This window comes from Methanobacterium subterraneum, assembly GCF_002813695.1.
GTDB lineage: Archaea > Methanobacteriota > Methanobacteria > Methanobacteriales > Methanobacteriaceae > Methanobacterium > Methanobacterium subterraneum.
In genome coordinates, this window is record NZ_CP017768.1 from 1720172 (window position 1) to 1777842 (window position 57671).

The 57671-nt window shown below is 39.6% G+C and carries 67 protein-coding genes, 2 tRNA genes and 1 pseudogene (1 of these 70 cut by a window edge); 23 read left to right on the top strand and 47 right to left on the bottom strand.

The features are described 5' to 3' along the window. The 4 genes in view from mcrB to mcrA are tightly spaced (at most 19 nt apart) and all read left to right on the top strand, a layout consistent with a single transcriptional unit that may run on beyond the window. Positions 1-10: the final stretch of a coenzyme-B sulfoethylthiotransferase subunit beta gene (gene mcrB / locus BK009_RS08335; protein WP_100905459.1), read on the top strand. 1322 nt of this gene lie to the left of the window's left edge; only the last 10 of its 1332 coding nucleotides appear in the window; the start codon falls outside the window, past its left edge; it ends in the stop codon at positions 8-10. A 19-nt stretch (positions 11-29) separates the two neighbouring features. Beyond that, positions 30-518: a methyl-coenzyme M reductase operon protein D gene (gene mcrD / locus BK009_RS08340; RefSeq protein WP_100905458.1), complete on the top strand. Its 489-nt coding sequence runs from the start codon at positions 30-32 to the stop codon at positions 516-518. Positions 519-520: 2 nt separating this feature from the next. Next, positions 521-1321: a coenzyme-B sulfoethylthiotransferase subunit gamma gene (gene mcrG / locus BK009_RS08345; protein WP_100905457.1), complete on the top strand. Its 801-nt coding sequence runs from the start codon at positions 521-523 to the stop codon at positions 1319-1321. Further along, a complete protein-coding gene (gene mcrA / locus BK009_RS08350) occupies positions 1318-2970 on the top strand; it encodes a coenzyme-B sulfoethylthiotransferase subunit alpha (RefSeq protein ID WP_100905456.1) in 1653 nt (550 codons plus the stop codon). The genes mcrG and mcrA overlap by 4 nt, the downstream gene beginning before the upstream one ends. Positions 2971-3271: 301 nt before the next feature. On the opposite strand, the gene BK009_RS08355 is transcribed toward mcrA, so the two are convergent. After that, a complete protein-coding gene (locus BK009_RS08355) occupies positions 3272-4744 on the bottom strand; it encodes an NAD(P)H-hydrate dehydratase (protein ID WP_100907099.1) in 1473 nt (490 codons plus the stop codon). 117 nt (positions 4745-4861) lie between these two features. Between BK009_RS08355 and BK009_RS08360 the strand changes: the two genes are divergently transcribed. Continuing rightward, complete coding sequence (locus BK009_RS08360) at positions 4862-6790, top strand: 3H domain-containing protein (protein ID WP_100909365.1); 1929 nt, start codon at positions 4862-4864, stop codon at positions 6788-6790. Between the two features lie 117 nt (positions 6791-6907). Here the strand turns inward: BK009_RS08360 and fhcD are convergent, their stop codons facing one another. The 5 genes and pseudogenes from fhcD to BK009_RS08385 all read right to left on the bottom strand — a co-directional run bounded on the left by fhcD (position 6908) and on the right by BK009_RS08385 (position 10652). Then, entirely contained in the window at positions 6908-7801 is an 894-nt protein-coding gene (gene fhcD / locus BK009_RS08365) for a formylmethanofuran--tetrahydromethanopterin N-formyltransferase (RefSeq protein WP_100909366.1), read from the bottom strand. A gap of 146 nt (positions 7802-7947) precedes the next feature. Beyond that, positions 7948-8382 (bottom strand): annotated as a pseudogene (locus BK009_RS08370) (IS1595 family transposase); the annotation flags it as partial. Between the two features lie 22 nt (positions 8383-8404). Next, positions 8405-8857, bottom strand: a complete 453-nt coding sequence (locus tag BK009_RS08375; protein WP_100907644.1) for a transposase — start codon at positions 8855-8857, stop codon at positions 8405-8407. A gap of 109 nt (positions 8858-8966) precedes the next feature. After that, positions 8967-9983 (bottom strand): UPF0104 family protein, encoded by a 1017-nt coding sequence (locus BK009_RS08380; RefSeq protein WP_100907101.1) that lies wholly within the window; start codon positions 9981-9983, stop codon positions 8967-8969. A 186-nt stretch (positions 9984-10169) separates the two neighbouring features. Further along, positions 10170-10652, bottom strand: coding sequence for a metallophosphoesterase (locus BK009_RS08385; protein WP_100909367.1), 483 nt, complete (start codon positions 10650-10652; stop codon positions 10170-10172). A 475-nt stretch (positions 10653-11127) separates the two neighbouring features. Between BK009_RS08385 and BK009_RS08390 the strand changes: the two genes are divergently transcribed. The 3 genes from BK009_RS08390 to BK009_RS08400 all read left to right on the top strand — a co-directional run bounded on the left by BK009_RS08390 (position 11128) and on the right by BK009_RS08400 (position 14638). After that, the gene (locus tag BK009_RS08390; protein ID WP_100907103.1) at positions 11128-11913 is read left to right on the top strand and encodes a slipin family protein; all 786 of its coding nucleotides are present in this window, start codon (positions 11128-11130) and stop codon (positions 11911-11913) included. Between the two features lie 291 nt (positions 11914-12204). After that, complete coding sequence (locus BK009_RS08395) at positions 12205-13632, top strand: TrkH family potassium uptake protein (protein ID WP_100905449.1); 1428 nt, start codon at positions 12205-12207, stop codon at positions 13630-13632. A gap of 55 nt (positions 13633-13687) precedes the next feature. Continuing rightward, entirely contained in the window at positions 13688-14638 is a 951-nt protein-coding gene (locus BK009_RS08400) for a metal-dependent hydrolase (RefSeq protein WP_100906706.1), read from the top strand. A gap of 181 nt (positions 14639-14819) precedes the next feature. On the opposite strand, the gene BK009_RS08405 is transcribed toward BK009_RS08400, so the two are convergent. From BK009_RS08405 to BK009_RS08420, 5 genes are all read right to left on the bottom strand, one after another. Continuing rightward, a complete protein-coding gene (locus tag BK009_RS08405; RefSeq protein ID WP_100905448.1) occupies positions 14820-15440 on the bottom strand; it encodes an MBL fold metallo-hydrolase in 621 nt (206 codons plus the stop codon). Positions 15441-15498: 58 nt separating this feature from the next. Continuing rightward, positions 15499-15652, bottom strand: a tRNA-Trp gene (locus BK009_RS12415). Between the two features lie 42 nt (positions 15653-15694). Next, positions 15695-15766 (bottom strand) — tRNA-Cys (locus BK009_RS08410). Positions 15767-15931: 165 nt separating this feature from the next. Further along, complete coding sequence (locus BK009_RS08415; RefSeq protein ID WP_100907105.1) at positions 15932-16210, bottom strand: helix-hairpin-helix domain-containing protein; 279 nt, start codon at positions 16208-16210, stop codon at positions 15932-15934. A 114-nt stretch (positions 16211-16324) separates the two neighbouring features. Next, positions 16325-16705 (bottom strand): DUF3221 domain-containing protein, encoded by a 381-nt coding sequence (locus tag BK009_RS08420; protein WP_100905446.1) that lies wholly within the window; start codon positions 16703-16705, stop codon positions 16325-16327. Between the two features lie 170 nt (positions 16706-16875). Here BK009_RS08420 and BK009_RS08425 point away from each other — a divergent pair, with 170 nt between their 5' ends. Then, complete coding sequence (locus BK009_RS08425; RefSeq protein WP_100909368.1) at positions 16876-17145, top strand: hypothetical protein; 270 nt, start codon at positions 16876-16878, stop codon at positions 17143-17145. A 117-nt stretch (positions 17146-17262) separates the two neighbouring features. On the opposite strand, the gene BK009_RS08430 is transcribed toward BK009_RS08425, so the two are convergent. From BK009_RS08430 to BK009_RS08445, 4 genes are all read right to left on the bottom strand, one after another. Then, the gene (locus tag BK009_RS08430; protein WP_100909739.1) at positions 17263-18078 is read right to left on the bottom strand and encodes a pyrroline-5-carboxylate reductase dimerization domain-containing protein; all 816 of its coding nucleotides are present in this window, start codon (positions 18076-18078) and stop codon (positions 17263-17265) included. Between the two features lie 103 nt (positions 18079-18181). Then, positions 18182-18925, bottom strand: a complete 744-nt coding sequence (locus BK009_RS08435; RefSeq protein ID WP_100909369.1) for a class I SAM-dependent methyltransferase — start codon at positions 18923-18925, stop codon at positions 18182-18184. A gap of 182 nt (positions 18926-19107) precedes the next feature. Further along, positions 19108-19488 (bottom strand): GNAT family N-acetyltransferase, encoded by a 381-nt coding sequence (locus tag BK009_RS08440; protein ID WP_211290131.1) that lies wholly within the window; start codon positions 19486-19488, stop codon positions 19108-19110. A 22-nt stretch (positions 19489-19510) separates the two neighbouring features. Continuing rightward, positions 19511-20314: a methyltransferase domain-containing protein gene (locus BK009_RS08445; RefSeq protein WP_100907107.1), complete on the bottom strand. Its 804-nt coding sequence runs from the start codon at positions 20312-20314 to the stop codon at positions 19511-19513. Positions 20315-20591: 277 nt separating this feature from the next. Between BK009_RS08445 and BK009_RS12420 the strand changes: the two genes are divergently transcribed. After that, positions 20592-21806 (top strand): transposase, encoded by a 1215-nt coding sequence (locus BK009_RS12420; protein ID WP_157809717.1) that lies wholly within the window; start codon positions 20592-20594, stop codon positions 21804-21806. A gap of 40 nt (positions 21807-21846) precedes the next feature. On the opposite strand, the gene BK009_RS08455 is transcribed toward BK009_RS12420, so the two are convergent. From BK009_RS08455 to BK009_RS08555, 21 genes are all read right to left on the bottom strand, one after another. Next, complete coding sequence (locus BK009_RS08455) at positions 21847-22434, bottom strand: transglutaminase-like domain-containing protein (RefSeq protein WP_100909740.1); 588 nt, start codon at positions 22432-22434, stop codon at positions 21847-21849. 56 nt (positions 22435-22490) lie between these two features. After that, entirely contained in the window at positions 22491-23183 is a 693-nt protein-coding gene (locus BK009_RS08460; protein ID WP_100907108.1) for a dihydrofolate reductase family protein, read from the bottom strand. 58 nt (positions 23184-23241) lie between these two features. After that, positions 23242-24075: an isocitrate lyase/PEP mutase family protein gene (locus BK009_RS08465; protein WP_100909371.1), complete on the bottom strand. Its 834-nt coding sequence runs from the start codon at positions 24073-24075 to the stop codon at positions 23242-23244. Between the two features lie 168 nt (positions 24076-24243). Further along, the gene (locus tag BK009_RS08470) at positions 24244-24834 is read right to left on the bottom strand and encodes an NAD(P)H-dependent oxidoreductase (protein ID WP_100909372.1); all 591 of its coding nucleotides are present in this window, start codon (positions 24832-24834) and stop codon (positions 24244-24246) included. A 39-nt stretch (positions 24835-24873) separates the two neighbouring features. After that, positions 24874-25209, bottom strand: coding sequence for a hypothetical protein (locus tag BK009_RS08475; RefSeq protein WP_232728074.1), 336 nt, complete (start codon positions 25207-25209; stop codon positions 24874-24876). A gap of 143 nt (positions 25210-25352) precedes the next feature. Then, a complete protein-coding gene (locus BK009_RS08480; protein WP_100907112.1) occupies positions 25353-26024 on the bottom strand; it encodes an ABC transporter ATP-binding protein in 672 nt (223 codons plus the stop codon). A 39-nt stretch (positions 26025-26063) separates the two neighbouring features. After that, positions 26064-27254 carry an ABC transporter permease gene (locus BK009_RS08485; RefSeq protein ID WP_100907113.1) on the bottom strand — a complete coding sequence of 397 codons (1191 nt, stop codon included), beginning with the start codon at positions 27252-27254 and terminating at the stop codon, positions 26064-26066. 128 nt (positions 27255-27382) lie between these two features. After that, on the bottom strand, positions 27383-27715 hold the full coding sequence (locus BK009_RS08490; RefSeq protein WP_100905437.1) for a hypothetical protein: 333 nt from the start codon (positions 27713-27715) through the stop codon (positions 27383-27385). A 32-nt stretch (positions 27716-27747) separates the two neighbouring features. Beyond that, positions 27748-28032, bottom strand: coding sequence for a winged helix-turn-helix domain-containing protein (locus BK009_RS08495; RefSeq protein ID WP_100905436.1), 285 nt, complete (start codon positions 28030-28032; stop codon positions 27748-27750). 142 nt (positions 28033-28174) lie between these two features. Then, positions 28175-28732: a GNAT family N-acetyltransferase gene (locus tag BK009_RS08500; protein ID WP_100909373.1), complete on the bottom strand. Its 558-nt coding sequence runs from the start codon at positions 28730-28732 to the stop codon at positions 28175-28177. A gap of 94 nt (positions 28733-28826) precedes the next feature. Further along, positions 28827-29192, bottom strand: a complete 366-nt coding sequence (locus BK009_RS08505) for a hypothetical protein (protein ID WP_100909374.1) — start codon at positions 29190-29192, stop codon at positions 28827-28829. A 121-nt stretch (positions 29193-29313) separates the two neighbouring features. Continuing rightward, positions 29314-29973, bottom strand: coding sequence for an ABC transporter ATP-binding protein (locus BK009_RS08510; protein WP_100909375.1), 660 nt, complete (start codon positions 29971-29973; stop codon positions 29314-29316). After that, on the bottom strand, positions 29966-31018 hold the full coding sequence (locus BK009_RS08515) for an ABC transporter permease (RefSeq protein WP_100909376.1): 1053 nt from the start codon (positions 31016-31018) through the stop codon (positions 29966-29968). Before BK009_RS08515 ends, BK009_RS08510 begins: the two co-directional genes overlap by 8 nt. A gap of 93 nt (positions 31019-31111) precedes the next feature. Next, a complete protein-coding gene (locus tag BK009_RS08520) occupies positions 31112-31780 on the bottom strand; it encodes an ABC transporter ATP-binding protein (protein ID WP_100909377.1) in 669 nt (222 codons plus the stop codon). Then, positions 31773-32885, bottom strand: a complete 1113-nt coding sequence (locus tag BK009_RS08525) for an ABC transporter permease (RefSeq protein WP_100909378.1) — start codon at positions 32883-32885, stop codon at positions 31773-31775. The genes BK009_RS08520 and BK009_RS08525 overlap by 8 nt, the downstream gene beginning before the upstream one ends. Positions 32886-33505: 620 nt before the next feature. Then, entirely contained in the window at positions 33506-33838 is a 333-nt protein-coding gene (locus BK009_RS08530; protein ID WP_100905429.1) for an ArsR/SmtB family transcription factor, read from the bottom strand. Between the two features lie 30 nt (positions 33839-33868). Continuing rightward, a complete protein-coding gene (locus tag BK009_RS08535) occupies positions 33869-34477 on the bottom strand; it encodes an HAAS signaling domain-containing protein (protein ID WP_100905428.1) in 609 nt (202 codons plus the stop codon). After that, entirely contained in the window at positions 34470-34814 is a 345-nt protein-coding gene (locus tag BK009_RS08540) for a PadR family transcriptional regulator (RefSeq protein ID WP_100909379.1), read from the bottom strand. The genes BK009_RS08535 and BK009_RS08540 overlap by 8 nt, the downstream gene beginning before the upstream one ends. 244 nt (positions 34815-35058) lie before the next feature. Then, positions 35059-35778, bottom strand: coding sequence for a hypothetical protein (locus BK009_RS08545; RefSeq protein WP_157809718.1), 720 nt, complete (start codon positions 35776-35778; stop codon positions 35059-35061). Between the two features lie 86 nt (positions 35779-35864). Further along, positions 35865-36635: a class I SAM-dependent methyltransferase gene (locus BK009_RS08550; RefSeq protein ID WP_100909381.1), complete on the bottom strand. Its 771-nt coding sequence runs from the start codon at positions 36633-36635 to the stop codon at positions 35865-35867. Between the two features lie 137 nt (positions 36636-36772). Next, positions 36773-37075, bottom strand: a complete 303-nt coding sequence (locus BK009_RS08555) for a DUF6506 family protein (protein WP_100909382.1) — start codon at positions 37073-37075, stop codon at positions 36773-36775. Positions 37076-37314: 239 nt separating this feature from the next. Here BK009_RS08555 and BK009_RS08560 point away from each other — a divergent pair, with 239 nt between their 5' ends. Next, the gene (locus BK009_RS08560) at positions 37315-38253 is read left to right on the top strand and encodes a prenyltransferase/squalene oxidase repeat-containing protein (RefSeq protein WP_169923162.1); all 939 of its coding nucleotides are present in this window, start codon (positions 37315-37317) and stop codon (positions 38251-38253) included. 41 nt (positions 38254-38294) lie between these two features. On the opposite strand, the gene BK009_RS08565 is transcribed toward BK009_RS08560, so the two are convergent. The 3 genes from BK009_RS08565 to BK009_RS08575 form a co-directional block, all read right to left on the bottom strand. Beyond that, a complete protein-coding gene (locus BK009_RS08565; protein ID WP_100905422.1) occupies positions 38295-38582 on the bottom strand; it encodes a GYD domain-containing protein in 288 nt (95 codons plus the stop codon). A gap of 58 nt (positions 38583-38640) precedes the next feature. Beyond that, positions 38641-39117 carry a flavodoxin family protein gene (locus BK009_RS08570; RefSeq protein ID WP_100905421.1) on the bottom strand — a complete coding sequence of 159 codons (477 nt, stop codon included), beginning with the start codon at positions 39115-39117 and terminating at the stop codon, positions 38641-38643. A gap of 226 nt (positions 39118-39343) precedes the next feature. Beyond that, complete coding sequence (locus BK009_RS08575; RefSeq protein ID WP_394340074.1) at positions 39344-39811, bottom strand: flavodoxin family protein; 468 nt, start codon at positions 39809-39811, stop codon at positions 39344-39346. A gap of 265 nt (positions 39812-40076) precedes the next feature. Here BK009_RS08575 and BK009_RS08580 point away from each other — a divergent pair, with 265 nt between their 5' ends. From BK009_RS08580 to BK009_RS08590, 3 genes are all read left to right on the top strand, one after another. Continuing rightward, complete coding sequence (locus BK009_RS08580; RefSeq protein WP_100909384.1) at positions 40077-40706, top strand: TetR/AcrR family transcriptional regulator; 630 nt, start codon at positions 40077-40079, stop codon at positions 40704-40706. A gap of 100 nt (positions 40707-40806) precedes the next feature. Next, positions 40807-41667 (top strand): ABC transporter ATP-binding protein, encoded by an 861-nt coding sequence (locus BK009_RS08585; protein ID WP_211290132.1) that lies wholly within the window; start codon positions 40807-40809, stop codon positions 41665-41667. 59 nt (positions 41668-41726) lie between these two features. Beyond that, positions 41727-42455 carry an ABC transporter permease gene (locus BK009_RS08590; RefSeq protein ID WP_157809719.1) on the top strand — a complete coding sequence of 243 codons (729 nt, stop codon included), beginning with the start codon at positions 41727-41729 and terminating at the stop codon, positions 42453-42455. 5 nt (positions 42456-42460) lie between these two features. On the opposite strand, the gene BK009_RS08595 is transcribed toward BK009_RS08590, so the two are convergent. From BK009_RS08595 to BK009_RS08625, 7 genes are all read right to left on the bottom strand, one after another. Beyond that, positions 42461-43054: a GNAT family N-acetyltransferase gene (locus BK009_RS08595; protein ID WP_100907120.1), complete on the bottom strand. Its 594-nt coding sequence runs from the start codon at positions 43052-43054 to the stop codon at positions 42461-42463. 111 nt (positions 43055-43165) lie between these two features. Beyond that, the gene (locus BK009_RS08600; RefSeq protein ID WP_100909386.1) at positions 43166-43738 is read right to left on the bottom strand and encodes a class I SAM-dependent methyltransferase; all 573 of its coding nucleotides are present in this window, start codon (positions 43736-43738) and stop codon (positions 43166-43168) included. Positions 43739-43813: 75 nt separating this feature from the next. Further along, a complete protein-coding gene (locus tag BK009_RS08605; protein ID WP_100909387.1) occupies positions 43814-44263 on the bottom strand; it encodes a 4Fe-4S ferredoxin in 450 nt (149 codons plus the stop codon). Between the two features lie 188 nt (positions 44264-44451). Further along, positions 44452-45636 carry an ABC transporter permease gene (locus BK009_RS08610; RefSeq protein WP_100909388.1) on the bottom strand — a complete coding sequence of 395 codons (1185 nt, stop codon included), beginning with the start codon at positions 45634-45636 and terminating at the stop codon, positions 44452-44454. 4 nt (positions 45637-45640) lie between these two features. Then, positions 45641-46657 (bottom strand): ABC transporter ATP-binding protein, encoded by a 1017-nt coding sequence (locus BK009_RS08615; RefSeq protein WP_100909389.1) that lies wholly within the window; start codon positions 46655-46657, stop codon positions 45641-45643. A 205-nt stretch (positions 46658-46862) separates the two neighbouring features. Further along, complete coding sequence (locus BK009_RS08620; protein ID WP_100905412.1) at positions 46863-47369, bottom strand: PadR family transcriptional regulator; 507 nt, start codon at positions 47367-47369, stop codon at positions 46863-46865. Between the two features lie 365 nt (positions 47370-47734). Then, positions 47735-48337, bottom strand: coding sequence for a GNAT family N-acetyltransferase (locus BK009_RS08625; RefSeq protein WP_100909390.1), 603 nt, complete (start codon positions 48335-48337; stop codon positions 47735-47737). Positions 48338-48715: 378 nt separating this feature from the next. Here BK009_RS08625 and BK009_RS08630 point away from each other — a divergent pair, with 378 nt between their 5' ends. The 5 genes from BK009_RS08630 (at position 48716) to BK009_RS08650 (ending at position 54008) form a co-directional block, all read left to right on the top strand. Then, positions 48716-50503, top strand: coding sequence for a DNA-directed DNA polymerase (locus BK009_RS08630; protein ID WP_169923163.1), 1788 nt, complete (start codon positions 48716-48718; stop codon positions 50501-50503). Between the two features lie 94 nt (positions 50504-50597). After that, entirely contained in the window at positions 50598-51758 is a 1161-nt protein-coding gene (locus tag BK009_RS08635; protein ID WP_100905410.1) for a nicotinate phosphoribosyltransferase, read from the top strand. A gap of 81 nt (positions 51759-51839) precedes the next feature. Beyond that, on the top strand, positions 51840-52388 hold the full coding sequence (locus tag BK009_RS08640; RefSeq protein ID WP_100909391.1) for a cysteine hydrolase family protein: 549 nt from the start codon (positions 51840-51842) through the stop codon (positions 52386-52388). Between the two features lie 110 nt (positions 52389-52498). Next, entirely contained in the window at positions 52499-53002 is a 504-nt protein-coding gene (locus tag BK009_RS08645) for a hypothetical protein (protein WP_100909392.1), read from the top strand. A 16-nt stretch (positions 53003-53018) separates the two neighbouring features. Beyond that, entirely contained in the window at positions 53019-54008 is a 990-nt protein-coding gene (locus tag BK009_RS08650) for a hypothetical protein (protein ID WP_100909393.1), read from the top strand. 175 nt (positions 54009-54183) lie between these two features. On the opposite strand, the gene BK009_RS08655 is transcribed toward BK009_RS08650, so the two are convergent. Further along, positions 54184-54549, bottom strand: a complete 366-nt coding sequence (locus tag BK009_RS08655; protein WP_100907129.1) for a cupin domain-containing protein — start codon at positions 54547-54549, stop codon at positions 54184-54186. A 288-nt stretch (positions 54550-54837) separates the two neighbouring features. On the opposite strand from BK009_RS08655, the gene BK009_RS08660 reads away from it, so the two are divergent. The 4 genes from BK009_RS08660 to BK009_RS08675 all read left to right on the top strand — a co-directional run bounded on the left by BK009_RS08660 (position 54838) and on the right by BK009_RS08675 (position 57580). Continuing rightward, complete coding sequence (locus tag BK009_RS08660) at positions 54838-55317, top strand: GNAT family N-acetyltransferase (RefSeq protein ID WP_100909394.1); 480 nt, start codon at positions 54838-54840, stop codon at positions 55315-55317. Positions 55318-55347: 30 nt separating this feature from the next. After that, positions 55348-56046, top strand: a complete 699-nt coding sequence (locus tag BK009_RS08665) for a class I SAM-dependent methyltransferase (protein WP_100905405.1) — start codon at positions 55348-55350, stop codon at positions 56044-56046. A gap of 38 nt (positions 56047-56084) precedes the next feature. Then, on the top strand, positions 56085-56789 hold the full coding sequence (locus BK009_RS08670; RefSeq protein ID WP_100909395.1) for a 4Fe-4S double cluster binding domain-containing protein: 705 nt from the start codon (positions 56085-56087) through the stop codon (positions 56787-56789). A 446-nt stretch (positions 56790-57235) separates the two neighbouring features. Then, positions 57236-57580 (top strand): winged helix-turn-helix transcriptional regulator, encoded by a 345-nt coding sequence (locus tag BK009_RS08675; protein WP_100907133.1) that lies wholly within the window; start codon positions 57236-57238, stop codon positions 57578-57580. Positions 57581-57671 lie beyond the last annotated feature (91 nt).

A 57671-nucleotide genomic window follows, 5' to 3' on the forward strand; every position in this document is an offset into this window, starting at 1 on the left:
TCAGATATAAGTATGTTCAGGTGATCAAGATGGAACCAATAAAGGCCATTGATGTGAAAATTTTTCCTCACCGACGCCTGAAGCCAGAAACCACTGAGAAAATTCTCAATGAGTTACTGGAACTGGAAGGAGTTCTAAGATTCTTAGTGAATGGAGAATCCCTACCCAAAGTTGTGGGATACGGTCCTGCACGGGGAACCAGTGTTAACCATCCTGATAGAAAGATCATTACTGTAAAAGGAAAAGAAGTTGAACTTTTAGTTTCTGTTGGAGAAATAGTAGTCACTATAAATCAGGAAAATCTGGAAGAATTTGTTGAAAAAACAAAAACCATCCTAGAAGAAACCTTAAATTTCGGTTTTGATGTAGGAGTAGGTATTTTCACCAGAACAAAGACTACTGTATCGGATCATTTGAAAGTAGGCTACGGTATTGAAGAAGATATTGATCCCAGCCTCACTGGAATAGTAGATCCCAAGTCCAATTCCAAAGAAACTGTGAAGTTAATAGGTGATTGAACATGTCATACAAACCCCAGTACACCCCTGGAGAAACAAAAATAGCTCAAAACCGAAGGAACCATATGGATCCTGATTTTGAGATGAAAAAAATCAGAAATATTAATGATGAAGATATTGTTAGCGTTTTAGGTCACAGAAATCCTGGAGAAAGCTACAAAGCTGTACACCCTCCACTGGATGAGATGGATTTTGAAGAAGACCTAATGAAAGATCTGGTAGAACCTATCCCTGGAGCACAAGAAGGTGGAAGGACCAGATACATCCAGTTCGCAGATTCAATGTACAACGCTCCTGCACACCCTTATGACCGGGCCCGAACCTACATGTCCAGGTTCCGAGGAGTGGACACCGGAACCCTATCCGGACGACAGGTTATTGAAATCCGAGAACAGGACCTGGAAAAAATTTCCAAAGAATTATTAGAAACCGAATTCTTTGACCCTGCAAAAACTGGTTTAAGAGGAGCAACTGTACACGGTCACTCCCTAAGGCTAGATGAAAACGGACTAATGTTCGATGCTCTACAGAGATACGTCTACAACGAAGAAACCGGCAAAGTATCCTACGTCAAAGACCAGGTAGGACGCCCCCTGGACACACCTGTGGAAGTAGGAGAACCTCTGGATGAGGAACACCTCAAAGAAATCACCACCATTTACCGCAGTGACAACATCGGTATGAGAGAGGATAAAGAAGCTATTGAAGCAGTTCTAACAATTCACCAAACCAGAACTGACGGTGGATTTGGGTTAGGAGTTTTCAAAAACGATTTAAAAGCAAAACTGGGTGATGACAAATGAACAATGAAAAGAAGCTCTTCTTAAAAGCTTTACAAAGTAAATTTGATGAAGATCCCAAACAAAATCACACCAACTTTTACTGTTACGGAGGCTGGAAACAGTCCCCACGTAAAAAAGAGTTCGATGAATACGCTAAAAAGGTTGAAAAAGAAAGGGGCATCCCATTCTACAACCCAGACATCGGAGTACCACTAGGTCAGCGTAAACTAATGGCTTACAAAGTTTCCGGAACCGACACCTACGTGGAAGGAGACGACTTACACTTCTGTAACAACGCAGCCATCCAACAACTCAACGATGACATCAAAAGGACCATCATCGTGGGAATGGACACTGCTCACTCTGTTCTGGAAAAACGTTTAGGTGTGGAAGTTACCCCCGAAACCATCAACGAATACATGGAAACCATCAACCACGCACTACCTGGTGGTGCAGTGGTTCAGGAACACATGGTAGAAGTTCACCCTGGTCTAGTGGGAGACTGTTACGCTAAACTCTTCACTGGTGATGATAGCCTGGCTGATGAACTGGACTCCAGATTCTTAATTGATATCAACAAGGAATTCCCAGAAGAACAGGCTAAAATGCTGAAAGACTACATTGGCAACAAAACCTACCAGATCAGCCGAGTTCCTTCCCTAGTGGTAAGAACCTGTGACGGTGGAACTGTGTCCCGATGGTCTGCCATGCAGATCGGTATGAGTTTCATCGCCGCGTACAAACTGTGCGCAGGTGAAGCAGCCATAGCTGATTTCTCATACGCAGCTAAACACGCTGACGTCATATCCATGGGAAGCATTCTCCCAGCACGAAGAGCAAGAGGGCCAAACGAACCTGGAGGTGTACCTTTCGGTGTAATGGCTGATATCATACAGACCTCCCGTGTTTCAGAAGATCCTGCCAAAATATCCCTGGAAGTTATTGGAGCAGCAGCCACCATCTACGACCAGATCTGGCTCGGTTCATACATGTCTGGTGGAGTAGGTTTCACCCAGTACGCAACCGCAGCTTACACTGACGATATCCTGGACGACTTCGTATACTATGGTATGGAATACGTGGACGATAAATACGGTATCTGCGGAACCAAAGCCAGCACTGAAGTAGTTCACGACATAACCTCAGAAGTAACCATGTACGGACTGGAACAGTACGAATACCCAGCCCTCCTGGAAGACCACTTCGGTGGTTCACAGAGAGCAGCAGTTGTTTCCGCAGCTGCCGGATGTTCCGTTGCATTCGCAACTGGAAACTCCAACGCCGGAATCAACGGATGGTACTTAAGCCAGATCCTACACAAAGAAGCCCACAGCCGACTTGGTTTCTACGGTTACGACCTGCAGGACCAGTGCGGAGCATCCAACTCTCTCTCCATCAGGAGTGACGAAGGTCTGATCCACGAATTACGTGGTCCTAACTACCCTAACTACGCCATGAACGTGGGTCACCAGCCAGAATACGCAGGAATTGCCCAAGCACCACACGCAGCTAGAGGAGACGCATTCTGTGTGAACCCTCTCATAAAAGTTGCCTTTGCTGACAAGGACCTGTCCTTCGACTTCACCAAACCAAGGAAGTCAATAGCTAAAGGTGCTCTACGAGAATTCCTACCTGGCGGAGAAAGGAACTTGATCATTCCTGCAGTCTAGGTTTAATAATAAATAGCAAAAGATTTGATGTGGATTAAATTAATCCACAACCATCTATTTTTTTTAGATTTCTGAATTTATCAGCCTATTTTTTAGTTTATAATAATTTATTGATTTATGGAATTTAAAATCAATATCAAAATACACTGAAGAATCCAAATATAGGTCTGAATCATTACTATGAATAAAATTAATCCCTAATTGTTTCCATTTTTTCATCTCATTTTATTTTTATCATGAAAAAAATAATGGATTAAAAACTGCTAAAGAATTAAGACCCCACTGCAAAAAAGAGAATTATTTAATAGAATGCACGTGGAATAAAATCTAGAATATCCGTGGCCTTGAAATTATAACCATATTTTTTTGCTGCAATATCTCCGGCCAGACCATTAATATAAGCTCCTAAAAAGGCTGCTTCGAAACCATCATGCCCCTGGGCAAGTAATGCTCCGGTTAACCCCGCCAGACAATCCCCAGTCCCCCCAACAGTCATTCCGGGATTTCCAGTGCGGTTTAACTTGAGTCGGTCATTGCGAGCTACGATATCTACTGCTCCCTTTAAAACCACCGTGGTTTCAGATTCCCTGGAAACCTCTTTAACCACATGAATCTTATCATGCATATCCAGTGGAGCCCCTATACCTGAAAATTCCCTGAACTCCCCAGCATGGGGTGTTATCACCGTTTCATGAACTCTGCGTGGCAAAACACCAGGACCCACCAGTTTAAGGGCATCGGCATCTATCACCATTGGGTTTTCAATTTCCACCACCAAGTCATTAACTGCCAGTGCAGTTTCACTTTCCCGACCTATCCCACACCCTATAACCACCGCATCAAATTTTTCTGAAAGTTCAACCAGTTCATCAGTGTCTTTAGGGTTAAGAAAATCATTGGATAAACTATGCACAATAATATCCGGAGAATAGGATCTAATTACCGGTGATAATTCCCGTGGACAGGCCACCACCACTATATCTGCACCAGCAGCCAGAGATGCAAGTGCGGCCAGTGCCGGAGCACCAGAATACTCTTTACTCCCACCAATTACCAGAACCTTACCATTTTGACCTTTATGGGATTCATCATCCCTCTTTTTGATGCGCAAAAGGTCTCCTGGACCAGTGAATAACTCTGCTTCAGCAGGTATTCCAATGTCACCCACCTCAATATTACCCACGTACTCCACACTGGCAATGTTCAATCCCACTTTAACCTTGTGGAAGGTTATGGTAACATCAGCCTGAACCGCTTTATCAGTAACCATTCCTGATGCAGGGTCAACACCAGTGGGCACATCCACTGCTACTTTAAACCCTTCGGACTGGTTGATGATATCCACTGCAGTTGAGACTGGTTCTCGGAGTTTTCCCTTTACCCCGGTTCCTAGAAGTGCATCCACCACCACCTCCGCATCGGTGGGGTGCAGTTCTGATGAATCCCTCACCAGTTCCAGTTTGAGTGGACTAGTACCCTGGTTCATGGACTGGAGAACTTTCCAGTTTAAACTGGCTTCCCTGGATTTTATAAGTGCCGGGTCGGATAAAAGAAACACTTCAACTTCAAAACCACGGTTAATTAGATATCGGGCAGCTACGAATCCATCACCACCATTTCCACCGTTACCAGCATAAATAGCCACTTTACAGGGCTCTTTGTATTTTGTTAGTCCATTGGACAGGCATCTTCCAGCGTTTTCCATTAGAGAAGTTCTTGGAATGCCCATAGCATCTGCATTGGCATCTGCAACCATCATATCCTTGGGAGTCATGATATCACTACTTATAATTATAAGAAAGATGATATTTAACCATGCCTAATGTTAGAAAGATTGAAAAATTGAAATTATTTTATTTGTTATAAAATTAAGTTGCCCCCTGGTGATGATTTGCAGGTCCCTAACACTTCAACGCCTATTGTTCCTTCAATTCCATTTTCGGTGATTAAGTATCCAATAATCGCTGTAGTAGGATTGTTAACCTATGGCATAATTGGATCATTACTGATCATGCACCTTGATATTATAAATGCAGTTTATTTCACGATCATTACCACGGCCACTGTGGGTTATGGAGATATAAGCCCCCAAAGTCCATTACAAAAATTTTTCGTGGTCACCTTGGTCCTGGGAGGGGCCAGTTTAATTGCTTATGCATTCACTTTGATAATTATGGTGGTTTCCATGACTGTAGAAGATATAACCTCTGGAGCAAGGCATAGGAGAATGATAAAAGCCGCCAAGAACCATTTCGTACTTTGCGGCTATGGAAGAGTAGGGAGTGCAGTTCATAATGAACTTTTAAAAAGGAATTACAAAGTTATCATTGTGGAGAAAGACCCAGCTATTGTGGAGAAAGAACTCTGGGATGACAAGAATATCCTGGCCATACCTGGCGATGCCACTGATGAAAGTGTGATGATGGATGCAGGGATAGATAAAGCCAGAGGGGTTATAATCACCACTGGTGATGATGTGGATAACCTTTTCATCACCCTCACTGCACGGGAGATACATCCTGATATTTGGATTGTTACCAGGGCCAGTAAAAAGGTTAATATAAAGAGATTATACCGTTCAGGAGCTAATCAGGTCATATCCCCTGAAAGCAGTGGTGCTGAGGATATTTATTTTGCAGCTATTCAGCCCACCATCATGAAGATCACCGAGATGCATGAAGTGGGAGATATTCGCAAGGAATCAGAAATAATCCTCAAACACGGTTGTGCCCTGGAAAATATAGAGTATCACCTGCCTGAATTCAAAGAACCTCTGGCCAGGAAAATTGGAATTACAGAAATCGACCAGTTGGACCGGTTTTTAGATAGTCTGGATAAAGATCCCCAGCGTAAAAAATCACTGGAACGGATCTATGAATCAGTGAGTGGTATTCATTCCCACTGGATTTCAGGACCAGATAAGGAAACCCTGAAAAAAGTAGCTGATGAACTAAAAAAAGAAGGATTTCTCCTGGGTATTGATCTTAGTGAAGAGGAGATCAAGGAAGTTGCCCGGAAATACGGTCGTCTGGTGGAAGTGGTTATCAAACCGGAGATCAGGATCACTGAAATTCATGATGTAAGGGATATTCAGGATGAAGCAGAAATCATATTAAAACACGGGTGCGTCCTAGAGGACATTGAATACTATCTCCCTGGATTCCAAGAACCCTTAAAGAGAAACATCCAATTGAAAGAGATAAATGAGATGGGGAGATTTTTGAAAAAACTGGAAGAGGACTCCGCTAGAATGGAAGCCTTGGAAAGGCTTTACACCCTATCAGGTGGAGGTATACATTCACATCGAATAACTGGCCCTGACACCAGGAGTCTGGCCCAGGTGGAGAAAGAACTTAAAAATAAAAGATTCCTACTGGGGGTCAATCTCCGTCAGGAAGAGATTTCCCTAAAGATTAAAGAATACGGTAGGGTCGGTGAAGTGTTACTGCGCCATGAACCAGGTTTAATTGATGATAAAAATATTATTATTGGTAATGGTGGGCGGATACTGGACTCCAAACATTATCTCCCTGGTCTGGAGCAGGTTGTAACCCGGAAACTTTACCTTAAAAACTACGATGATCTTACTAGATGCGAAGCGGAATATAAAAAACCAGATGCCAAGAGATCCCTGGATACACTATCACAGATATCCCGAAACATCCACTCTCATACTGTCTCTGCAGGGGATGTGGAGACCATTAAAAAGATAATCAAGGCTTTAGATGAATCAGGACAACTTTTAGGAGTTGACTTACCTGAAAAAGAGATATGGGCCATTGTAGAAAGTGCAGAGCCCACTGGTTTCTGTGTAGAATAATAAAATACGATTTTTTAAAGAATTCATCATTCCATCCATTAATGTATTTAATCAATTGGAAAAAAGATGATACAAAAAATAAGAAAAAGAGAAAAATATATTTCCCTTATATTTTAATTAAAACAGGTCGTGCAGGTTTAACTTGTAGGCGCCCAGGTTTCCACCGAAGTTTCCGGCACTCATTTTTAAGACACCAGGGACCTTTACTGCTGCTTCTATACCTGCTTTCATGGCGGCTTTTACTGCGTCTTCATCCACACCGTCAATAACGATTTCGTAAACTCCGTCTACGTTAGTTGGGATCTGGCATCCTTCAACATCGTCCTTGAGGGTTACGCACATTTTTTCGTTGGTGGATGCACCCAGGAATTTGTACTTGTTGGAACCTACTTTGGAACCAGAAGCTACTATTCCACCAGGGAAGGGTGTTATGGTTCCTGGTACTGATTCTATGGCATTTACCACTGCTTCAGCAGCCAGTAATCCTGATGCAGGTGTATCGGCCATTATGAATAGGTTTCCTCCAGCTACACCTGATCTTACACCTAGTTCTTCTTCCACCAGGAAGTCTCCGGCCATGAGGGGGATGGAGTGTATAGTTCTTCCATCGATTTCAATCATTTTCTCGTAACCGTCTCCGTAGAATTTGAGTTTCTTACCGGTGGTCATTTTTTCATCTGGGTTTTTCATGGCATCGAAGACTGCGGTGGTGGCTGCAGTTAATATACACATTCCCACTCGTTCCAGTAATTCGTGGTCCAGTTTCTTCTTGTCCATGTTACAGATCATTATGATGTAACCAGGCCGGCCATCCGGGGTTTCTTGCGGTGGGACGTAACAGTCGATTCCTGCCTCAGCTGGGCAGCCAATGACTGATGTTCCGTATCCAGTGGCTTCAGTAGCTGCGATCTTTGCCAGTTTTTTGGTTGCTGCGGTTACCAGCAGTCGGGATACCTGTATACCGAATGCTTCTGCAAAAGTATCTTGTATTTCCACTCCGTTTATTTCCATGATAATCACCGACTTGATCTAGTGCTAGAGGTTTTATATATTTTTCCATTTGTTCCTAGGAGAATAAAGGCTATATGAAGAATTTAAAGATTAATAAAAGAATTAAAGCACTGGCAATAAAAAATGAAATGTTATTCTAAAATCGCTCATCTCCCGGTATTAGTGCAATTATTTAATATTAATTGGATTGCATTTCCAAACCAATTTACCCCTTTATTGAAAGTAAATTGGAAGAATTTAACATAAGTATTCAGTTTTTTCTTTGAAACCCCTCTAAATATTCTTAAATATTGCCTTAAGAGCGAATGTCTGTTTTCACAATTATTAACGTGATTTTCACCATCAGCATATTCTTTTTCTGAATGTTTGATTATGTGATGTTCTTTAACCTTTGAATGGCCTTCTAAACCAAAGTATATAGTATAATCATCAGTAAATAACCTTATAGGTTCATTACAATGCTTATCTATTTTTTCCCGAATTAAATCCTTAGAAAGATTCTTTTCTACCATTAATATTGTATTTCGCGTTCCTCTTTCCACTACAGTAATAATTGGCGGTTTATCTTTTTTCCAAGTTCCCCTTCCCCTTAATTTAAGTCCTCTAGTCCTTGGATAGTTTTTTTAAACCCTTTTCACCTGCAGATTGATACATCTCATCTATTTCCACATCACCCTTCAAAACAGGATCCGTGGATTTATCCATCAAACTTTCTCTAAATTCATGCGCTACACGATAAACACTATCCCACTTATGACCTAACTCATCTGAAAGCCTTTGAACACTTTTTTTATCCAAATTCATAATGATATAAAATATCTCACCCACAGGAAGCTTTTTATTGGCAAATACCGTTCCAGTAAGGTCACTAAAATTCAATCCACAACTATTGCAAGAATAGCGCCGTGATTTACCCTGAACACCCCGATTATAAACTTCAAAAGATTTGCACACCGGACAATAAACTCCACTAGACCACCTCACATGTCGTAAAAAATCCATGGCCTTTTCTTCATCTGGAACAAACAATTTTGGAACTAAATTTTCGGATTTCATACATTATAATATGGCACTAACCTCACATAAACCTTTGCACTAATATGGGGATATGAGCGCTAAAATAAACCGTGTATTCCATTGGTTTACCATAACTTAGCTGGATATGCTATGATTTTTTAGATAGTTTTTCCACCGCATCGACCCCGAAGTAGGGCATCACTGCCACTCCTATAATAGAGGTCATCCAGAAGGAGATCAATCTTTCTACAATGGTGGCCGCTGCACTGACTGAGGCAGGTATTCCTGCATAAGAATAGAGAAGTATCATCATTCCATCCACTGCCCCTAATCCTCCCGGTAGCAGGGGTATCATCCCAATAAGGGTTGATATTACAAAGACAGCAGCGATGATCTCCAGAGGAGCGTTAACGTTCAGGGCAAGGAACACCACGTAAACTCTCAGGATTTCCAAGAACCATATTATAAAGGAAAGGGGAATACCGTATAAAAGAACTTTACGGTCGTTAATCATGACCCTCATACTATCCTGAAATCCTACAACTGCATTGATGGCTCTCTCTCTAATTTTATCGTGGAATTTATTTGAAATTCTATTCACAAGTTTTAAAACCCATTTTACAGTTCTATCCCCAAATTCACGGTTTATGCACATGTAAAGAGCCAGTGCAAAAAGGATTATTAACACTGCAAGACAGACAATGAGAGTTATAACCATCCATGAGGGTAGTTTAATGTACAAGATTGCAGTAATTATAGTTATTACCGCTAAGGCTATGAATGGGAACGTATCCAAACCCCTATCTGCGATTACGGTGGCGAAGGCTGTTTCGGTGGGGGAATTTGAATATTTACCCAGTATATATGCCCTTACTGGTTCTCCTCCCCCCCTTCCACTGGGAGTGATGTTGTTGATGGCCAGACCCACCAGGAGCATGGGGAGCAGGTGTCGGCGGCTGATGGATATTCCCACTGAATTAGTGGTAATTGCCCATCTTTCAGTCCATAAACCATATATTATTAGTTGAATAATAACCGCCAATGCCAGATACCAGGGGTTGGACTGTTTAATGGCGCCTTCGATCTTCTCGGGACCAATTATGAGAACCATCACCGCCAGAACTCCCACCCCGGCAGTCATAAGAAGGAGGGTTTTATACTTCATATCTCCACCAGATATCCTTAATTCTTAAAATCAAACATCAGCACTCCCTTAAGTCAAAAACTTTACTTGGAATAATATTGATTTGACTGTTATTAATACATCATTAGGTTTATTTTTTTAATGGCTCAATTGAATCTCCACCATCCACTTAAAATAACTATTGGAACATTTTCCAGGTAAAACAAATCAGAGTTGAACTTTCTCCCAGCTGAGGTCCTGGGTGTCCAAGAGGACCACTGTCTTCTCACCAGACAAATATCCGCAGGTTTCACCAGGATTGACAACCATTGTCGACCCTTCAGTTACTTCCATCCGGTGGGTGTGGCCCCTTATAACCAGGTCGTATTTACCACTTTCCCGGAGGGCATCTACCAGTGCTTCGGTTGTCCCGTGAATTAGGGCAATTTTCCTCCCATCAACCTCCAGTTCCTTGAAATCTTCCAGTGGACATAGTTCTGCGTAAGCAGCCATTAAACCACGTCTTTCACCATCATTATTTCCAAAAATTGCTTCTAATGGTGCATGGAGTTTATCAAATGCTCCAGCGGTGAATGGTGATATGAGATCCCCTGCATGCACCACTAGTTCAACCTTTTCCTGGTTAAATACTTTCACTGCAGCCCGGATTCCACCCATATGGTCGTGGCTGTCAGACATTATACCTATCATTTTTATTCATCCCCAAAAATTATAGAATAATACAAAACCAGTGCATCAAAATTACAGTAATTAATATGTTATTAAAATATATATAACTTTCTATAGAGTGTAAAAATAGAAAATAAAAGAAAATAAACTATTTAAAACTATTTTAGTTGATATTATCTTGATATTCATTATTTAAGAATAGAATTGCTAATTTTAAAATAAATATTAAACTTGATTTACTAACCATTCACTGACTGAGGATAACCAATAATCACACGTACTTCCACATTATTCTTACTTATTCCCATTTATTTTGAATTATACGTCATTAAATAAATTTTATCGAATATTACTATTAAATTTACATCACCCATGATTAATGGAGGCCTAATATGTTATTAATCCTAAAATCTATTCAAATGATTTTATTAGGCAGTTTGACATATTATTTATAAAGGAATGATTTTGTAATCCACATATAATGGGAGGTTAAAAAATGGATTTAATTACTATGATCATAATCGGCATAGTGATATTGATTATACTGGGTCTTTCCATTAGAATAGTGAACCAGTATGAAAGAGGGGTTGTTTTTAGAGTAGGGAAGGTTATTGGAGTTAGACAACCAGGACTTCGTCTTATAATTCCCCTGGTGGATAGGATGGTGAAACCATCCCTGCGGATTGTTACCATGCCCATCCCTTCCCAGAAGATCATCACTCAGGACAATGTATCCATTGATGTGGCAGCAGTAGCTTATTTCAAGGTGATAGATGCTTACAAGGCAGTGGTTGAAATTGAAAATTACAACCGTGCAGTTAACCAGATATCACAGACCACTGTCCGTAGTGTGGTGGGACAGTTTACCCTGGATGAGGTGCTCTCGGAAACACCAAAGATCAACCAGAAGATCCAGGAAATCATAGATGGGCACAGTGAACCATGGGGTATTAAGGTTACCAACGTGGAGATCAAAGATATTAAATTGCCAGACAGCATGCAAAGGGCAATTGCACTCCAGGCAGAAGCTGAGAGAGAAAAAAGAGCCAAAATCATATCTGCCGAAGGTGAATACCTGGCTGCTGGTAAACTGGGAGAAGCTGCAGACATCATCAGTGACCATCCCGTGGCACTACAGCTCCGTATCATGCAAGTTCTGAGTAACATCGCTGCTGAACAGAATTCCACCATCGTATTCCCAGCCCAGTTACTTAACAGTATCAGGGATATTAAAGATTTCATGGGATCGGAGTTGGAATTTAAAGAAAAAGACAAAAAATAAACAAAATAATAAAGATAGAGAATGATTGACCTATAACCTTAATTTATCCTAAATAGTCTAAGATTTTGTATTTAAGTCAATCATTCTCCCTTTAGTTTATATACTAATATTTAAATGCTATAATTTCAACCTTCAAGGATAAATGATTTTTTTAATTAAGTCAAAAACCCCCTTAATTAATCAAAACCTCTACGAATATTTTTTTAAAATTTAAAACCTGTTTGAAGACAATTTACTTGTTAATCTGTCCTTAGTGAGATTTATATATTAGATTGACCATCTTGTGATTATATGAGAAACTATCTGGGGAAAAAGGATCTAATCTTAATTGCTAACCCTTTAGGTATAATAATGCAGGGTATTGGTGCAGTGATACTTATACCCATAATAATTGCACTGATTTTCGATGAACCATTTATTGGTTCACTGGCTTTCGGACTTTTTTCAATAGGATTGGGATCCATCTTAAGAAGGTTGCCTGCGGATTATAACCGGCTGAAACTTAAACACGGAATGATAATCGCTTCAGTAGCCTGGCTATGGGCGGCCCTTATTGGGAGTTTCTGTTTAATGTATTCCACTAATATAGACTTTTTAAATGCTTATTTTGAGAGTATGTCTGCCTGGAGTGGTAGTGGTCTGAGTATCTACGCTGATGTGGAAATACTGCCCAAATCTGTTCTATTTTTAAGGAGTCTTGAACAGTGGGTAGGGGGATTGGGAGTGGTTATTGTGGTAATCGGGATTTTAATAAGACCCGGAACTGCAGCAGCCCGTTTATATAAATCTGAAGCACGAGAAGAAAAGATAAAACCCAGCATAACCAGTACGGTAAAGACCATATGGTGGATATACCTTTTATACACAATTATTGGAATAATTCTATATGTACTGGCAGGGATGCCCCTTTTTGATGCTATTAACAATACCTTTACCAACCTTTCCACCGGTGGGATGTCCATTAAAAATGATAACATTGGAGCCTACGGAAGCACTGCCATTTACATTATCACCATGATACTGATGATCATTGGCGGTACCAGTTTCCTGGTTCATTACAAGGCTCTGAAAGGGAGGGTTATTGATGTTTTTCATGATATACAGTTCCAAGCTATGATAATAATATTAAGCGTATTTTATATCCTCCTAGTGGTTAATGCTGAATTCACTTCCATTGATTCTGCTTTTTTCGTCATATCTGCCCTAAGTTGTACCGGATCCAACATCCAACCAGTGAGTGCCATGATTAACTGGCCAGACTATGCCAAAGTAGTTATCTTGGGAGCCATGATCATTGGTATGTCTGCTGGTTCCACCACCGGTGCTGTAAAACTTATTAGGGTGGTAACCCTGATCAAAGGTTTTTACTGGGAGATCAAGAGGATACTGTCACCCCAGGGTTCGATTATTCCCCGTAAAATAAGTGGTAAACCTGTAGATGATGTGGAGATCAGAGAAGCCGGAAGTTACACCTTCATATATCTCATTTTCATCTTCATTAGCTGGTTGGTGATGGTGAGTTATGGTTTCGGCGCTATTGATTCATTATTTGAAGTAGCATCAGCCCAGGGAAATGTGGGGCTTTCCATGGGAATCGTTTCTGCAAATATGCCTGATGTTCCACAGATCTTCATGATATTCAACATGTGGATCGGTCGGATTGAAATCATACCTGCACTGGTACTTCTAAAAGGATTATGGGACGTTTTTAAGGGATAATTAATAGAGGGCTATCAGCGTCTTCTAATTGGAAAAAATTAAGAGCAGTATTATTATGGATCTCTTCACCCACTTCATTGTACCCTTTGCCATTTTAACCCTGCTAAACCTTAAAGATTTAACCATTAAAGACCGGCTGGCAGGGGGTTTCGGAGGGATATCCATTGATTTTGACTTCCTTTTATTTGCAATCGGATTTCTTTTCCCAGAACTCTTCATATTCACCCATAGGGGAATAACCCACAGTTTCATCTTTGGACTGGTAACTGCCATCATGTTTATCTTCATAATATCCAGGCCCGGTGTATATGGCATTATTAACTACATTATAAAAAAGGATGTGCAGGTGGAATTCAGTTGGAAGAGTGTATTATTAGCATACTTCGGAGTGTTAACCCATCTTTTCCTGGACTTTCTAACCACTGGAGGCATACCTTTACTCTACCCCTTTTCCCTGACCCGCTTCACTGCCAACATATATTATTATACCGACCCTGTAACCACTATCGCGGCCCTGGGCGTCCTGATCATCCTATATCTTCGTTTAGACCCGAAATACAAAAAAATAGCCCTGACTGGTTTCCTGATATTGTTAATCTCCTTTGGTGGAATCCGTGCCTATGAAAAGATGGGCGCTCTCGAGAGTCAGACTCTCAGTGATGGTTACACTCAGATAAATGCCTATCCCACCCAGGATATGTTCACCTGGACCCTGGTTGAAAGTGATGGTGGGGGAAAGTACCGGGTATTCACCTACAACACCCTGAATAAGGTTTCATCCAATTTAAGAGAAGTTAATAACCTCACCATTCTAAACGGGAGCTATGAATCTGGTCAGGGGGCTATTAAATATGCTAACACCCTCCCGGAAGTGGAGAAGTTCCGGTGGACTTCACCCCATACCGCAATAAATGCCACCAAAACAGGTTCTCTTTGGAATGTGACCTACACTGATTTTGTGGGAACCCATTATGGTGCCAGTGAATTATCAGTTCTGGTACATTAAAAATAGTGAATATAACAAATAAAAATGGAAACAGACTTGGATTTCTAATCCTAAAGGTGAATTCTACAACTAAAACTGAACCAACTATTTTTTTTAAATCAAATTGAACTCCGGATGTCCCCAAAATTTATTCAAAAAAAATCCTAATTATTCAAAAAATTCATCTAATACGCTATAGCCCTTAATAAAACCCGGTTGATATCTCACAGGCCATTTTTATATGCTGGGAGCCATCTTCCACTGCAGGACCATGACCTGGTAGGAGGTACTTTACATCCAGTTTATCCAGTCTTTCCAGGGATTTCCTCATTTCACCCATATCTCCACCTAGATCCACCCGTCCGAAACCGCCCCCTGCGAAGACTGTGTCACCAGAGAGGAGGGTTTCCCCATCATACAGACATATGCTGCCAGAAGTATGGCCCGGGGTGAGTAACACTTCAAAGTTGTGTATTTTATCCCCTTCACTTAGTTTACGGGTTACTTCCATTTTATCCATGGTTGTTCCAAACATGGTGGCCAGTAGGGCATCTTCATCCCCTTCTTCCAGTGCCTGGGCATCATTGGCATGCATGGCCACATCCAGATCCAGGTAACGGTTGCCTCCCACATGATCGTAGTGGTGGTGGGTGTTTACAATTAGAGACAGATCACCAACGCTGCATCCTGCTTCTTTGATGGATTTTAAAATGTAGTCCATGTTTTGACCGGTTCCAGTGTCTACGATTACATCTTCAAATACATAGACATTTGAATCATATCCCCGTCCCTCAATTACAATGATATCGTTGATTTTCGGCAAAAGTTCCACCTATCCTGAAAGTAGATTTAAAAGATTATATTTATAAAAAAAAAGTTAATGGGGTCACCGGGATTTGAACCCAGATCCTAGGATTTCTCTTGTCTCAGTACTCCAATCGATCATCATCCGATTGGTCATACCTAACGTCAGAGCGCGCGTTTCATCAAAGACAACTGGAGTCCCAGATGATAGCCAGGTTACACTATGACCCCTAACGAATTAGGTCTTATTGAATGACCTTTTAAATGATTTAAAGCCAAGGGAGAGATTTGAACTCCCGTGTAATGGATCTGCAGTCCACCGCTTCGCCTCTAAGCTACCTTGGCGCATTAGATACGTATTGTACTGTTGCTATTTAAACCTTACGGAGGAAATTCATAACTGATCCTAATATAGTATATACTAATATTATTGTTTTAAAGGATTTTATTCTTTTGAAAGAGTTACGAGCGCCATTAAGCCATGAGGATCCATTATAATTTAGTTTTCGGTTATTCCTTCTTATCTTTCCAGTTCCACCATTTAAGAAGTTCAGCTTCATGTTTATCATGTGAAACATAGTAAACAACACACCGGAAAACATATAACATGCATTTATCCACTTTAGAGTCCTGTAAAGCACATAGTTGGAGATAAAGTTCTTCAGGATCCTGGTCTTTAAGATCCTCAGGAGACCTTATGCCCAGGTCCCATAAATCTTCAGCAATTACATCCCCCACCCCCGGGATCTGTTTAATATCTTTTAAAGCTGAAATTTTATAAGTACTCATAATACAAACCCCTACTTCAGGTCTGTTAATAATATATATTGAACTAATTAAAGAATTGGACTTTAAAAAAAGGGTTAGACTTTAAAAAAATTAAACCATGCTTAAGCTCTAGATTTAAGGTATGATAATAATTTCTTTAGCCATAGTCTGGGGAGGGTAGGACTCCAGAAAGGGTCCGGTGAACATTACCGCCACTTTATCACCAGTTTTCAGATCGGTGAAAGAAGCGTTTTCGCGTTTATTCCCATTTTTCTTAAGTATGGCTGTTTCTTTATTGATTTTTACAGATAGGTTATGGGTTTGGCTGTTTCCAGTGACCATTCCTTCAACCAAAATAGAATCCTGCGTGTTATTTTCATTTTGAGGGTTGGCCTGGCATATTCCAATTATTGAACCATTCATATCTGCCTTTTCTTCTCCAGTTGCAAACATAACCCCATAAACCACCCCCATCATTAGCACGACTAATATTGCAAACAAGGTTATGATCTTCATCTTCTCAAATCCTATCCTTTAATCATTAATGGAACGTTAATAGAGTTCTAAGAGATGTATAAGTTAATTCTACTATAAATGATTTATTACTCATCATCATCTTCCCAGTTTATCAAAAAACTTAATAACATTTCTGGAGATAAGAACAATTAACTCAGGAGGTCCCATCCATGACATTAGTCCTTGATCCAGTAACTATTTTGAACCTGATTTTCTGTATAGTAATTGTTTGTTTAGGATACTGGGAGTATCGTAAAAAGGATAGTCTCATCGCAATTTATATTGCCATAACTTTCACTCTTTTTGGTATTGCCCATTTAGGCATTATTTTTGGGGTTAAAAGCTCAAATATCTTTATTCTAACCATAAGATCCATCGCCTACCTGGTGATCATTTACGCCCTTTATAAAACCGCTGTGGGGCATTGGAATAAAGAATGAAAAAGGATAAGCGTGAATACAAGTTACAGTAATCAAATCATCTATTTTTAACTGTTTTCATGGCGCTGGATCTTCAGCAGGATTCCCAGTGGTTGAAAACTTATGATGAGATATACCCTATTCCAGGTCCAGTTTCCTCTCCAGGATTTCGTATTTCCCCAAGGTTCTGGTAAATAGTTCATCAAAAAGTGGAGTTAATCCCTCATCTAAAACCTCCAACCCATCCTCAGTGATACCACCCCGGGTTGCCACCCGACCAATCACCTTTTCAAAATCCATATTTTTCTCCTGAAGAAGTTTGCTAGTCCCGTAAAGAGTTTTTATAATCATTTCGTCCACCTCTTTCCGGGTGAAGGTGCCTTTTTTCTGGGCGGCTTCTGAATATTTGAGCATTATATAGGATATGAAAGCCGGGGCAGAGCTGGTTATATTAGCTCCCAGACCAAACTGGTCATCTTCAACGAGTTTAACCTCCCCCATCACCTTGAAAATTTTCTCCACAAACTGGGCTTCCTCCCCATTCACCTGATGGTTGTGGCCTACCAGGGAGATTCCCTCATTCACCTCTGAGGTTAAGGTGGGAATTACCTTACTTATCTTCCCCTGGAATACTTTCCCAAGATTTTCCACGGTTAAACCTGCAGCAATATAAATAATATGAGTATCAATAGCGATATTATCCTTTATTTCTCCCAATACCCCCTTAACCTCACCAGTATTTACGAAAAGGAATATTTTCCCCGATTTTTGGGCAACAGTGCTGTTATCTGGGGCTATTTCCAACCCAGGATATGATTTCAGTAATACATCCAGTTTACCTAAAGTGCGGGTGGTAACGATGATTTCAGATTGATCTAAGACTCCTGATGAGAGAATCTTCCTGATGATCATGCTTCCCATGGCACCGTAACCAATGAATCCAATTTTTTCCATGTATCTTTCTCCCCCTTCTGGATTAGTCCTCATTTTAAGTTAAAAATTTGTTTAATCCCCATTGAGTGTTGAACCTCCATTGATTATGAAAAGTGCCCCACCACTATTTCCTCCCACCATAAATGGAGAATATTCCATACTTATAGTAGCAATCCACCTGAGAAAACCCGGCTGATTTTAGTGCATCTAACTGATCTTCCAGTTTGTCAGGATTATTATCCGGGTTATCCTTATACTGTTCTGGAAGGTGCTGAAAGCTCTTATGGGTGTTCAGTTTCTCCTGATTTTCACTTATCCATTCACTCCAGAGCACACGGTACCAGCTTTCTAGCTCATCAGTAGGGGCTCTTATGGTTTCAATGTTAATAAAGAATCCTCCGGGCTGCAGATGGTTGTATATGTACTGAAAAAGGGATTTTTTCTCTTCAAAATGGATGTGGTGAATGGCCAGAGAGGAAACCACCAAATTAAAGGAATCTACTAAACTGTCGTTATCATTCAATTTACTTTTAAGTAATTCTTGGAAGGTTTTGTGTACAAAAATCATTCCTTCATAGTTTTTAAGGTTTTTTCTGGCATTTTCCAGCATCTCCAATGAACCATCCACCAGTGTGGTGTTGATCTGCTTGTCTTCCTTAAGGAGTTCCATGGTCAGTGCCCCGTCACCACAACCAAGGTCCAGAACCTTCACTGGTCCTTCCAATTCATTATCCATTAGAAAATAGCGGTAAAATGATCTTAATATGGAGAATAATCGTTTTCTTTCCAGTATGTAGATGTCTGCGTTTTCCATAAATTCATTGGCATGTTCAGCTTCTGCCCATTCTGATTTTTCGAATTCACTCATATAACTCGCCACAAGACTCTAATTGAAGTAATAATTTAAAAAATTTACCAGTTTTTAGAATTTATTTTTATTTATTTTTGTTAAATATAGTAGATTAAGGTTAGAGGTTATTTTTTTGGTTTTAAATATTTCGAAACCCCTTTTTTCATAGAATTTAATATTTTTCAGACTTAAGTGTCCGGTTATAAGCTCTGATCTCTCAGCTTCGGAAATTTATTCTCTATTCTCTCCATCAATTTGCCCCCTATTCCCTGGTTCTGGAAATCCGGATGAACTATAAGCCGGCCAATGTAAAGGGTTTCGGGAGTCATCATCCTCGCCCTTACTGAACCGATTATCCGGCCATCCTCCACTGCCTTAAGGAAAGAGTATGCTCCAAATTCAGATTTTATTTCCTCCAGGGTTTGGATTAGTGGATGGATATTATGATCATTGTAGATTTTAGCTTCACTCTGGTAGCACAATTTTTGGAGGGAAAGTATCTCCAGAGCATCTTCAATGCTGGCAGGTTCAATTATCATTATATCCCTGGTTTGAGTATCAACAGGGTTCCTACACTCCATCTCTTCACCAATGGGCTTTTTACTATTTTTTAGCGGTTCCCTTGAAGAAGTTGTAGAAGAATGTTCCCGATGGTTCTGCGGTCATGTGCAGGTCCTGGATACCCTTATCCCATGTTTCAGGAGTTATAAGTCCTGAACCTATGGCCTGGTCCTTCACTCCTTCCACCATGGCGATTATGGTCTTTTTAATGAATCCATCTACCAGTTCTCCTTTGCTGGAGTCCACGTAAACCACCCGGGGATCAATCTTTACCTCTTTAAAACCAGCTTCGGAAAGGAGTGGGTATAATTCTCTACCCATGAGAGGGTTGCAGTTTAACTCTTTTTGAGCTTTAATCATGCATTGCCATGCATTAATAGCCTCTTTGGTTTCCGGGTGGAAGTAACATGACCCGTGGTCCCCCTCAATAACCGTGATGGAACCTTCACTCTTAAGAACCCGTTTCAAACTTTTAAGCGCTCCCACTGGGTCAGGGAGGTGTTCCAGTACAAAGCAGATGAACACATGGTCAAAGGTCTCATCAGCAAATGGTAGTTCCATGATGTCTGCAGTTTGAAACTGAACATTGGAAATTCCTTCCCTACCCATTAGAGCTTTTGCATGGGTTAAAGATGGCTTTGATATATCCACTGAGGTTATCTCTGCCTGAGGACTGTTCCGGGCCAGATGTATGGTCTGGGCCCCCACCCCACATCCAGCCTCCAGCACTAAACTACCTTCTGGAAAGCTTGTATCATAATGTAAGAGAGGAGATAGTGTTTCTGCCTGATCAACCAATCTTATTGCTTCCCTTTCTGAATATCCATGCACATAATCTTCTCTCATCAAAAAACCCCTAGCTGATTTATTGGAACTTTAGTAATCCATGGAATAAATTGATTCTTTAAAAATATAATTAATGTAGAGTACTATTTAAAACTTCAGAGCACGAATCTGTACATCAAAAATATTATGTCGCGCCCAAAAAAATTAAAAAAATGTGGCTGTAAAGTTTTTGGGTGTTGAAGCAAATTTCACAAAAATTTAAAAAACTTCAGATTTAAATCAAATTCCAGTTATAAACCGTTAAAATTAAGTATAAAGTGAGAATAGATATAATAACATGCCTAATGAAATTATAACTACTCTCAGTTCTAGTATTGCGTCCATGCAACTTAATCTTTTCGATTTTGTTGTGGAAAAACCAAAATTTGATGAAGTTTTAACACGAAGATTTCAAAGGTCTGAAATCACTCGAAACGTGAATAAAAACCTGAATTTACTTTCAAACAATCATTTCGAATATTTAAACCCAATTTGTCCTAATTGTAATTCAAATCATGTGATTAAACAGGAATATCATGAAAGAAACCCCATATTGGCTGATTCAGGACCTCAAAAAATTTATTTGCGACGATATAAATGTAAAAGTTGCAGTAAAAAGTTCACAACAAGCTTAGATTCAGTTATAAAACCTCATCACAGATACGTTAATATTTACAGTGATAAATTAGAGTCTTTGATTCAAACAGGCTATCGTTCGCTGCGTAAATTGGGGGAAGACTTTCAAACGTTCTTTGGAAACTCACCATCACACACAACCATTAAAAAATGGCAAACCATAGAAGTTGAAAAACGAATAACCAACACAATAACACTTTATTCAGGTTACTACGCGTATGATGAGCAGTATATTCGACTTAACGGTAAAAGACACTACCGTTTAACATTATACGACACCATACTCAACATACCAATAGCAGAAGAAATAGCTCCTAAAAGAACTACAGAAACCATAAAAAGATTTATTGAAGAATCCACAAAAAATCAACCACTGATAGCAATTACAACCGATCATTTCCGAAGATACAAAAGAATAATGGACAAAATTGGTGTGAAACACCAATTATGCATATTTCACCTATTTAAAATGATAGGAAACAGTGTACACAAAATATTAAAGTCCAAAAATGTCTCCAAACGTGAAAAAATAACATTATGCCTTTATTTCACCGACATAAAAAACATATTCCGCACATACAACGAAGAAACATCAATAAACAGACTAGAAACACTACTGGACAAATTCAAAGATATTCCAAAAGTTTTACAACGATACCTCACTAAAAAGATACTTCCAAACTTTCAAAGACTCACACACTTCATGAGAAGCCCATTCATACAACGAACATCCAACAAAGTAGAAAATTACTACAGACAAACAGACCCCAACCAAATAAAGAAAATTTACAAAACAATAAAAGGAATACTCAGCTACCTAAACCAAAAAATGAAAAAATGGACAGCTAAACATGGAAAAAATATCAACACCCAATAACTTTACAGTCCCAAAAAAATAAAAAATTGATTAACCCCGTTTACCAGGTCAGAAAAATGGGAAGAGTTTTCATGACTTCTTCTGGACTTTTCGACTCACCTATTATTTTTAGAATCCTCTTATCTGGTTGGGAGAATATGTAGGGATAATCCTTTTCACCTTCTACAGTAGGGTAGAAGGCCAGACTCTCCCGTTCCATGGAAAACTGAGCATCTACATCAGCACGGTTTCCGCGGGCATCTAACCTGAACCACTTACCATCCAGGGAGACAGCGTTTAAGCCGTGGAGAACAAAACCTTCTTCATGAGTCAGTGTCTGATAGCAAAACCCAGTGGGAATCCCCATGAACCTTAAAAGAGCAGCTAACAAATTTGATTTAGCAAAACATAAACCATGACCTTCTTTTAAGACTTCAGATGCCCGGCAGGTCACTTGACAACTTCCAATATCCAATGAATGGTCAATTTCATCCCTTACAAAATGGTAAATGTCTTTCACTGTTTCAATCTGCCCCTGATCACTGGCCAGTTCCCGGGCTTTTTCTTGAATTTCAGGATAATTGTAATTTACTACCTTTGAAGATTCTAGATACTTGTTTAAATCGTCTTTTTGTATTAAAAAAAGCATATCCATGACCCTTGTTTGATTAATAATATTTACACCATCATTTTTATCCGTAGGTATCACTTAAACATTCCATCGAGTATTCTATACCTTAAGTAGATGATATCATCCTTAATTTTTTCCATTCCACCTAGATACAATTTTATTGGCTCTAATTCCCCATCTGTATCATTGGTCTGGAAGATAGAATTGGGTGTGCTTCCACCCACGAGTTCTGGGTGTACCAGGAGGTGTATTTCATCGGCCAAGCCCTGGCGGAGTAAAATTCCATTCAAAACACCACCACTATCAACTCTTACCTTTTTAACCCCAAATTTGGTATTTAGTTCTTCCAGAGCATTTTCCAGGTCCACCTTCTGATATCCCACCACCAGATAATCTATGTACCGTTCATCCAGGAAGTCCAGATATTCTCGAGGTGTGGAACGGCTGCATAACACCAGAACACTATTAATATAGGGTAATTTTAGAATTTCACTCCATATGCGTATCTGCCCCTTACTATCAGGGACAACCAGTATGGGTCTATTATCGTCTGGATCTTTCTCCCGGGGCTGGAAGGCATCATCAGATTCTGGAAATGTTTCTCCTGCTTTGACACCAAATCCAGTTAGTACCGTGTTACTCCCCATTAAAACTGCATCCACATCCCACTTAGATGCCAGCTCATAGTAAAGTTCCAAATCAGCATCAAAACCAGTTATTCTCCCGTCTAAACTCACTGCATTGTAAAGTATAACTATCGGCATCATTTAAAACCCCTCTACCTGTTTAAGGACATTTAATTGTATCATATCAGTATAGAACATCTTATAACAATTTATTTAGATCTTCAACTGAATACAAATCATCATTATCCATTAATTTTTCCATTTCATCCATTTTAACATGTTTAAGAGCCTTTTGCATGCTTTTAAGGCTGGAATATATCAGTAAACTGGGTAAGCTGATACGGGCCACCCCACATTTCTTGAGATCAGAGATACTGAAGTTGTGCAGATTGTAGGGCATCCCCGCCGCTATGGTCACCGGTCCTTTAACCTCCCGGGTGATGGTTAGCACTTCTTCCATGGTTGCAGTGTAAACTATGAAGGCCAGTGTGGCGCCGGCATCCAGATATGCATTAGCCCGTTCAATGGCTATGTTCAAGGCTTCCTCCCGATCAGGAGTTGATTTAAGTGCATCGGTACGGCCATTTATAACCAGATCAGAGTTACCCTTAACTTCTGCGGCCTCACGAGCCAGTGTGATCTTCTGGACCATCACCTCCTCATCTACGATTTCCAGTGGTCCGGGTTTTCCTAATATCTGGTCTTCCAGGTTGAGTCCTGCCACCCCTACTTTCATAAACTTTTCCACAGTTTCCGGGATGGTTTTAATGTCACCATATCCGTCTTCTGCATCGGCCATCACTGGCACATCCACTGCTTCTACTATCCGACGGGTCCATTTCAGGTTATCATCCAGGGTAATATTACTCTCTCGGGGGTATGCGGCTTGGATTGAAAAACTGTAACCAGAACACTGTACTGCTTTAAACCCTGCTTTTTCGATCATCCGGGCACTGATTGGATCGTAGGCATTGGGCATGATGAGGGTTTCTTTATCTAAAATCAGATCCCTTAACAACTTGCTTTTATTCATATCTACACCAGTTAACCATATGATTAACCGATTATAATTAAAATATCGATTTACAGTTTAATTATAGAAATATAAAAAAAAAGTGTAGAGTTTAAGAATAAGGAATTTATATTAAGAAAACTGTCCAATATTTGAATCTGGAAAGAGAAAATATTAATTTCTCATTTTTTAAGGAAAATAAGTGTTTATAGTTTTTTTAACATCTTCTAACCATAATTCGCGTTCTTTAGGTGTGCTGCTGGCTATGGTACGGAACATTTTTCGGTTGAAATTTTTTATTCCACAGAAATCAAAAACACAATCCTTCCAGATGCGCTCCAGCGGGTCACCGAATACTTGGATTTCCCGTTCTAATGGCGTATTGGACGTGTTAAAAACTAGGGCTGTTTCAGCTACCAGTAAACCTTCAGGTACACCTGAGCCATCATCCCCCTCTTCGAACTGGTAGGCCACACCTGATCTTAGCACCCGGTCGGTCCATCCCTTCAATATAGCAGGGGGCTGACCCCACCAGTTGGGATGTATGATTATAATCCCATGGGCTTTTTTTATCTCCTGACGATGCTTCAACACCAGTGGATCAGAGGTTTCCCCTGTGGCCAGTTCAGATCCCTCCAGAAGTGGGTTGAATTCCTCTTCGTAGAGATTGTGGGCGAGGATCTGGTGTCTGTTTTCATTCAAAGTATCCAGAACAGTCTGGTAAATGGCATGATTGAAGCTTTCTCGGTAAGGATGGGCAAGTATGACTAAAATTTCCATAAAATCCCCTATGATTTTTATTTTATGAGTATTACTTTATTATTCCCTGGTTATTTTAAAGAGTATGGATAGTGCAACCAGCTGCACCATGTTAATCAAAAATAGGGGCAGCCTGGGACCATGCCATTCTGAAATCCGAACTTCAATGGGAATTAAAAGAGGCATGGCAATGAAAATGGCAGATACTATATTTTGCAGGAGTAGGAAGGATGAAAAATAGAGTAGGCCAATGGTGAATCCTGATTTTACTTGATTGTATGTTTTCCAGTATGCTTTGATTAGGAACAATAATAGAATAATGTTGGCGATCCCCACCACAGCAGCCACTGCAATCAATAATAGACCAATATCTCCATTTAACATCTTATCAACCATTTTATCATGTGTGAATAATAAAAAATGGGATGAATTCCATTAAATAAGGGAATTCACCTAATTCACTTTTTTATATCCAAATTTCCCAACTTATTATTTAAATCCTAGTTCCTTAATCAACTTATAGTGATCTAAAATTACTTCTAGTTTTTTATTTTCCCATCAAGCACGTTTACAATCCTTTCAGCCATGTTTCCCACGTATGGTTCGTGGGTTACCATGACCAGGGTTACATTTTCCTTTTCATGCAGATCACTCATGAGTTTCAGTATCACATCCCCGGTTTTGGAGTCCAGGGACCCGGTGGGTTCATCAGCCAGGATAATGGAGGGATTGTTCACCAGTGCCCGGGCTATGGCCACTCTCTGACGCTCACCCCCGGAAAGTTTGGTGGGTATCTGATCGGCCTTGTCCTCGAGACCAACTTCCATTAAGAGCCCCATTGCCCGTTCATGCATCTGACTGCTGGAGAGATCAGTTTCATACATGGGTATTTCCACGTTTTCCAGTACAGTGAGGTTGGGTATCAGGTTGTGCATCTGGAAGACGAATCCAATCTCCTGGGAACGGAATTCGTTCAATTCTTTGGTGTTCATGAGATCGATACCTGCCACTTTAATGGTTCCTTCATCAGCCACATCTAGTGCTCCGATCATGTTGAGAAGGGTTGATTTACCAGAACCAGATGGTCCCATGATGGAAAGGAATTCGCCCTTTTTAACTTCCAAGTTAAGACCATTTAAAGCCTTTATTTTACCATCATCGTAGCTTTTTTTAAGGTCATGGATCTCGATGATGTTTCTATCCTTACTCATAAAATCATCCCCATTTCCATCATACTTATCCTAACACCATTATTCATAGCGCAACGCCTCGGTTGGTGATAGTCGGGATGCCCGGTAGGCAGGATACAAGCCTCCGATTATTCCCACTACAAATGCAACCACGAAGGCTTCCAGGAATATTTCTGGTGCAAATGATGGTTCTATGGTTCCCCCAAATGATAGGGATAACAAGACCACCACCCCTACCACGGCAACTATGGTTCCCACCACCGCAGCGATAAGGGTTAAAACCACTGATTCACCTAGGATCATTCCCAGAATCCTCTTTTCTTTCCACCCCACTGCTTTTAATACCCCTATTTCCCTTGTTCTTTCGAAAACAGACATTATCATAGTGTTTATTACCCCAACACCACCGATTACTATTGCCAGGAGGGATATGGCCCATGTGGCAGCATCGATAGTGCTGAGTGCACTGTTCATTCTACCGGCTATTGCTTCGGCACTGGTGGTGGACAGTTCATTGGGGTAAGTTGTTTCAATGGATTTACTCACCTCAGTGGTATTGGCATCCGGGTTGATCTTCACCGCAATGGTGCTGACAGTGTTATTGTTACTTGTGAGGTTCTGCAAAGTGGTTAGGGACATGAAAACACCGGCATCAGTCATGAAATTTCCAGTCTCGAATATTCCGGTGATGGTGAAATCCTTTCCGAACAGGTTTACGGTGTCACCCACACTTTTGTTAAGATTTGTAGAAACAGTTTTCCCAATTATAACTTGATTTTCACTGGTTGTCTCGTATAAGGATCCAGTTACGTTTTCAATTCCAGCCAGGCTCAGCTTACCTGGATCCATACCAGTCACCGAAAGTCCACCTAAACTGTTGGGACCACCCGACCCCATACTAATAGTTCCAGATGTAGTACCAGTAGAACTGGTTCCCACAGATGATCCGCTGGTGGAGGTGTTGGTTGCCTTTAATAAACCTGCCGTTTCTTTAACTCCAGATATGTTCTGTAATTCCGTTACTCTACTTTCATTTACCCTCCCAGATCCCATGCTACTTGATCCAGTCTGCATTACATTGATTTCAGCAGCTCCTGCTTTTAGGGTGCTGGTTGTTGACTCTTTAAGGCCACCGGTAACCATACCCAGGGCCACGATGACCATGATTCCAATTGCAATTCCCACAATTGCAAGGGCACCTCTTGTTTTGTTCCTGAAGGGATTTTTCAGGATCAACTTTAAGTATGACATGATGTTTCCTATTTAAAATGATTATTAAATTTTTATGCCGAATTCAAGCACTAAAGATGGATAAATTATGCACAAATTGTGCACAAATTCACTTACCAAGCTCTTTATTCAAATTATTAACCAACTTTTTATTCACGGGTTATTTTGAAAAGTATGGATAGTGCAATTAACTGGACTATGTTGATTAAAAATAATGGTAGTCTAGGTCCACTGATTTCTGGTCCGTGGAATTCCAGTTGTGCAAATAGGGGTAGTGCCAGGAATATGGTAGAGACAATGTTTTGGAATAGTAGGAATGTGGAAAAATACAGTAATCCAATGGTGAATTTGGATTTAACCTGGCGATAAGTATCCCAGTAAAGGTATAATAATCCCAGTAGCAGGCAAACATTCGCAATTCCAATTGCCACTGCCACAAATGTTACCACACCACCAAACTGACCATATTCTGCCAATACCATGTTTTTACCCCTAATAGCTTCGAATTAAACTATTAATCCACTTTTAATTCTCCCCATATTCCCTGAAACGTATCAAAATTTTCTTCCATTTTATCAGTTAGAAAGTACATCTCCCCATATTTACGCTTACCTGGAGATGTAATGACATTATTTTCTTCTAATACCTTAATATGATGCCTTATTGTTTTATAATTTAAATTTAATACTTCTGAAAGCTGATTAGCATTGTAAGGTCTTTGGTGTAATGCCAGGATTATCTTAGCACGGTTAGGCCCTCCAGTTGAGCCAGCTATTAACCACCAAAGCAGCTTCCTCATGATCACACCTGCAAGTTGTATTACAAAAATGTGGATAAAACTATGATTTCATTTTACTAAAATACCATTCTATTTTAAACCACATCCAATAATGTTTAATTCAACCAAAAAAGGATAATTAAAATTTTAATCAGTAGGATAGTTACAGATAGAGCACCAGGAAAACATCACCACCAGGACCACAATCACCATCGGCGAATTCATCCACATACTCTGGAAGGTAATAACTTGCAGGTTCCAGTCCTTCCTCAACAAATCCTGCCTTTTTATAGGATCTGATAGCCATCTTATTATGTTTTGAAGGGCGCATTATAACTTTATCATATCCCATATCCTTAATTCTACTGGCAAGTTGTAAAATAGCCTTGGTTCCATATCCATGACCAGTGCAGCTACGTTCCTTTAGCCATATGTCAAACTCAGTGATTTTATCCTGAAGATGGAATGATGTGTAGGATATAATACCTATATCATCAGTTTTCCCATTTTTCCGGGAAACTATAATATAACAACGGCCTCTTTCTTCTTGAGAGCCAGTGAAAAAGTAATCCTCATAATCAGATTGGAACTCCTTATAAGAGGGTAGATTGTCACTGGTGTATCCCTGTAACTGGTTTAAAAAATCTGAAAAGTCAGAGAAATACAACCACTGGTAGGCTTTCTTCCTATCTTTGATTGTTGCTTTTCTTAGTTCAATCATCCTCTATCCCCCGGAAGAATATTAAAAATTAATTGGATTGAATTTTGTCCATACTACTTTTTTTCTAGCAAGATAGTAAAATACTATTTACTATTTAAGTACATGCCTTCAGTTCTGATTTTAAAATTAAAGCCATCAACATGAATTCAAAGACCAGAAAAATCAGGGGAGTTATCAGCGTATTAGCGCAGTTATGAGGATTAAATAAAAAATATAAGGCAAATATAATGTTTTGAATAAGGAAAAGTAGGGAGAATCCCTTCATAACATTTTTAAAAAGTTTTTTATCCCCATTTGGGTTTGAATAAATATTTAATAGTGCCAGTGCCAGAACCATATTCATAGTGCTGGCCAACACAGGGGAAATGCTGAGTTGTGATATGTAAATTATCCATACATTTGTTAATCCACCAGAAACTAAGTTAAAAAGATAAACTAATGAAATTAAATCCAGATACATGTTGTAAACCCCATACTCAGAAAATATAAAATTGTTAAAATGTTCATTTTGGAAGCTCAATTTATCTGAAAAAAAAGAAAGTTTTATAATTGTATTTACAATTATAAACTCACCAATCGCTTTATTTTATTACAACACCATCCCTCATTTTGATAATTTCATCAGCAAAACTGGCTGATGCTGGATTATGGGTTACCACCACAATACTCACCCCATCATCCCGGTTCAAGTCCTGGAGTATATGCATTATGGACTGAGCATTCCCAGTGTCCAGCTCTCCGGTTGGTTCATCAGCAAGTATCAAGGAGGGATCATTAATCAAAGCTCGGGATATGGCAACCCTCTGCTGTTCTCCCCCAGATAACTGTGTGGGGCGTTTATGGTACTTACCATCCAAGCCCATCTTGTCCAGGACCCCCATTGCCTTTTCTGAGTCCTTGTGGATCATGGGGAGCATGACATTCTCCAGGGCAGAAAGCTGGGATAAAAGGTTGAATCTCTGGAATACAAATCCAATTTCATTCCTCCGGAGTAGAGCTTGTTCTTTCAGGGATAATTCACTGGTTTGCCTACCATTTATACGGAACAACCCACGGCTAGGTGTGTCCAGTATCCCAGCCACATGGAGGAATGTTGATTTACCCGAACCAGAGGGTCCCATTACTGCGGTGAAGGAACCTTCCTCCAGGGTGAGATTTAACCCAGCCAGGGCGTTTACATGCACATCTCCCATGGGATAGGTTTTCCATACATCTTTAAATTCAAGTACATGATTATTCATTTCTCAACGCCTCCACTACTTCTAGTTTTGAAGCCTTCATGGACGGATAAAGTCCGGCGAGTATGCTTAGAATGGTAGCACCACCAACCACCCCTAAAATCAACCATACAGGCATCATCCCAGCCATGTATTCTTCCAGATTCAGGGCATTGGCAATGACTATGATTCCAATGATTCCCAATGTAACTCCTATCACACCACCTAAAAAGCCTAAAAATCCGGATTCAAATAGAATGCTTCCCTTTATTTCCCAGTTGGTAAATCCAATGGCCTTTAGAACGCCCAGTTCTCTGGTTCGTTCCATGACACTGATGAGCATGGTGTTTATGACACTGATGATTCCCACCAGCAGGGCCATGCTGGCTATTATTCCCATGAAAAGCAGCGCCTGGTTAGTCATTTCCTGAACTTCTTCCACCTTGTCAGACTTGGTTACTGCGGAAACTCCGGTTACCTGTTTTTCCACCTCGTCAGCCACGGTTTTAGGGTCTCCATTGGTCTGGACGTAGATGGCTCCCACCCTGTTACCGGCGATCTCTTTGGCCTGGGCCTGGTTTATGTGAACGTAAAGGGCAGTCACCTCTTTGGAGATCCCAGTTACAGTTAACTCCTGATCCTTAACCTTTATTTTACTCCCAATACCATAACCAAATTTATCGGCCACCGCCTGGTTAATAACCACGCCTTCTGTCCCGTTTATGATCCTAACATCCTTCCAGTTATTGGTTCCTTCGAAAAATAATCGGGTGCCGTTTATTTCCTCTGATAAAAGTGTTACCTCCCGGAAGTCATATAACTGTGGCATGTTCCGGATCTTGGATACTGTTTCTGTGTCCATTAATAAGGTCCCAGTAGTAGATGCTGGAGAGATAGCGAGATCATACATATAGGAATTGGTTTCATCCTTAATGGCAGTGGTTGTGCCTGCAGTTACTCCCAGAAGCACCATGAGGGTGGCTGCGCCAATGATTATTCCCAACATGGTCAGGGCACTTCTCATTTTTCTTCTTCTGATGTTGTTGAATGCTAATTTGTATAGGTCCATTTCTTTTTCACTCCATTTTAATTTGATAATTGTTTAAACCAGGGGGGAGGAGGATTAAACCCCCCTCGTGTTTAATGAGTTAAATTTCTATTATTAGGTCTGGATTTCTCCATCCAAGACTTCAATGGTTCTCTCGGCCATGGCAGCCACATTCATGTCATGGGTTACCATGATTAATGTGACGTTTTCCTGTTCATGAAGCTCCTTGAGGCGTTGGAGGATCATCTGCCCATTTTTAGAGTCAAGAGAACCGGTGGGTTCATCTGCCAGTATGATTGAAGGGGAGTTAGCCAGTGCGCGGGCAATAGCCACCCTCTGCCTCTCACCACCAGATAGTTCTGTGGGGTTCCTGGCAGCCTTATCCTTTAATTTAACGTACTCCAAAAGCTTCAGCGCCCTTTCGTTCATCTGTTTGCTTTTATAGCCATTTCCATACATGGGGATGGTGACATTCTCCAAGGCACTGAGATTGGGGATTAGATTATGTAACTGGAATATGAATCCCATCTTCCTGGAGCGAAAATCACTTAAATCCTTCTTCAGGGTGAGATCGTTCCCTGAAACCTGGATGGATCCTTCATCAGCAGTGTCCAGTGCACCAATCATATTTAGGAGGGTGGATTTACCAGAACCAGAGGGACCTATAATGGATACGAATTCTCCCTCCCTGATTTTAAGGTCAATTCCATTTAATGCCTTAATCCTCCCGTTGTCATAGCTTTTCTTGAGATTTTTTATGTCCACAATGTTTCCATTATTCATAGCGCAACGCCTCCGTTGGTGGTAGCCTACTAGCCCTTATGGCAGGATATAGGCCCCCAATTACTCCCACAAATATGGCGATTCCCAGGGCCCGTAAAGCCAGGGCTGGAGTGAATATTAACTGTAATGGAGTATCTGAGAAGGTTATGATGGCTTCAATTCCTATAACTCCCAGAATTATTCCCACCAGACCGGCAAGTATGGTTAGAACCACGGATTCCCCCAGTATCATAGAGAGAATTCTTCTGCTTTTCCATCCCACCGCTTTAAGAACACCAATCTCCCGGGTTCTCTCAAAGACAGACATGATCATGGTGTTGATAATGCCGATTCCACCGATAACAATTGCCAGGAGAGAAATTGCCATTGAAGCAGTTTCTACCATTTGTAAACTATCATCAGCCCTCTGGAAATCTTCAAGGGACGATATGGTGGTTAATTCCCCAGGATAGGTTTTTACAACCCCTTGAGAAACAGTTTTTAAGTCCGCGTTGTTGTTGATCTTAACGTAGATCATGTCCACTTTACCCTCATTTTCATCCAGTGACTGGAGTTTACCCAGAGATAATCCCCCTATGGAATCCAATTCTTTATTCCCAGTTTCATATATTCCAGTTATTGTGTATTTACCTCCATTGACAGTTATAGTGTCTCCAACTTTCTTTTTCATCTTTTCTGAAGCCAGTTTTCCCAGTATTACCTCGTTTTTATCATCAGAAAAGGGATTTCCCTGGATCATTTTGACTCCCAACATGTTCAGATCCTTCTGATATATACCAGCCAAGCCCAGTTGATTACCTTCAACCATCCTGCTACTGGTATAAACACCTGCAGCCTGTTTAACTCCATCCATTTTACTGATTTCATCCACTCGACTGTTTTTTATGGAGTATGAACCTGTTGATGAATCAGAGGTGGTGTTTTTGATTACCACGAAATCAGCTCCACCGGTTTTCAACTGCTCTTCAATACTTACCTTAAGCCCGTCCGTTACCATACCCAGAGCCACAATGGTTGCAATTCCAATGGCAATTCCTATGACTGCCAAAGCCAGGCGGGCTTTGTTTCGGAAGGGGTTTTTTGCCATGAGTTTAATAAATGACATGTTCATCACCTGATAACACTTAAAAGATATTATATCCTTATTAACTACCATTAAATGTGATTTCTTGTAAAAGGAATTCTTAAAAATATTCTTTTTATAAAATTTTCATTTATTTAGCTTTTTTAATCATTAAACTTAATTTTTCCTTTATTTTTTATAATCAATGTCCCTCCAGTTGGGATTAATGAGGCGGTAGCGAAGCGATTCTTGATTTTTTTATTTTTTAATAAAACCCTACCCTCATCAGGACATGGGATTGTTAGTTCCCGTGTTTATTCACTAATTTAAATTACCTCCTTTTCGATAATTCAATTATATCTGTAATCTAATAATAGTTTGAAGCTTTAAAAATAGTTATTCCAGAATTTAGTCCTATTTTCCCCGTTTTTAATTCCATTTCACCCGCAATATACTACAAATTACACCCAAATTCACTCATAATTAAAAGAAATCAAAAATTCATTTGTAATTGAGCTAAAACTATGGCACTAAAAATATTAATTTAAAAATCAGCAGATTAAATTTATTATAATATAAAAAAATGAATTATTAAATTTAAAATTAGAAAATAAGGTTGATTAGTTGGTTTAGAAAAATTAAATAGGGAACTAGATGAGTACTTAGTGATGAACTAACTCTGACTGAGCATTTTCCATGTAGTAAATGTTAGAACTAGATCCACTGAATTCTTCCCAGATCTTCAGGAAAGTGTCAAAATTTTCCTCCATCTTATCGGAGAGGAAATACAATGCACCGTAGCCTTTACCAGTGGATATAACTATATCGTTTTTTTCCAAAACTTCGATATGGTACTTTATTGTCTTGTAGTTTAGAGAAAGCCTTTCAGCGAGTTGATTTGCATTATAAGGCCTGTTTCTTAACTCATCTATGATCCTAGCACGATTCATGCCACCTTTAGTACCGGCCAGTAATTTCCAGAGAAATCTTCTCATAGAACACACCCCCTGTTTCTATCAATCATGTTAAAAATCTCTTTTCCGTCCTTTAATGATTCTTAAATTTAATTTCAAGTATTTGATCATTAATTCATAGAACCATTTAGTTATGTAGGCCATTGCAACTATTAAAATAATTCCTCCAGCTGTTAAACCAATTCCACCGCCTAATATCACCAGAATATTCCAAAAACTCTCATTGGAACCAACCAATTGAGGTAGTGCTATCTGTGGTAGGATAAGATGTAACAACGGGGATAAAACCCAGTAGATTCCAGCCAAGATCATTGCAAACCCAGCCACAAATAGGGTTAATATAATGGCAGCAACGATCAACACTGGTACAGTAACAAATATCAGATTAAAAAGACCCAACCCCATTGCTGCCAGTATTGCTTCAATTATACCCCCCACTGAGGGTTTATTCTCAGCTATTTTAACCATGTGATCTGCTTTGATTTGTTTTGCAACGTTTTTGGGATTGCCTAATGCCCTTGATATTTCTTCTTCACTGCGGCCTTTCCCCAGCCCGATGGCAAAATGTTCCTCGTAGTCTGATATTATATCTTCTCGATCCTCCTTGGGAAGTTTTCTCAGGAGCCTACTGAGTTCTTCTATATATTCCTGTTTATTCATCCTTAAAATCCCCCAAATCATCTATAATTTCACAGCACAATAAATTATTCACACCCACAGAGAATTTCCGCCATTCTGCAACTAATTGTTCCTTTTTTTCTCTGCCCAAACCAGTTAGTTTGTAATATTTTCGAGGAGGGCCATCCTGAGATTCTTTTAAATATGAATTCAGGAAACCCTCCTTTTTTAACCTTTTAAGAAGTGGATAAATGGTTCCTTCTGAAATAGAGATGTTTTTTGATATTTCATCTACCATTTCATAACCATAGCAGTCCTTTCTATCAAGCAAGACCAGAACACAGAGTTCCAGCACGCCCTTTTTAAATTGAGTGTTCATAATATCACTGCATCTTACAAGGTACTGTATAATGCAAGGTACTATATATAGTTTTAGACTGAACATATTAGTCACTGTGCACACCAAAATAAATAACAGAACCTTACCAAAATTAAAAAAGATGATTAAAATTAAAAAATAATGGTTTTAGAAGCTAATATAATCATATATCTTCAAAAAAAATGATTTTAGTTGATATTTTACTAAAATCAACCAAATATTCCCAATACAAATAAAAATAATGTCACTGATTTAAATAATCTGATGTGGATGACAATGATCTGACTGTTACTTCTGAATTTTTCTTAATAACGAATTCACTGAGACCTACCTTTGATTCCTGGTTTTCCCAATGATAAGTGTAACCTAATCTTGTCCAGGGGAGTCTTTTGGCGAAATAGGAATATCTGGTGTTGTTTAGGAACCATATTTTATAGGAGAAATCAGTGTTATTCGGGAAGTATAACTGAGCCACAGTATCATTTATCTCATTATCCACAGAAGGCCTGAAAAGATCATTGGGTTTTACCCATAATTCCACAAAATAGGAGTTATTTGTATCTGGAGGTAGGCCTAAAAGCTGAGCAACCTCTAATCTAAGGTCTACACCAGAAGTTGGGTGAGTGTTAAAGTAATTCTTAACCTCGGGATAGGCTGTCACCCAGGTGTCACCCCAGGAAGTTCTAATACTTTGCCCCACAGGATAGCTAGAGGGATATTTAGTCCATGCAACCATCAAAACCCTTTTTTCCAGACCTTCTCCCTGCCAGGATATATTATTATTGGATTCAATAATAGGAGTGAGATTACTATAAATATCCCCCTCATCAGGAAGCATGGCGTTAAATACAGCCCCTCGATAAAAAAAATCATAACAGGAGCAATTATCAGTAGCGTATGCACCAGCTGCTAAAATCAAAACCGATACAAACACCAGGAACGTTAGATATCTTCTAATTTTCATAGAACTCCTATTTTCGTAATTTCTTAATTCGTCATTTCTTAAAAAATTTTATAACTTCGCTTTTGCAGTTTTTAAAACTCTAAGACTTAATCATTTTCTAAATATTCAGCTATAACCAGCATCTCATAATCTTCAGTGCTTAATGGATCATTTCTACTGAATTCCCCCAGTTTACAGCCGTAAATATCAATTTTGTTGAAATCTATGGATTTTAATAGCCAGGTGATCTCTGAGGGCACATAGTACCGTTCGTTACAGTTAAGATTCATTTTAGTGCCATCATCTCCTTCGATTTCCATCTGATGTATGTCCCGGAAGGTCATGAGGTCAAATGTGTTTTCTTCACTTTTATTTTGAGATGTAGAATTGGAGTTTATGAAATCTTTGACTGAATGGAATAATGGAAACAGACCATTGAGGGTGGTGAAGATTAATTTACCCTTTTTATTCAGTGAACGGGTTGCACTTTCTAAGATTTGGAAGTTCATCTCGTCAGTTTCCATTAATGAGAATCCACCTTCACATAGCATGATAACCAGATCAAACTCTTCCTCAAATGGGAGATTTCTGGCATCAGATTGTCTGAAATCTATCTCAAATCCAGCATTACTAGCATTTTTCCGGGCTTTTCCTAGCATATTCTCTGATAGATCAACACCAGTTACCTCATAGCCTCGCTTGGTGAGTTCAATGGCGTGGCGGCCAGTTCCACAACCAACATCAAGTATTTTACAATTTTTATCGTAATTAATTTCTTTTTCTATGAAATCAACTTCCCCCAAAGTTCCCTGGGTGAATATTTCAGCTTCATATTTTTCAGCATAATTGGAAAATAGTTCCTGGTACCATTGTTTCACATTATAGCCCCCTATATTTATTTAATTACTTTTTCTTGTATTGATCAATAATATCCGGATTAATAACTTATTAAAATCTTTAAATATTTAATATCTGGGTTTAATCTTTTAAAATAACTTAAAAACCAGATCAATGGTTAAAAAAGTTCATCACCACTTTGATGGTCGAATGCAGGGTGCAGGTCAAAGCGTACTGCCCCCACCAGTGCCTTTCCATTCACTGCCTGGGTAATTCTGGCTGTTCCTTCATTACCAAAACCAGCGCATAGTTCAATAGCTGTAACTCCCTCTGCGACTAATTTTTGTGCTACTTTTTCTGCTTCATCGTAACTTTTAACCCCAACCACTGATAGTTCAACCACTGGCGAATCAATTACTGCTCGATGTTTTTCAGGATCGTTGTCCGGTGCAATGAATATGAAGGCGGCTTTAACTGACATGGTCTTATTTTTTAGGTGGCAGGTTTAATAATTATTATTCTGTGAAGGCCAATATAAGAAACATACAAATTAGTATTATAACCTTGAACACTTACCAATAAAATAACCAGATTTGGGGTAAATCTGGATTCAGAAGGATTTTTATGGGCTTTTTAACACCAAAATTTAAATATGATCCTCTTAAATCGCTTCTAGAATTGGGTGATGAAGTGATTGTTTATTTTACCAGGAGGGATTTGTTGGATGAGAAAGTAAGTCCCATCCACCATATCTGGGATTTACCAGAAGTCCAGATAATACTGCAAAAACAACTTGATGATGGTTCATGGCCATCAAAATATGGAAATAAGCAAACTGGAGTTAAATATTCTTTAATCGAAACCTGGAAAGCGTTAAGATTTCTGGTACAGCAGTATGAAATGGATAATACTCATCCCGCTATCCAAATGGCAGCAGAGTATATTTTCTCCTGTCAAACTGATGAAGGAGATATAAGGGGTATTTTAGCCAACCAGTACGCCCCTTACTATACCGGGGTCATAATGTATCTTTTAATTATGGCCAGTTATCAACATGACCCGCGCATCAAAAAAGGATTTCAATGGCTCCTGGATATGAGACAATATGACGGAGGATGGGTTATTGGCAGTCCGGGCATCATTGGAATTCCTAATCTCAGTAGAAATGAATTAAACGATTTAACCTCTAATAGAAATAGAGAAACTTTCAGGGTATTCGATAGATCCAAACCATTCTCTGCAGCAGGCACGGGAATGGTTCTCAGGGCTTTTTCCGTTCATCCCACCTACAGAAGATCGGAGGCGGCTTTAACTGCGGCTAGTCTTTTGAAATCTAAATTCTTCAAAAAGGATAACTGGGCTTCCTACCAGCATCCTGATAATTGGATAAGATTTCAGTATCCCTTCTGGTGGACCAACCTGGTATCGGCACTGGATTCACTGTCCCTAATGGGACTTTCCAGTGATGACCCCAATATTAAAAAGGCCCTGAAATGGCTCATTGAACATCAACAACATGATGGATTATGGAAAGTTTCTTATTCGAAAATCCATAAGTCACCGGATAATGACAGGACATTAAATTCCAGATTATGGATTACCCTAGCCATATGTAGAATTTTTAAACGATTTTACCAGATAGAGAACAAAAGAAATTAATGCACAAAATAAGACGGTTATATGGTTTTAAATTTCTGAAATTAAAGTTCTGAAACCATTTCTGCAAACTCAGTATCATCCCAGGCCCTGAGAGTGTTAATTGTAATGTATCGTGCTTGGTAGGCTTTAAGGAGATATTTAACCATACTCTCTTCATCAGGCATGTCAATGATGGCAATGAAATCATATTCCCCCATGGTGAAGAAAAAGTCTATACTCCCCTTGAGTTCCCCAATTATCTTTTTGGTGAGTTCAACTCTTTCTGGAATTTCTAAAAAAGTTTCACGTGCATGATCTGTCCAATTTCCTAAAAGAACGTATTTTTGCATGTTTTCACCCTAAAAATTATATTAAATTTTATTCATAAGCTAGTAGTAAGTGGGTATATTAATTTAGTGTTTTCTTTAAGCTCCAAGCAAACTCTTCGGCATTTTTTAGGTCACGGGAATTAGGTCTTCCTTTATTCATCCCCCCAAAGAGCTTAAGAAAACTGTTGGTGTTGAAACCCTTACACTGAAATTCATCAACAATGTTGTAGCCTTTGGATTGTAGTTTTTCCCTAAGAGTAGCATGATCTTTGGAGGACTTGGATTTTCCGGTGATTCCAGCAGTTGAAAAAATGAATACATTCTTATTATCCACTTTTGGTAGTTCATCAGCGAGTTCAAGTAGAGATTCGTCGTGTTTTGCACTGTAAATCCCTGAGCCAAACCCTACCAGATCATAATCTGGAATTTCTTCCGGTTCAATTTCCGGTGGTGTTTTAATCTGTGCATTAAGAACATCCGCCATTACCTTGGCGATTTTCTCAGTGTTATTGTGGTGATATGAAAACACAATTATCAGTAATTTCTTTTGCAACATATTATCTTACTTGGGATATTATCTCACTTGGGATATTATCTCACTTGGGATATTATCTCACTTGGGATATTATCTCACTTGGGATATTTCCCATTTTTTCCTACTTCCCTCTTAACCATGGTCCCAAAAGTTATGACCACATTACCCTTTTTATGCATTTTATCCACATAGGTGCGCTTCCCCATGCCCCAATAGGGCAATACCACGAAAAATAGAGTAATATGTGTTAAAATAGTCTGCTGAATTTTTGAACCAGTTCGTTTATGTCTTTTCCCCGGCCACCCCGCCATACTACAATCCCGGTTCCCAGGATTGTTCCACCTTTGGACTGGCATATTTTTTCCATCTGAGATATGGCCTGATTTCCCCCTGTTCGGTGAAAGGGTAAGCCCTTGGTCACGTAGCAGGCGATTCTTTTATCTTGAAGTGATGGGATCTGCTCTAAGTATGCTTTCATTGCCGGGGCCAGGTTAAAGGCGTGCACTGGAGAACCAAATATTAGTGCATCATATTCCTGTATGTCCGGTTTATTCTGGAAAGTGATGTTCTTTGGATTTGACTTCACGTCACCGGTGGTGGTTACCCGTTCAACATTCACAGTATGCCCTGCTGCCAGAAGATTTTCCTGGAGATTTTCTGCCACAGAATATGTGTGTTCAGTCTGAGAATAGACTATTATTCCTATTTTAATAATTTAACCCCCTCTTACCTGTTTCAATTGGATAATATTCGATGTATATCCAATGAATTTTTTATATATACATTTATGTATCCCATCCCGCTTAATCCTTAGGTTTAATTTTTTAAGGGCACTTGTTCCGGGAGACTTTGAACATGAACACAGACCCTGTTGAGTGATGATCACGACCTCAACTGAATACTCAAGGAAACTTATATATCCTATGACTATATAATTATAAATAGTCATAGAGTTTAAATGTGCTATAGGAGATTTATTTATGCCCAGGCCATGGAGTGAAAAAGAAAAAGAGATCATCAAAAAAAACCTTTTAATTGAAGCCAGAAGACTTTTTGAAAAATATGGTCTTCAAAAAACAACAGTTGATGAAATTGCAAGGGCGGTGAATATATCCAAGGGCTCATTCTACATTTTTTACCAGTCTAAGGAAGAATTGTATTTTGATGTTTTAGAAGATGTAGAACGTGAATTCAAGGATAAAATGTTTAAAAATGCGTTTGAGCCAGGTATGAACCGGCGTAAAAGTTTTAAATCTTTTCTTAATCAAATGATTGATTTATTGATTACCATGCCATTATACAAAGAGATAACCTCTTCCAATTACGAATTACTCCTTCGAAAACTCCCTGAAAAAACTCTGGAAGAACATATGCAACGTGATCAAGAGGAGGTTTCCAAGTTTTTCAATTACTGGATGGATCAGGGTTGGATGAAAAAGGTGGACATAGAAGCCCTTAATGGCCTTTTCTTATCATTAATACACTTTGTTATTCATCGTGATGATTTTAAAGGAAGTAATTTTGAAGCTGCAAAGGATTTATGGATTGACGCCCTGGCGAATTATCTAATAATTGAAGATGACAAAGCAGAAGAAATAAAGGTAAAATAATAGAAATTTTTTACAAGGGGTGTTATCATCGAAAACAACCATTAAAGAGGGGATCATCCGAACCAATAACCTTTCTAAAAATTATGGTAAGGTGAAAGCCGTGAAGGAGATATCTCTTAATGTGGATAAAGGAGAGATATACGGATTTCTAGGTTTGAATGGTGCTGGTAAAACCACAACCATTCGAATGCTTCTGGGTATGATAAAACCTACCACTGGGGAATCCTATTTAAAAGGCGAAATAATTCATGCTGGATGCCATGAACTGTGGAACAGTGTGGGTTATCTGGTGGAAATACCCTACTCATATCCCGAACTAACAGTATGGGAAAATTTAGAGATCACTCGCCGTTTACGTTTTATCAAAGACCCGAGTACAGTTGATTCCATTATTGAAAAACTTAAACTAACCCCTTACAAGGATAGAAAGGCAAAAAACCTTTCATTAGGAAATTCTCAGCGGTTAGGACTTGCAAAAGCCCTGATACATAATCCTGAAATTCTCATCCTGGATGAACCCTCAAATGGGCTGGATCCAGCAGGCATTGTTGAAATAAGAGAACTTTTACGTGACCTGGCCTTCAATAAAGGAGTTACCATATTCATTTCCAGCCATCTGCTGGGTGAAATCTCCAGGATCGCCACCCGCATTGGCATTATCCATGAAGGAAAGCTGATCCAGGAAATGGATGCTAAAAAACTACATCAACTTAGAAACAGGACCCTGTTTATTGATTTAGAAGATAAAAAAGGTGCACAGTCACTTTTAGCTAATGAAGGATTTGATTCAACTATAACAGAAGAGGGATTGATTGAAATCACCAGTGAAAAGGCTTTAATTCATCCTGAAGATGTGAATTCTAATCTAGTTAAGGCTGGTTTTTCACCATCAATGTTAAAAGTTGAAGAAGAAGAACTTGAATCATATTTCCTGAGAATAATTGACAAAGGGGTGTTTTAAATGAAAGGTTTATATTCATCAGTTTGGGCAGAAACCCTTAATAGATGAGAAAGTCTAAAATGTTTATACTGACCTTAATCGTTTTTTCAGGAATTGCTATTACCATGGGTTTAATGATACTTGTTACACGAAATCCTGAACTTGCTGGGAATTCTGCCATGGTCAGTGCCAAAGCATCCATGTTTAAGGATGATTGGTCTTCCTATTTTGGTCTGTTGACAATGATTGTATTAACCCTAGGAACAATTGGATTTGGAACCATTGCTGGATGGATTTTTGGTAGAGAATATTCTGACCGCGTGGTGCAGGATCTTCTGGCATTACCTGTTCATCGATTCACCATAGTTTTATCAAAATTTATCACCTTTGTAGCATGGAGTATATTATTATCATTAATTCTCTTTATTATTGGAGTCTTCACTGGATTAGCAGTGAATATTGCACATTGGTCTGTTGGATTAGCTTACCATTATTTTATTATTTTCATGGTTACTTCCTTTTTTACCATGTTACTGTGTACTCCTACAGCTTTGGTGGCAAGTTACGCCCGTGGATACATTGCACCTATAGCTTTTACCATTGGGACGTTGATAGTGACTCAAATAATGTTTGTGGGTATTCCCAACATCACAGCTTACTTCCCCTGGGCCATTCCGGCACTTTATAGTGGAGTTTCAGGAGCAGGAGGTGCAACTCCAGACTTAGTCAGTTTTATAATATTATTTTCAACCATCTTACTGGGTTTTATTGGAACAGTAGCCTGGTGGCGCTTTGCTGACCAAACCTGAAATTATTATTGGAGCTTTTTAACCATAACTGTCCTCTGATAGTTATTATAAAACCCATTTTTCAAATAAAAACTTTCAGCAGGTATTTCTTTGTTGGTTAATAAGATCAAACGATTATAACCATTAGCAGCAAGACTATTAGTCACAAAATCCATCATTTTTGTCCCAATACCATTCCCCTGCCTAACATTTTCCACAAAGAACTCATCCACAAAGAACTCTTTCCCCATCCACCAAGATCTACGGTGCCCCAAACAGACTGCTACAATTTCAGAATCTTCACGCACCACAAAGCCTTCAAAAACCGGATTTTCAACAAGTTCCCCCAAATAATTCCGGGACTGATCCAGGGATACCCACTCATCGTACCATGGACCAGCAGAAAAAACATTTTTAAATAGTTCTGCACATTCATCCAAATCTTCCCAGGAGAATCTCCTGAAATCAAGATCACTATCCAGTTTTAACTCTTTTAAAATGTTATTTTCCGGTTTATTCTGGAAAAAATAACCCCAATGATTTTTTAGAGAGCCATTTTCAAAATGTCCCCGGAATTGTTTACTGGTGAAATGTTCTTTAATTGAAGTTTTAATAGACATTTAGGTCACCATATAATAAAATTCATAACGAATAATCACATTAAAACACAATCTGAAATATTAACTGTAAATTCCTCAATAAATTGGCAATAACATTGAAATTCAAACCATTCAGGGTTTAGTTTCAAAAATCATGAAGAGCTGGTCTGGTAGAAAATCATGTTTTTCAAACATAGAAAATCCTGCCTGATTCATAACATCCAAAAGAACAATTTCAGGAGTGTAATGTCCAAAAAGACCAGTGAAGCCAAACTTTCGATGATTATAATCAATTATGGCTATTTTCCCACAGGAATCCTTTAAAAATTTTTTAATGTTTTTAAAGTACTCAACCTGATTGGGGAGATGGTGGAATACGTTTCTTAAAAAAAACATGTCCACACTTTTTTCAGGTAATTCAATATCATAGGGACTGGTCAGAACAGTTTCCACATTATGGATGCCTTCTTTTAGAAGACTCTTCCGTATAAAATCAATGGATTTTTGATGGGTGTCAATGGCATAAACCAGACCTTCCCCTCCTACTTCCCGGGAAAACTCACGAGTATAATATCCACCACCAGATCCAATATCACCTATAACCATCCCCTCACCGATTTTTAGATATTCAATGATTTGGGAGGGATTATTTTTTGGTGATGAAGCTTCTCGGTTTAACATCTTCAATCTGAATTCATTTAACATTCTGATCACCCCTATTTTCCAATATCAACTCAGAGTATTTTTTTGGGCTCCATGAAATTTTTTAACAAAAAATACCTAAAGAGGTGCGTTAGTGAGTATGGTGCCCCAGTTAACCCTTGATCCTACTTCAGGAGTTACCAGTAGATTTTTTTCTATTTTTCCCAGATTGGCCAGATTGGCCACCTCCTCATGGAAAGAAATAGGGGGTCCATCAATCATTTCCCGTGCCTTGGGCATTGACAATGCCCGGTATCCATAATCTTCCAGTAGACTACTTAAATGTGATGTTATAACTTTCAATTGACAATTCGTAACATCATAAGGCTGTTTTTTATTCACAGACAATTTATCAGGGATTAAGTATGGTAAGGTTACCCCTATGGAAATTGCCCGGGGATATTCAGTTATTAATGACCCATATTTTTCAATTAGAGCATTATCAACTTGGGATAAATCCACTATACCCAAATAGTAATCCTCACACTCGTTTTCAATGACATTTCTAATTACATTCTCACATTTCATGATGTTTCACCTCGTTATATCTTTTAAATTTCGAATTACCTAAAAAGTCAAATTGAAACTAAATTCATTATATCAGGGATTTCAGAATATAAATTGAAATATATTTCAGTGAGCGGTTATAATCCGCTCAAAAAAACTGATATATTCCGTTTCATCCCATTAGTTTCCTGCATTTTAGATCACAACTCCTACCGGGTCATGGATCTCCGGAAGAGTGGAACGGCAATGGCCATAGTAACCACTCCAAAACCAAGCAGAATTATTATCTGGTATATCACATCCCCTAATCCTGCGTTCAGGAGGATTATTTTACGCATTGCATCGGCAGCATAGGTTATGGGTATGAACTGGGAAATGATCTGCATGAACCAGGGCATTTGCTGGATGGGGTAAAAGACACCCCCCAGGAAGATCATGGGGAACATCAATAGGTTCACAATCATGGTCCCTGATGCCTGGTCTCCAGACATGGAAATTGCCAGAATCCCCAGACCTATGAAGCTAAATATTCCCAATAGGAGCATGAAGAACGCCAGTATAAGGCTTCCCTGAACTGTGACACCAAATAGGAGCATTGCCAGGCCCAGTATTATGATACACTGGATGAACCCACGTGTACAGAGAGCAGCGGTTTTCCCTATTATAACTGAGATTTGGCTGATTGGCGCGGATAACATCCCATCAAAGGTCCCCAGTTCCTTTTCCTTGGAAATAGCTTCTGGAATACCAGTCATGACCCCCATCATCACGATCATGATCATCAGGCCCGGTGCCAGGAAATTGAAGTAGTTAGTCTCTCCAGGTATGGTGGTTGAAACATGTGGCACATAGGGGAAAATGATTGCTTGAGGATTAACCTGCTGATTATCATCTTTAGCGAGTTCCAAAACATTAGCCTGGGCTTTCATATCATTTAGGCCATTTACAGTACCAGATAATGCTTGTTGAATCTGAGTGGCACTCTGGGGGTTGCTGTTATCGATGTAAACCGTGAAATCTCCTGATTTTCCACTGGTTAAGTTTTCCGAGAACCCTGGAGGTATGATGAAGGCTCCGTATATTTTTCCCTGATTGATCTGGGTTTTGGCCTCATCCACACTGGAATAATTTTTGAAATCCATGAAACTGGTATTCTGGTTCATCAACTCCAGTTGTGCCAGAAATTCATTGCTTCCCTGTCCATGGTCCAGGTTGACAATTCCCATGGGCATGTGCTGCTGGGTGTTGCCACTGGGGAAAATAAACCCAAACATCACCAGGAATATTAAGGGCATGATAACCAGTGCCGCCAGTTGCATGCGGTTCCGCCTGAATTCCAGCATGTCCTTGGCCATCACATGGTAACTGTCCTTTAATATTTTCACTGCATTCATGATTTCACCTTACCCTCGCTTTTGGTGCCATTCCATGCCTGTGGGGAGTGTATGATGGTTTTTCATTGGCCTGATCACGCATTTCTTTACCGGTTACCGCCAGGAATACGTCTTCCAGTGTAGATTCATTGCTGTTGGTGACTGAGACGATGTTTCCCCCTTCACTACGGATGGTGTCAATGATCAGGTTAAGGGCATTTTCTCCCTGGGCACTTACCTTTAAATTGTAATCATCCTGCTGTGACACTGCAGTGACCATTTCCAGGGATTTGATTTTCCCAATTAGTCCAGTGGTAAGATTGTCAATTTTAACACCGAAGACTGTGGTGTCTCCGTGAGATATCATGTTTTTAAGGTCCTGTGGTGTGTTCAAAGCTGCAATTTTACCGTGATCTATAATGGCTACCCGGTCACTGAGTGCTTCTGCTTCAGTCATGGCATGGGTGGTTAAAATAACGGTCATCCCGCTCTGGTTGATCTCCCGGGTGATGTCCCTTATGGAGAAGGTGGTCTGGGGGTCCAATCCCAGGGTGGGTTCATCCATGAACAGTATCTCTGGTTCCGGTAGAAGTGCCCGTATTACATTGATTCGCTGCTTCATACCTGTTGAAAATTTGCTGATCTGGGTGTTTTTCCATTCCTGCATATCCACCAGTTCCAGCAATTCATCAATTCTTTCTTCCAGTTTCGGTTTGGGTATTTCGTAGAGTTTTCCGAAGAATCTAAGATTTTCAACTGCAGTTAGGCGGTCGTACATGATCATCTTCTCTGCCACCAGACCAATATGCTGGCGGACCATATCTGATTCTTTAATCAGATCAAATCCTGCCACTTTAGCAGATCCTGATGTGGGCCTGGCCAGTGTGCAAAGCATTCGGATGGTTGTACTTTTACCTGCACCATTTGGACCTAAAAATCCAAATATCTCACCTTCCTCCACAGTCAATGACAGATCATCCACAGCTGTGAAATCACCGAATTTTTTAGTGAGATTGTTAATTTCAATGGCATTTTCAGTCATGATACACCTCCATTTTTTATGTTAATCCATTTTTCAAGCTTTTTTACCGAGTTTATTTTATTAATTCCGATTCCAAAATTTTGCAAAGCTATCGCTAATCCAGTCCAAGATAGAAAAATAACGCAAAAAAACTGTATTATACAGTTTTAATTTTAATATACTGTGATGATTATTGAATTGTTGTCGTTAACAACTGTTTACTCCATTATTTTTCCTGGAGAGATTTTTTGATTTTTTTTAGTCTCTCACTTAATTCGCCTATTATTTCCTCGTGTGGAGCCAGTTTTTCTTCTTTAATATCCTCCAGATAGGAAATATATCCTTCAATTTCTGTTAATGCTTTGGTAATGGAATATTCTCCACGATCCATTTTTTCATGAGGTTTAAAACGTCCGTAAAGCTTGTTAATAACTTTATTTCCCTTTTCAGTTAATTCGTATTTTCCATCTGCACGTTTTATGAGCAAATCTTCGTTGACCATTTTTTTCAACATAGGATATACTGAACCTGGTGAGGGTCGTGGCGTTCTGTGTCCCCGGTGTGATTTGCAGGATTCATGGTGTGCCTGAATGGCATCCATAATCTCTACTCCATTTCCAGGACCATTTTCATCCAATACATGGAGTATTAATATTCTTAAACCCCCAAATCTTTGCATCTGCTCCATTTTTTCATGAAATTCTTTGTGAAGATTTTTAAAGGCATCCCACATCTTGAATCCTTACCTCCATTTGATCAGTAATTTTATTCTATCGTGTGATCGATCAAAATCGGTACATTGATATTATTAAATTTACCATTCATTATTTAAACGAATTTAATAGCTTATTTCAAAAGTGAATATCAAGTTACCGATATCGACTAATCGATATTAAGCTGGTTATCATATAAGTAGTTTGTGGTTCGAAGAGAGTGATTACTAAAATCAAGGCCCACTGCTGTATCAAAACTAATTTGAATAGTTAAAAAGGAGTAAATAAGTATTAAAAGTAAAAGAAGTAGGAGAAAACACAATACAGGCGGAAAATATATAAGTCCAAATGGAGACGTAATAGCCAATATAATGAGTAAATACATTTAAAGTAAATATTCCATGTTAAAAGCTCCTTTCTTCCACCCCAACAGAGATATACTTTTTTCTTTGAATTTCCGGAAACCAAATCGCTCATAAAGCCGGAGTGCGCCCTCATTTTCAATATCAACATCCAGAACGGCCCGCCTGCACCCCATTTTCCGGGCCAGTTTTATTCCCTCTTCCAGGATAAAAGAACCTATTCCCTGTCCCCTTGAGTTTTCATCCACAGCCACAATGGCATAGTAAAAATCATCCTCATTTAGTTTAGATAAAAAAAGACTGTCAATTATCTCGATCATTATGAACCTTAAAGAGTCCAGAAAGTTGAAATTGCCGAATATAACCTTTAATTCATTGATTTTTCCAATCTTCTCTCCAGAGGAGTACACCATGATCCCCACAATCTCCTGATCATCGTTGGTTACCAAATATATCTGCTGGTATCCCAGATGATTATCCCCCACCCCAACCAGTCTCCCTAATTTCTCCGAAGCATTCCTCTTGTTACCAAAGAAAAAGTCAAATGTTTCAGCATCGGCTTCGTAAATAAGTTCAGATACCTTGAAGGAATCGTGTTTATTTTTATCCATTTTTTGAAGGTGCATTTATCATTTAACTCCTTGAATTTATTTTATTGTCCAGAATAAACTTTTAAAGATTTTTTAGAAGCAAATAAGATAATAATTATCCTTGATTAAAATTTGTTGCTCATTATTATCAATATTTACACTTGAAATATATGGCTAAGTTAGGGAGATAGTATGAACACTTAATCAATCCCACCCCTTATTAAGTAACATTTTTTTCACTTGCAATGTATGGCGAAGTTAAAGGATGAGTATGATCATTTGAACACTTCACAACCTAGGTGAATAATCATTATCATCCCCACTCCCTGAGGGTTTTATGGCCAATAAGGGATGAATTCATTAGTATTAGATTTAACAAATTATATACCCTGATACATATAAATTAGAAGGTGTATGGAAATTAAAAGAATGGTGCTTCTGGACATTGATTACATCACCAGGGGCGATAAAGCAGTGGTAAGATTATTTGGTAGGGAAAAATCCGATGGAGAAGGGAATTCCATCATCGTGCTTGATTATGGATTCAAACCCTATATTTACGTGGACCCCCACAACCTGGAACAGTGCCATGAACAGTTAGATGATCTGGATCTTGTGCAGATTGAAAAGGTTGAAATGAAAGACTTGGGGAAGTGTAAAGAATTTTTAAAGGTCACCTTTAACCATCCTCAGGATGTTCCAAAACTAAGAGATAAAATAAGGGATTTAAGCCAGGTTAAAGAAATTAGAGAACATGATATTCCATTTTATCGCAGATACCTAATAGATAAAGGATTATTTCCCATGGCAGAGGTGGAAGTAGAGGTGAAAAAAGCCTCCCCTGAAATATGTTCAATCCCTGAAGATATTGGAACCTCGGTTATGGAATTATCCGGCCAAATACAGCCATTTAGCTCTGATTTCCCGGATCTTAAGATTTTAAGCCTGGATATTGAGGTTTACAATCCCCAGGGTATGCCCAATGCTGAAGATGACCCCATTATTATGATCAGCCTCTCTAGTAACCATGGATTGAGGAAGGTAATTTCCACCGTAGAATCCCCCCTGGACTTTATGGAACGAGTGGAAAACGAAAAACAAATGCTAGAGAGATTCGTGGCCATTATAGAAGAGGAAAATCCTGATATCCTCATTGGTTATAACTCTGATAACTTTGATTTCCCCTACATCCGGGATCGTGCCGCCATTTTAGATGTTCCTCTAACCATAGGGACAGATGGTTCAAGTCTTAAATTTATGAAGAGGGGTTTTGCCAATGCCGCACTAGTAAAGGGCAGAGTCCACGTTGATCTTTATCTTATCATGCGCCGTTACCTTCAACTAGATCGTTACACTCTGGAAAGAGTTTATCTGGAGCTTTTCGACGAAGAAAAATATGACATACCAGGGGATGAGATACACCAGTACTGGGATGATTGTGGCTCTAAACTGGAAAAATTATGCAACTATTCCCTGGATGATGCAGTGGCGGTCACCAAGATTGGGGAGAAAATGATCCCCCTGACCCTGGAACTCACCCGTATAGTGGGACAACCATTTTTTGATGTGGCCCGTATGGCCACTGGTCAACAAGTGGAATGGTATCTCATCCGCAAAGCACATGAACAGGGCGAAGTGGTTCCCAACAAGCCTTCCTCCTCACAGTACTCCAACAGAAGAGGTAAAAGAGCAGCCGGAGGTTATGTGAAGGATCCAGTTAAGGGTTTGCATGAGAACATCGTTTACTTCGATTTCCGTAGTTTGTACCCCAGCATCATCATCTCCAAAAACGTCTCCCCTGACACCCTGGTGGATGAATGCAACCCTGAAGATTGCCATATCTCCCCAGAAGGTGGATACATGTTTTTAAAGGAACCAGCTGGATTCGTTCCCTCCATAATCGGCAACATTCTCAATGAGAGAGTGCGTCTTAAGACCCTTATGAAGGAATCAAAAGATGATGAGGAGAAAAAAATCCTAAATGTCCAGCAAGAGGCGTTGAAGCGGCTGGCAAACTCCATGTACGGGGTTTACGGTTACTCCCGTTTCAGGTGGTACCGTCTGGAATGTGCAGATGCCATCACTGCCTGGGGAAGAGATTACATTAAAAAAACCATGGTTAAAGCGGAAAAATTTGGTTTTAAACCAGTTTATGCTGATACTGATGGTTTTTATGCGGTTTATGATGAGAATATAACCTGAAATTTTTGAATCATGCTTAAATCTCCAAATGTACTAATAGCTTAATTATATTATTAAAAAAGTTTCTGAGAATAATATGGGAAGTTGGTGTCCTATGTTCCATATATCTGGAGAAAAGGAAATTTTAGAGGGTGAGATCACAGACGTGTACTTCAATAGAACCCTCCAAATATTGAAAGAGAAAGAAATTAACCCATGGGTTAAAGCAGAGTTTGTGGCCAAATCCCTACCTGAAGAATGGGCTTGGGCCGTGTTCACGGGTTTTGAAGAAATTATCCATCTTTTAATGGATCTGCCCATAAAAGTGCGGGCCATGAAGGAGGGTGCGGTTTTTTATCCCCATCAACCAGTTCTGGAGATAGAGGGTTATTATAAAGATTTTTGTATTTATGAGACTGCTATTCTGGGTTTGATGTGCCAGGCTACGGGTATTGCCACCAAAGCAGCCCGCTACAAGAAACTGGCTGGCGATCGCCTGTTGATGAGTTTCGGTGCCCGGAGAATGCATCCAGCCATTGCCCCTATGATTGAAAGAAGTGCCTTCATTGGAGGGTGTGACGGTGTTTCAGTAATTAAGGGTGGGGAGATCATTGGTGAAGATCCTTTGGGTACTATTCCCCATGCCCTGATACTATGCATAGGCTCCACTGTGGACTCGGTGAAGGCTTTTGATGAAGTGATCGACCCGGATGTTAACCGGGTGGCCCTCATTGACACCTTTAATGATGAAAAATTTGAATGCTTAAATGTGGCTGAAGCAATGGGAGAAAAACTTTACGCAGTGCGTTTCGACACACCCTCCTCCCGGCGGGGAGATTTCCAGCACATCCTCCAAGAGGCAAGGTGGGAGCTGGATCTACGGGGATTTGGAGGGGTTAAATTCTTTGTAAGCGGCGGAATTAAGGAAGAAGAAATCCCAGGTCTGAATCCACTGGTGGATGCCTATGGCATTGGAACTTCCATCAGCAATGCCCCTGTGGTGGATTTTTCCATGGACATTGTGGAAGTGGATGGAACGCCCTTGGCTAAAAGAGGTAAGTGTTCCGGGGCTAAAAAAGTTTTAAGGTGCCAGGAATGCCATGAGGATCTTATTTTACCAGTGAACCAAGAAATGGGCCAATGTAAATGTGGTGGAAGCTACTTAAATCTCCTCCAACCACTGAAGGATAATTGGAACATTGATTATGACCTCCCTGAACCTGGTGAAATTAGGAATTATGTGCTAGAACAAATTAAACATCTACCAGATTTATAATAGAAAAATCCGTATAATTCTATTACCCCTACTATTAATCCCCCTTAATAACTTTGAATTTGATAAATTGGAGAATCTACTATGAAAAGAGCTTTGCTGGTTATTGATGTGCAGGAAGAATATGTTTCCGGGAAGCTACCGGTAACCTATCCTCCTGAGAGTTTGGAGAACATATTATTGGCCATAGATATGGCTAATGCCAACGAAATTCCAGTTATCCTGGTACAGCACACCTCTCTGGCCAGTGCTGCGGAAACATTTCTCAAGGGAACTCCAGGCTGGGAACTCCTCCAGGAGGTTTCCGGCCGGCCATACGATTATCTGGTGGAGAAGAACCTTCCTGGTAGTTTCACTGGCACTGATCTGGAGAGCTGGCTCCGGAGGAAAAATATTGATACCATCACTATTACTGGTTACATGTCTCAGATGTGCTGTGACACCACTGCCAGGCAGGCCTTCCATCGTGGTTTCAATGTGGAATTTCTGTCTGATGCCATCGGCACCCTAAATATGGGCAACTACGCTGGAGAGGTTACTGGTGAGGAGTTACACAGGGCAGTGCTGGTTACCCAGGCCATGCGTTTCAGTAAGGTATTGGACACTGAGGATTGGATAGATGGTCTGAGATAAATCTTCAAGTAATAGCTATTTTTGACCTAAAAAACTATCCTTTGTAGTCAATAATAAAGATAAAGGAAATTGATATAAAAATAGAATAATGTATCAAATGGGGGGGTAAGATGAAGAAAGGGTGTTATGAAAACTATCCTCTGTGGATGGTCATTCTCACTAACATCCATCCCATTTCCATATACATTCTGGGTGCATTCATACTATCCGGATTGGGAATTATCTTCACAATATTATACTTATTATTCTGCCTATGTATGGAAATTAGGCTACTGAAAAGTTGTGTTAACTGTCACTATTATGGTAAGACTTGTGCCTTTGGTAAAGGTCGTTTATCAGCACTTTTGTTTAAAAGGGGTGACCCTGATCTCTTTTACCAGGAGGATATTACCTGGTACGCAGTTCTTCCCGATTTTTTAGTTCTCCTATTTCCCCTGGCCGGAGGAATCATTCTAATTATTAGTAGTTTCAACTGGATAACCCTCCTTCTAATCATCAGCATCCTGATTCTTTCTTTAGCTGGTAACGCTTTTATCCGATCTTTAACCTGTAAATACTGCCGGCAGAGAGAGTTGGGCTGTTCCGCGTTTGAACTTTTTAGTGAGAATGAATGAATAAATGGCGTTTACTATGACTTTCAGTAGAAAAAAATTAAAAACAAGCCCCATCCCATCTTTACTATCCTCTGGCAACCCTGCAATTGAATATTACACTCGCCGTGATCTTTTGGATGAAAATACAGGGAGGGAAGAGGATTTATGGGAGCTTCCAGCAGCATTGAGGATTCTTAGGAAACAGATGGATGATGGTTTTTGGAAGTATCCTGGAAAAATCAGTGGAGATCTGCGTTCCAGGGAGGATTACAATCAAGTGGAAACTTACCGGGTTTTTGGAGAACTTATCTGCAAATATGGATTAAACAAAAATCATCCCCAAATTCGCAAAGCAGCGGAATTTTTTTTCAGCTGTCAAACACTGGAAGGTGATTTTAGAGGTATTTACGGGAACCAATACACCACCACTTACTCCCCAGCCATAATGGAACTTTTGATTAAAGCAGGCTACGGCAATGATCATCGAGTGAAAAATGGTTTTCAGTGGTTGTTTTCCATGAGTCAGGATGATGGGGGCTGGGTTATCCCCTTCCGAACTTCAGGCATGAATATAAAAGAAGCGTTACTGGCCAGTGCACCAGAGTTACCGGACCGATCACGTCCATTTTCACATCTGGTGACAGGAATGGTTCTTCGAGCTTTAGCAGCCCATCCGGAATATCTTAAATCTGAAGTAACAAGAAAAACAGCCAAAATTCTGGCCATCAGACTGTTCCAGGCAGATAAATATCCGGATCGGAGGGGCAAGGAATACTGGGAAAGGGTTTCATACCCATTCTGGTTCACCGACATCATCAGTGCCATGGATTCCTTATCAATTATTGGATTAAGTAGAGAAAATCCGTATATAAAAGAAGGTTTGGACTTTTTAATTCACAAACAAAATGATGAAGGCCTTTTTGATTTGAAGATTGTGAGGGGAAGTGATAAGGATCTTAAATACTGGATTTGCCTGGCCATTTGCAGAATACTTAAAAGGTATGGTTTCAAGTTGGAGAATAAATAACCTGACAGGTAACCTGACCAGGATTTAGTGCAGTGTCTAGGATCACATGGGCAGAAATATTCTCTCTTATCCTGCTCTCTGGAATAAATTAAATAGTTAATGAGTGAAGAAAGATAGTGCAAAAATAGCTAGGGCTATTTATTCTAAATAAAAATAGAGGTAGTAGGGATATTAATTATATCCATTCAACCCTGTCATCAGTAAGGTCTCCACCTGCATTCCCAGTATTAACCGTTCCGGTGGGCTCTATCAGCATCACATGGCATTCTTCTTCACATAACGGTTTGTGTTCAACTCCCCTGGGAATCACCACCATTTCTCCTTCCTCCAAATACAATGTTTTTTCTTTCAAGTCAATTTGTAAGTTTCCATGGATAACCATGAAAACTTCATCAGTCTCCGGATGGCTGTGCCAGATAAAATCTCTTTTAGCCTTCACAATCTTAAAATGATAATCATTCATTTGAGCAATAACCTTGTAAGAATGTAATTCATCTATTTTAGAGAATTTATCCTTGAAATTCACAACATTAACATCCATTTTAAGCACCTGACTCTTATATATCCAATCATATCTATTAAAGTGTTTATATGTGCAACTACCAGTTATCCAAGAAAACGAAGAAAATTAAATACATAAACAGATTTTTAAATGAATACAAATATTGTGAAAAATCATCTAGAAAAAATAATGCCACCATTACCAAACCACTCTTTAAAGAAGTGTCATCTATGCCAAAGAGTGTGCTTTAATATTTAGGGTAAACATTAAATGAATAAGAATTTGAAAACAGATTGCCATTAACTAATTTCATCGGGATTTAATATTATGAGCATTGTAAAATTTATTGAAACCAATCAATTGAATCTAGATTTAATCCAGCCACTGTGGGAAAAACTGAATGAACATCACCGAAGGCAGAAATCCGATTTCAAAGATCACTACGCAAATTTCACTTTCCAGGAGCGCAACAAGGTACTTCTAAACAAAGCCCGGGATGGGGACATGCTTATCTGTCTGGCTGAAGATGAAGATTCTGGAATTCTTGTTGGGTACGCGGTTACAACCATATCTTCGGAAAATGTAGGGGAAATTGATTCAATCTATGTGGAAGGTGAATATCGTTTGCAGGGGATTGGTAATGAGTTAATGAAACGCTCCCTGGGATGGATGGATAAAAAAGGTGTAAATTCCAGGAAAGTGGTAGTGGCAACAAGTAACCAGGAAGCTATTTCTTTTTATGAACGTTATGGATTTCGTAGGAGATCTATAAATCTAGAAAAGCCGTTGGATCATTTGAAGTGGTAACTAAATATAACATGAAATGGGGGATAGTAATTGGAAAGAAAAAATCATCATCATTTACTGAAAGAAAAGTTCAGTCAGGGCGCCGAAGAATACGACCGACAACGAAAACATGTGATTCCCTGCCTGGAAGATCTTTACCAAGTCACATCTGACCTGGCCAATTTTGACACTGCAAAACCCAGAGTACTTGATCTTGGTGCTGGAACTGGACTTTTAACATCTTACCTCCATAAAAGGTACCCTGAGGGAGATTTCATCCTCCTTGATTTGTCAGAAGAGATGTTGAACATTGCCAGGACCCGATTCGAAAATCTTCCCTATTTCCATTACGTGGTTGCGGACTACTTAGAACACGAATTGGAAGGGGAGTTTGACATTGTGGTTTCATCCCTGTCCATTCACCACTTGGAAAACCATGACAAGAGGTTTCTGTATGACAAAGTCTACCAGCACCTGAATTCAGGGGGTGTATTCATCAACGCCGACCAGGTTATGGGACCTTCTCCTGCCAATGAGAAGGAATACTATCGAAACTGGCTGGAAAAAATAGAAATGGGTTCTTTATCTGAATCCGAAAAAAATACCATACTTGACAGGATGAAGCTGGATAAACCAGCATCACTGGCAGATAATTTAAAATGGCTCAAAGAAATTGGTTTTGTTGATGTGGATGTTTATTATAAATACTACAATTTCGTTGTTCTCTATGGGAAACGGATTAGATCATGAATGCTTATTTGTAGGGAACAAATGATCAAGGTGATGGTATGGATTTAAACCAAAAACTTAGAAAAGTAGCCCTTGAAGAAGGAGCTGATTTTTATGGTGTGGCGGATCTTGCGCTGGCAAGGGATTTCATCCAGGATCAGGGCGGGGAGGAGGTTGCCTCTTACCCCCGGGCCATTTCACTGGGGATTAGGATCTTGGACAGTATTGTGGACCAGCTCCCCAATCGCCAGGAACGGGCAGTGGCGGTTAATTACCGCCATCAGGGTTATGATATTATCAACCGACGTCTTGATCTATTAGCATCACGTTTAAGCAGCCTTATCCAGGATGAAGGGTACTGTGCTTTACCCATACCTGCATCGGAACGATATGATGATGAACGGATCTGCGCGGTTCTTTCTCATAAACTGGCTGCCCACCTGGCTGGACACGGTTGGATTGGGAAAAGCTGCCTCTTGATCACTCCTAAAGTAGGGCCACGTGTACGTTGGATAACCATACTCACTGATGCCCCCCTCACAGTCACTGGAAGCCCGATGAATGAACACTGCGGGGATTGCACAGAATGTGTGGATATCTGTCCGGTTTCTGCGTTCACCAACACCCCTTTTCATCCTGATGACCCTCGGGAAGTTCGTTACCATGCTGCAAAGTGTGAAAAATACTTGGGCGAAGGTGAAGAATGGGCAGTTTGTGGATTGTGTGTCTACATATGCCCCCATGGGCGAAATAAAGGAAAATAGCTAAGTGTAAATGTTTAATGAAAATATGAGTAGTTAATAGAAGATTAGTGTAAATATGGGATAATTTAATGCTAATTTATTCAAAAAATCAATGAAAAAAGAATTTATAAAAAAGAAAAAAAATGAAAAGTATTTTATAACTTCTGATTATTCTTCTGCATCCATCATTTCGCCGTAAGTGATTTCTATTTCACAGCCTTTAGGACCGCAACAGAAATGTTGTAAATCGAATTTCACCATCATTTTTTCACCTCGATAAATATGTTCGACAATACATAATAGTAACTAATAGTATTTAAAGTACGTACTGACACGGACCATACATACTTACATAAATTATACATAGTAACTTTGCTTATACCATTAATAGTATCTTCCATATAATAGATACAAACGCTATAAAAAAAATCAAATTAAAAAAAAATGTTATAGTTCTGGTGATCCCAATGTCCCCCCAGGGAAAAAATCACGAATACATATGTTCAGTAGAAGCCGCCATTAATGAAATAGGTGGAAAATGGAAATCATTAGTGTTATGCTCCTTAAAAGACGGTACACTGAGGTTTAGTGAAATTAATCATAAATTACCAGATATAAGTCAGCGAATGTTGACAAAAACCCTGCGTGAGTTGGAAAAAGACAGGATTATCAGTAGAAAGGTCTATCCAGAAGTACCCCCCAAGGTTGAATATTCACTGACCTCTAAAGGAGAGTCTGTTATCCCTATTCTGGATTCCCTGTGCGAGTGGGGTAAAAAATATGGTGCAAGTGAGGAAAACTGGGAAGAATAATTCCACTAATCATAACCCATATCCCTACACTGATTCCAAATCACACCCATTCCTTAGGACTGGATATTCATAACTAATTTGTAACCTGATT

Bases quoted from the DNA above. Each gene is read 5' to 3' on its own strand.
- mcrD (WP_100905458.1), top strand. From the start codon at position 30: ATGGAACCAATAAAGGCCATTGATGTGAAAATTTTTCCTCACCGACGC.
- mcrG (WP_100905457.1), top strand. From the start codon at position 521: ATGTCATACAAACCCCAGTACACCCCTGGAGAAACAAAAATAGCTCAA.
- mcrA (WP_100905456.1), top strand. From the start codon at position 1,318: ATGAACAATGAAAAGAAGCTCTTCTTAAAAGCTTTACAAAGTAAATTT.
- BK009_RS08355 (WP_100907099.1), bottom strand. From the start codon at position 4,744: ATGACTCCCAAGGATATGATGGTTGCAGATGCCAATGCAGATGCTATG.
- fhcD (WP_100909366.1), bottom strand. From the start codon at position 7,801: ATGGAAATAAACGGAGTGGAAATACAAGATACTTTTGCAGAAGCATTC.
- BK009_RS08375 (WP_100907644.1), bottom strand. From the start codon at position 8,857: ATGAAATCCGAAAATTTAGTTCCAAAATTGTTTGTTCCAGATGAAGAA.
- BK009_RS08380 (WP_100907101.1), bottom strand. From the start codon at position 9,983: ATGAAGTATAAAACCCTCCTTCTTATGACTGCCGGGGTGGGAGTTCTG.
- BK009_RS08385 (WP_100909367.1), bottom strand. From the start codon at position 10,652: ATGATAGGTATAATGTCTGACAGCCACGACCATATGGGTGGAATCCGG.
- BK009_RS08390 (WP_100907103.1), top strand. From the start codon at position 11,128: ATGGATTTAATTACTATGATCATAATCGGCATAGTGATATTGATTATA.
- BK009_RS08395 (WP_100905449.1), top strand. From the start codon at position 12,205: ATGAGAAACTATCTGGGGAAAAAGGATCTAATCTTAATTGCTAACCCT.
- BK009_RS08400 (WP_100906706.1), top strand. From the start codon at position 13,688: ATGGATCTCTTCACCCACTTCATTGTACCCTTTGCCATTTTAACCCTG.
- BK009_RS08415 (WP_100907105.1), bottom strand. From the start codon at position 16,210: ATGAGTACTTATAAAATTTCAGCTTTAAAAGATATTAAACAGATCCCG.
- BK009_RS08420 (WP_100905446.1), bottom strand. From the start codon at position 16,705: ATGAAGATCATAACCTTGTTTGCAATATTAGTCGTGCTAATGATGGGG.
- BK009_RS08425 (WP_100909368.1), top strand. From the start codon at position 16,876: ATGACATTAGTCCTTGATCCAGTAACTATTTTGAACCTGATTTTCTGT.
- BK009_RS08430 (WP_100909739.1), bottom strand. From the start codon at position 18,078: ATGGAAAAAATTGGATTCATTGGTTACGGTGCCATGGGAAGCATGATC.
- BK009_RS08435 (WP_100909369.1), bottom strand. From the start codon at position 18,925: ATGAGTGAATTCGAAAAATCAGAATGGGCAGAAGCTGAACATGCCAAT.
- BK009_RS08440 (WP_211290131.1), bottom strand. From the start codon at position 19,488: ATGGAGTGTAGGAACCCTGTTGATACTCAAACCAGGGATATAATGATA.
- BK009_RS08445 (WP_100907107.1), bottom strand. From the start codon at position 20,314: ATGAGAGAAGATTATGTGCATGGATATTCAGAAAGGGAAGCAATAAGA.
- BK009_RS12420 (WP_157809717.1), top strand. From the start codon at position 20,592: ATGCCTAATGAAATTATAACTACTCTCAGTTCTAGTATTGCGTCCATG.
- BK009_RS08455 (WP_100909740.1), bottom strand. From the start codon at position 22,434: ATGCTTTTTTTAATACAAAAAGACGATTTAAACAAGTATCTAGAATCT.
- BK009_RS08460 (WP_100907108.1), bottom strand. From the start codon at position 23,183: ATGATGCCGATAGTTATACTTTACAATGCAGTGAGTTTAGACGGGAGA.
- BK009_RS08465 (WP_100909371.1), bottom strand. From the start codon at position 24,075: ATGAATAAAAGCAAGTTGTTAAGGGATCTGATTTTAGATAAAGAAACC.
- BK009_RS08470 (WP_100909372.1), bottom strand. From the start codon at position 24,834: ATGGAAATTTTAGTCATACTTGCCCATCCTTACCGAGAAAGCTTCAAT.
- BK009_RS08475 (WP_232728074.1), bottom strand. From the start codon at position 25,209: ATGGTTGATAAGATGTTAAATGGAGATATTGGTCTATTATTGATTGCA.
- BK009_RS08480 (WP_100907112.1), bottom strand. From the start codon at position 26,024: ATGAGTAAGGATAGAAACATCATCGAGATCCATGACCTTAAAAAAAGC.
- BK009_RS08485 (WP_100907113.1), bottom strand. From the start codon at position 27,254: ATGTCATACTTAAAGTTGATCCTGAAAAATCCCTTCAGGAACAAAACA.
- BK009_RS08490 (WP_100905437.1), bottom strand. From the start codon at position 27,715: ATGGTATTGGCAGAATATGGTCAGTTTGGTGGTGTGGTAACATTTGTG.
- BK009_RS08495 (WP_100905436.1), bottom strand. From the start codon at position 28,032: ATGAGGAAGCTGCTTTGGTGGTTAATAGCTGGCTCAACTGGAGGGCCT.
- BK009_RS08500 (WP_100909373.1), bottom strand. From the start codon at position 28,732: ATGATTGAACTAAGAAAAGCAACAATCAAAGATAGGAAGAAAGCCTAC.
- BK009_RS08505 (WP_100909374.1), bottom strand. From the start codon at position 29,192: ATGTATCTGGATTTAATTTCATTAGTTTATCTTTTTAACTTAGTTTCT.
- BK009_RS08510 (WP_100909375.1), bottom strand. From the start codon at position 29,973: ATGAATAATCATGTACTTGAATTTAAAGATGTATGGAAAACCTATCCC.
- BK009_RS08515 (WP_100909376.1), bottom strand. From the start codon at position 31,018: ATGGACCTATACAAATTAGCATTCAACAACATCAGAAGAAGAAAAATG.
- BK009_RS08520 (WP_100909377.1), bottom strand. From the start codon at position 31,780: ATGAATAATGGAAACATTGTGGACATAAAAAATCTCAAGAAAAGCTAT.
- BK009_RS08525 (WP_100909378.1), bottom strand. From the start codon at position 32,885: ATGTCATTTATTAAACTCATGGCAAAAAACCCCTTCCGAAACAAAGCC.
- BK009_RS08530 (WP_100905429.1), bottom strand. From the start codon at position 33,838: ATGAGAAGATTTCTCTGGAAATTACTGGCCGGTACTAAAGGTGGCATG.
- BK009_RS08535 (WP_100905428.1), bottom strand. From the start codon at position 34,477: ATGAATAAACAGGAATATATAGAAGAACTCAGTAGGCTCCTGAGAAAA.
- BK009_RS08540 (WP_100909379.1), bottom strand. From the start codon at position 34,814: ATGAACACTCAATTTAAAAAGGGCGTGCTGGAACTCTGTGTTCTGGTC.
- BK009_RS08545 (WP_157809718.1), bottom strand. From the start codon at position 35,778: ATGAAAATTAGAAGATATCTAACGTTCCTGGTGTTTGTATCGGTTTTG.
- BK009_RS08555 (WP_100909382.1), bottom strand. From the start codon at position 37,075: ATGTCAGTTAAAGCCGCCTTCATATTCATTGCACCGGACAACGATCCT.
- BK009_RS08565 (WP_100905422.1), bottom strand. From the start codon at position 38,582: ATGCAAAAATACGTTCTTTTAGGAAATTGGACAGATCATGCACGTGAA.
- BK009_RS08570 (WP_100905421.1), bottom strand. From the start codon at position 39,117: ATGTTGCAAAAGAAATTACTGATAATTGTGTTTTCATATCACCACAAT.
- BK009_RS08580 (WP_100909384.1), top strand. From the start codon at position 40,077: ATGCCCAGGCCATGGAGTGAAAAAGAAAAAGAGATCATCAAAAAAAAC.
- BK009_RS08590 (WP_157809719.1), top strand. From the start codon at position 41,727: ATGTTTATACTGACCTTAATCGTTTTTTCAGGAATTGCTATTACCATG.
- BK009_RS08595 (WP_100907120.1), bottom strand. From the start codon at position 43,054: ATGTCTATTAAAACTTCAATTAAAGAACATTTCACCAGTAAACAATTC.
- BK009_RS08600 (WP_100909386.1), bottom strand. From the start codon at position 43,738: ATGTTAAATGAATTCAGATTGAAGATGTTAAACCGAGAAGCTTCATCA.
- BK009_RS08605 (WP_100909387.1), bottom strand. From the start codon at position 44,263: ATGAAATGTGAGAATGTAATTAGAAATGTCATTGAAAACGAGTGTGAG.
- BK009_RS08610 (WP_100909388.1), bottom strand. From the start codon at position 45,636: ATGAATGCAGTGAAAATATTAAAGGACAGTTACCATGTGATGGCCAAG.
- BK009_RS08615 (WP_100909389.1), bottom strand. From the start codon at position 46,657: ATGACTGAAAATGCCATTGAAATTAACAATCTCACTAAAAAATTCGGT.
- BK009_RS08620 (WP_100905412.1), bottom strand. From the start codon at position 47,369: ATGTGGGATGCCTTTAAAAATCTTCACAAAGAATTTCATGAAAAAATG.
- BK009_RS08625 (WP_100909390.1), bottom strand. From the start codon at position 48,337: ATGCACCTTCAAAAAATGGATAAAAATAAACACGATTCCTTCAAGGTA.
- BK009_RS08630 (WP_169923163.1), top strand. From the start codon at position 48,716: ATGGAAATTAAAAGAATGGTGCTTCTGGACATTGATTACATCACCAGG.
- BK009_RS08635 (WP_100905410.1), top strand. From the start codon at position 50,598: ATGTTCCATATATCTGGAGAAAAGGAAATTTTAGAGGGTGAGATCACA.
- BK009_RS08640 (WP_100909391.1), top strand. From the start codon at position 51,840: ATGAAAAGAGCTTTGCTGGTTATTGATGTGCAGGAAGAATATGTTTCC.
- BK009_RS08645 (WP_100909392.1), top strand. From the start codon at position 52,499: ATGAAGAAAGGGTGTTATGAAAACTATCCTCTGTGGATGGTCATTCTC.
- BK009_RS08650 (WP_100909393.1), top strand. From the start codon at position 53,019: ATGACTTTCAGTAGAAAAAAATTAAAAACAAGCCCCATCCCATCTTTA.
- BK009_RS08655 (WP_100907129.1), bottom strand. From the start codon at position 54,549: ATGGATGTTAATGTTGTGAATTTCAAGGATAAATTCTCTAAAATAGAT.
- BK009_RS08660 (WP_100909394.1), top strand. From the start codon at position 54,838: ATGAGCATTGTAAAATTTATTGAAACCAATCAATTGAATCTAGATTTA.
- BK009_RS08670 (WP_100909395.1), top strand. From the start codon at position 56,085: ATGGATTTAAACCAAAAACTTAGAAAAGTAGCCCTTGAAGAAGGAGCT.
- BK009_RS08675 (WP_100907133.1), top strand. From the start codon at position 57,236: ATGTCCCCCCAGGGAAAAAATCACGAATACATATGTTCAGTAGAAGCC.